The organism is Rhodospirillaceae bacterium, from assembly GCA_018660465.1.
GTDB lineage: Bacteria > Pseudomonadota > Alphaproteobacteria > Rhodospirillales > JABJKH01 > JABJKH01.
Genome location: JABJKH010000056.1, coordinates 57672 through 101781, shown reverse-complemented (window position 1 = coordinate 101781; position 44110 = coordinate 57672). Strand labels below are relative to the sequence as shown.

The 44110-nt window shown below is 52.1% G+C and carries 41 protein-coding genes (1 of these 41 running past the window's edge); 18 read left to right on the top strand and 23 right to left on the bottom strand.

Going from position 1 to position 44110, the window contains the following annotated elements; genetic code table 11:
• The first annotated feature begins 66 nt into the window (after nt 1–66).
• Complete coding sequence (locus HOM51_08790) at nt 67–465, top strand: GFA family protein (GenBank protein MBT5034606.1); 399 nt, start codon at nt 67–69, stop codon at nt 463–465.
• Nucleotides 466–468: 3 nt separating this feature from the next.
• Here HOM51_08790 and HOM51_08785 read toward each other — a convergent pair whose 3' ends face one another.
• The 4 genes from HOM51_08785 to HOM51_08770 form a co-directional block, all read right to left on the bottom strand.
• Nucleotides 469–1647 (bottom strand): acyl-CoA dehydrogenase, encoded by a 1179-nt coding sequence (locus tag HOM51_08785; GenBank protein ID MBT5034605.1) that lies wholly within the window; start codon nt 1645–1647, stop codon nt 469–471.
• 157 nt (nt 1648–1804) lie between these two features.
• Nucleotides 1805–3955, bottom strand: a complete 2151-nt coding sequence (locus HOM51_08780; protein ID MBT5034604.1) for a HAMP domain-containing protein — start codon at nt 3953–3955, stop codon at nt 1805–1807.
• Between the two features lie 179 nt (nt 3956–4134).
• Nucleotides 4135–6231: a HAMP domain-containing protein gene (locus HOM51_08775; GenBank protein ID MBT5034603.1), complete on the bottom strand. Its 2097-nt coding sequence runs from the start codon at nt 6229–6231 to the stop codon at nt 4135–4137.
• 585 nt (nt 6232–6816) lie between these two features.
• Nucleotides 6817–7311 carry a BLUF domain-containing protein gene (locus HOM51_08770; GenBank protein MBT5034602.1) on the bottom strand — a complete coding sequence of 165 codons (495 nt, stop codon included), beginning with the start codon at nt 7309–7311 and terminating at the stop codon, nt 6817–6819.
• A gap of 333 nt (nt 7312–7644) precedes the next feature.
• Here HOM51_08770 and HOM51_08765 point away from each other — a divergent pair, with 333 nt between their 5' ends.
• The 3 genes from HOM51_08765 to HOM51_08755 all read left to right on the top strand — a co-directional run bounded on the left by HOM51_08765 (nt 7645) and on the right by HOM51_08755 (nt 10755).
• Nucleotides 7645–8295, top strand: coding sequence for a protein-L-isoaspartate O-methyltransferase (locus tag HOM51_08765; GenBank protein MBT5034601.1), 651 nt, complete (start codon nt 7645–7647; stop codon nt 8293–8295).
• 117 nt (nt 8296–8412) lie between these two features.
• The gene (locus HOM51_08760; GenBank protein MBT5034600.1) at nt 8413–9870 is read left to right on the top strand and encodes a TolC family outer membrane protein; all 1458 of its coding nucleotides are present in this window, start codon (nt 8413–8415) and stop codon (nt 9868–9870) included.
• Between the two features lie 276 nt (nt 9871–10146).
• Nucleotides 10147–10755, top strand: coding sequence for a DUF2497 domain-containing protein (locus tag HOM51_08755; GenBank protein MBT5034599.1), 609 nt, complete (start codon nt 10147–10149; stop codon nt 10753–10755).
• A gap of 73 nt (nt 10756–10828) precedes the next feature.
• On the opposite strand, the gene HOM51_08750 is transcribed toward HOM51_08755, so the two are convergent.
• The 6 genes from HOM51_08750 to HOM51_08725 all read right to left on the bottom strand — a co-directional run bounded on the left by HOM51_08750 (nt 10829) and on the right by HOM51_08725 (nt 16031).
• Nucleotides 10829–12487 carry a hypothetical protein gene (locus HOM51_08750; protein ID MBT5034598.1) on the bottom strand — a complete coding sequence of 553 codons (1659 nt, stop codon included), beginning with the start codon at nt 12485–12487 and terminating at the stop codon, nt 10829–10831.
• On the bottom strand, nt 12487–13245 hold the full coding sequence (locus HOM51_08745; protein MBT5034597.1) for an SDR family oxidoreductase: 759 nt from the start codon (nt 13243–13245) through the stop codon (nt 12487–12489). Before HOM51_08745 ends, HOM51_08750 begins: the two co-directional genes overlap by 1 nt.
• A gap of 97 nt (nt 13246–13342) precedes the next feature.
• Nucleotides 13343–13924, bottom strand: coding sequence for a response regulator (locus HOM51_08740; protein ID MBT5034596.1), 582 nt, complete (start codon nt 13922–13924; stop codon nt 13343–13345).
• Between the two features lie 396 nt (nt 13925–14320).
• Nucleotides 14321–14581 (bottom strand): hypothetical protein, encoded by a 261-nt coding sequence (locus tag HOM51_08735; protein MBT5034595.1) that lies wholly within the window; start codon nt 14579–14581, stop codon nt 14321–14323.
• 207 nt (nt 14582–14788) lie between these two features.
• The gene (locus HOM51_08730; protein ID MBT5034594.1) at nt 14789–15121 is read right to left on the bottom strand and encodes a response regulator; all 333 of its coding nucleotides are present in this window, start codon (nt 15119–15121) and stop codon (nt 14789–14791) included.
• A gap of 235 nt (nt 15122–15356) precedes the next feature.
• Nucleotides 15357–16031 carry a response regulator transcription factor gene (locus tag HOM51_08725; protein MBT5034593.1) on the bottom strand — a complete coding sequence of 225 codons (675 nt, stop codon included), beginning with the start codon at nt 16029–16031 and terminating at the stop codon, nt 15357–15359.
• Nucleotides 16032–16307: 276 nt separating this feature from the next.
• On the opposite strand from HOM51_08725, the gene HOM51_08720 reads away from it, so the two are divergent.
• From HOM51_08720 to HOM51_08710, 3 genes are all read left to right on the top strand, one after another.
• Nucleotides 16308–17408, top strand: coding sequence for a hypothetical protein (locus tag HOM51_08720; GenBank protein MBT5034592.1), 1101 nt, complete (start codon nt 16308–16310; stop codon nt 17406–17408).
• A gap of 203 nt (nt 17409–17611) precedes the next feature.
• On the top strand, nt 17612–19828 hold the full coding sequence (locus HOM51_08715) for a GAF domain-containing protein (GenBank protein ID MBT5034591.1): 2217 nt from the start codon (nt 17612–17614) through the stop codon (nt 19826–19828).
• Between the two features lie 218 nt (nt 19829–20046).
• The gene (locus HOM51_08710) at nt 20047–21552 is read left to right on the top strand and encodes a hypothetical protein (protein MBT5034590.1); all 1506 of its coding nucleotides are present in this window, start codon (nt 20047–20049) and stop codon (nt 21550–21552) included.
• On the opposite strand, the gene HOM51_08705 is transcribed toward HOM51_08710, so the two are convergent.
• On the bottom strand, nt 21553–22215 hold the full coding sequence (locus HOM51_08705; protein MBT5034589.1) for a sel1 repeat family protein: 663 nt from the start codon (nt 22213–22215) through the stop codon (nt 21553–21555).
• Nucleotides 22216–22290: 75 nt separating this feature from the next.
• Nucleotides 22291–22779 (bottom strand): OsmC family protein, encoded by a 489-nt coding sequence (locus tag HOM51_08700; GenBank protein ID MBT5034588.1) that lies wholly within the window; start codon nt 22777–22779, stop codon nt 22291–22293.
• A 264-nt stretch (nt 22780–23043) separates the two neighbouring features.
• On the opposite strand from HOM51_08700, the gene HOM51_08695 reads away from it, so the two are divergent.
• A complete protein-coding gene (locus HOM51_08695) occupies nt 23044–23952 on the top strand; it encodes an ABC transporter permease (protein ID MBT5034587.1) in 909 nt (302 codons plus the stop codon).
• A gap of 576 nt (nt 23953–24528) precedes the next feature.
• Nucleotides 24529–25317 carry an SDR family oxidoreductase gene (locus HOM51_08690; GenBank protein MBT5034586.1) on the top strand — a complete coding sequence of 263 codons (789 nt, stop codon included), beginning with the start codon at nt 24529–24531 and terminating at the stop codon, nt 25315–25317.
• Between the two features lie 110 nt (nt 25318–25427).
• Here HOM51_08690 and HOM51_08685 read toward each other — a convergent pair whose 3' ends face one another.
• Both HOM51_08685 and HOM51_08680 read right to left on the bottom strand, forming a co-directional pair.
• Nucleotides 25428–25610 (bottom strand): hypothetical protein, encoded by a 183-nt coding sequence (locus HOM51_08685; protein ID MBT5034585.1) that lies wholly within the window; start codon nt 25608–25610, stop codon nt 25428–25430.
• A gap of 4 nt (nt 25611–25614) precedes the next feature.
• The gene (locus HOM51_08680) at nt 25615–25824 is read right to left on the bottom strand and encodes a cold-shock protein (protein ID MBT5034584.1); all 210 of its coding nucleotides are present in this window, start codon (nt 25822–25824) and stop codon (nt 25615–25617) included.
• A gap of 479 nt (nt 25825–26303) precedes the next feature.
• On the opposite strand from HOM51_08680, the gene HOM51_08675 reads away from it, so the two are divergent.
• The 3 genes from HOM51_08675 to HOM51_08665 all read left to right on the top strand — a co-directional run bounded on the left by HOM51_08675 (nt 26304) and on the right by HOM51_08665 (nt 28620).
• Nucleotides 26304–26633: a hypothetical protein gene (locus HOM51_08675; protein MBT5034583.1), complete on the top strand. Its 330-nt coding sequence runs from the start codon at nt 26304–26306 to the stop codon at nt 26631–26633.
• Between the two features lie 261 nt (nt 26634–26894).
• Nucleotides 26895–27806, top strand: coding sequence for an outer membrane beta-barrel protein (locus HOM51_08670; GenBank protein MBT5034582.1), 912 nt, complete (start codon nt 26895–26897; stop codon nt 27804–27806).
• 115 nt (nt 27807–27921) lie between these two features.
• Entirely contained in the window at nt 27922–28620 is a 699-nt protein-coding gene (locus HOM51_08665; GenBank protein ID MBT5034581.1) for a glutathione S-transferase family protein, read from the top strand.
• A gap of 290 nt (nt 28621–28910) precedes the next feature.
• Here the strand turns inward: HOM51_08665 and HOM51_08660 are convergent, their stop codons facing one another.
• The gene (locus HOM51_08660; GenBank protein ID MBT5034580.1) at nt 28911–29057 is read right to left on the bottom strand and encodes a hypothetical protein; all 147 of its coding nucleotides are present in this window, start codon (nt 29055–29057) and stop codon (nt 28911–28913) included.
• A gap of 453 nt (nt 29058–29510) precedes the next feature.
• Here HOM51_08660 and HOM51_08655 point away from each other — a divergent pair, with 453 nt between their 5' ends.
• Both HOM51_08655 and HOM51_08650 read left to right on the top strand, forming a co-directional pair.
• Complete coding sequence (locus HOM51_08655; protein MBT5034579.1) at nt 29511–31223, top strand: CHAT domain-containing protein; 1713 nt, start codon at nt 29511–29513, stop codon at nt 31221–31223.
• Between the two features lie 179 nt (nt 31224–31402).
• Nucleotides 31403–34048 (top strand): valine--tRNA ligase, encoded by a 2646-nt coding sequence (locus tag HOM51_08650; protein ID MBT5034578.1) that lies wholly within the window; start codon nt 31403–31405, stop codon nt 34046–34048.
• Between the two features lie 100 nt (nt 34049–34148).
• Here the strand turns inward: HOM51_08650 and HOM51_08645 are convergent, their stop codons facing one another.
• From HOM51_08645 to egtB, 5 genes are read right to left on the bottom strand one after another with little or no spacing between them, the layout of a single operon-like run.
• A complete protein-coding gene (locus tag HOM51_08645; protein MBT5034577.1) occupies nt 34149–34910 on the bottom strand; it encodes a TSUP family transporter in 762 nt (253 codons plus the stop codon).
• The gene (locus HOM51_08640) at nt 34907–35668 is read right to left on the bottom strand and encodes a sulfite exporter TauE/SafE family protein (protein MBT5034576.1); all 762 of its coding nucleotides are present in this window, start codon (nt 35666–35668) and stop codon (nt 34907–34909) included. Before HOM51_08640 ends, HOM51_08645 begins: the two co-directional genes overlap by 4 nt.
• Before the next feature lie 10 nt (nt 35669–35678).
• Entirely contained in the window at nt 35679–36440 is a 762-nt protein-coding gene (locus HOM51_08635) for a sulfite exporter TauE/SafE family protein (GenBank protein ID MBT5034575.1), read from the bottom strand.
• Between the two features lie 19 nt (nt 36441–36459).
• Complete coding sequence (gene egtD, locus HOM51_08630; protein MBT5034574.1) at nt 36460–37425, bottom strand: L-histidine N(alpha)-methyltransferase; 966 nt, start codon at nt 37423–37425, stop codon at nt 36460–36462.
• A gap of 11 nt (nt 37426–37436) precedes the next feature.
• Complete coding sequence (gene egtB, locus HOM51_08625) at nt 37437–38726, bottom strand: ergothioneine biosynthesis protein EgtB (protein ID MBT5034573.1); 1290 nt, start codon at nt 38724–38726, stop codon at nt 37437–37439.
• 80 nt (nt 38727–38806) lie between these two features.
• On the opposite strand from egtB, the gene HOM51_08620 reads away from it, so the two are divergent.
• A complete protein-coding gene (locus tag HOM51_08620) occupies nt 38807–39763 on the top strand; it encodes a TIGR04348 family glycosyltransferase (GenBank protein ID MBT5034572.1) in 957 nt (318 codons plus the stop codon).
• Between the two features lie 141 nt (nt 39764–39904).
• On the opposite strand, the gene HOM51_08615 is transcribed toward HOM51_08620, so the two are convergent.
• Nucleotides 39905–40546 (bottom strand): hypothetical protein, encoded by a 642-nt coding sequence (locus HOM51_08615; GenBank protein ID MBT5034571.1) that lies wholly within the window; start codon nt 40544–40546, stop codon nt 39905–39907.
• Nucleotides 40547–40703: 157 nt separating this feature from the next.
• Here HOM51_08615 and HOM51_08610 point away from each other — a divergent pair, with 157 nt between their 5' ends.
• Nucleotides 40704–41570 carry a TauD/TfdA family dioxygenase gene (locus HOM51_08610; protein ID MBT5034570.1) on the top strand — a complete coding sequence of 289 codons (867 nt, stop codon included), beginning with the start codon at nt 40704–40706 and terminating at the stop codon, nt 41568–41570.
• Here the strand turns inward: HOM51_08610 and HOM51_08605 are convergent.
• Together HOM51_08605 and HOM51_08600 are read right to left on the bottom strand one after the other, a co-directional pair.
• Nucleotides 41567–42205 (bottom strand): cation transporter, encoded by a 639-nt coding sequence (locus HOM51_08605; protein MBT5034569.1) that lies wholly within the window; start codon nt 42203–42205, stop codon nt 41567–41569. The genes HOM51_08610 and HOM51_08605 overlap by 4 nt on opposite strands.
• A 32-nt stretch (nt 42206–42237) precedes the next feature.
• On the bottom strand, nt 42238–42570 hold the full coding sequence (locus HOM51_08600) for a sulfurtransferase (protein ID MBT5034568.1): 333 nt from the start codon (nt 42568–42570) through the stop codon (nt 42238–42240).
• A gap of 101 nt (nt 42571–42671) precedes the next feature.
• Here HOM51_08600 and HOM51_08595 point away from each other — a divergent pair, with 101 nt between their 5' ends.
• Together HOM51_08595 and HOM51_08590 are read left to right on the top strand one after the other, a co-directional pair.
• Nucleotides 42672–43754, top strand: coding sequence for a nitronate monooxygenase (locus tag HOM51_08595; protein ID MBT5034567.1), 1083 nt, complete (start codon nt 42672–42674; stop codon nt 43752–43754).
• An 18-nt stretch (nt 43755–43772) separates the two neighbouring features.
• On the top strand, nt 43773–44110 hold the start of the coding sequence (locus HOM51_08590; protein ID MBT5034566.1) for an aldo/keto reductase. Its footprint extends 655 nt past the window's final position; the window shows 338 of its 993 coding nt (coding positions 1–338); its start codon is at nt 43773–43775; its stop codon lies beyond the right edge, outside the window.

Sequence of the window (44110 nt, the reverse complement as noted above, 5' to 3'; positions counted from 1 at the left end):
AGTGGCCACATCAGGCCGCTTGATCTGAGTGAAACCTTTGCCGACATTGATACCGGCGATACGGCGATGATAGAGAAGCTGGCGGCACTACACAGTTACGATGTCTATACAGGACATTGCCATTGCATTGATTGTCGTAAGACCAGCGGCACAGGACACGCATCACATATGGGAATTCCCGCGGACGCGCTTACGGTTACAGGCGATGTAAAATTCTTCGACGCACCAACTGACAGCGGCAATACGGTCAGCAGAGGGTTTTGCCCGACTTGCGGAAGCGCACTCTATTCGACAAATTCAATAATGCCGGAACATGTCTTCGTGCGGGCATCCAGCCTTGATGATCCAGAACTTTTTGTCCCGCAATTCGTGGTCTACACCAGCCGCGCCGCGTCCTGGGATAAAATGGACCCGTCGCTACCCGCCTTCGAAGAAATGCCCCCGCCAGAGGCGATGCACGATTGAGCCCTACCCCGTAAACGCCTGAATTCCCGTCTGCGCGCGGCCCAAAATCAACGCGTGGATATCATGGGTGCCTTCGTAAGTGTTGACGCTTTCCAGGTTTAACATGTGACGAATAACGCCGAATTCATCGCTGATTCCATTACCGCCGTGCATGTCCCGGGCGGTGCGGGCGATTTCCAAGGACTTGCCAGCAGAATTGCGTTTGAGCATGGAGATCAGTTCAGGCGCTGCCTTCCCCTCATCCAACAAACGCGACATCTGCAAGCACCCATTCAGACCGATGGCGATTTCAGTTTGCATGTCGGCGAGCTTCTTTTGCACCAGTTGATTGGCCGCTAGGGGTCGTCCAAACTGCGATCGATCCAGGGTGTACTGCCGTGCCGCCATCCAACAGAATTCCGCAGCACCAAAAGCGCCCCACGCAATTCCATGTCGCGCTTTGTTCAAACAACCGAACGGACCGCCCAAGCCCTTCACATCAGGGAACATGTACCCGTCCGGCACAAAGACGTTGTCCATCGCGACTTCGCCGGTGATGGAGGCGCGCAGCGAGAACTTGCCTTCAATTTTGTTGACGGAGAGGCCTTCCGCCCCTTTTTCGGCAACAAAGCCGCGAATTTCACCGTCTAGCTTCGCCCAAATAACAAAGACATCAGCGAAGGGCGCGTTGCTGATCCACATCTTTGCGCCATTCAGGACATAACCGCCGTCGACTTTTTCCGCCTTGGTCTTCATGCCGTTGACATCGGATCCGTGGTCCGGCTCGGTCAGACCAAAACATCCCGCCAATTCTCCTGTCGCCAAACCGGGAAGATACTTTTTCCGCACCTCCTCCGTGCCATAGGTCAGGATTGGGTAAATTACCAATGACGCCTGTACCGATAAAGTTGAGCGATAGGCCGAATCAACTCGCTCCATCTCTCGTGCAACCAGGCCGTAGCTCACATGGTTCATGTCGGCACCGCCGTATTCTTCAGGTAGCATGATGCCCAGCAGCCCCAGCTCCCCCATTTCGTTGAGGATATTCCGGTCCATGGTTTCGTTGCGGAAAGAGTCCAGAATACGAGGCGCCAATTTCTCCTGCGCATAGTCATGGGCGGTATCACGCACCAGACGTTCGTCTTCGGTCAGTTGATCCTCAAGATGCAGGGGGTCTTCCCACTTGAATGGAGTTTTAGGCATGGCAGGAGTCCTTTGTAAATTTCTCCCCGCAGAAAAGCCTATCTGTAACGGGGGTGCAAGACCTCGCTTAGCGGGAACATTAGCGCACAAAAAAAGGGCCATCCGTGGGTTCCGGGGATTTCCCGAATCACGGACGGCCCATTAACCAAGTATGGGTTTACGCTGCCTTGATATCAATTAGGAATTTCTCGACTTGACCCCGCAGGTTGTCAGAATGATCCGAGAGTGTCCCCACAGAATTCAGCACGCTGTTAGCGGCGGAGCCGGTGTCCGACGCTGCTGTATTAACGGTTAAGATGTTACTCGTTACTTCCGTTGTGCCGGAAGCTGCCTGTTCGACACTTCGGGCAATTTCCTGCGTTGCGGCGCCTTGTTCTTCAACCGCTGCCGCAATTGTTCCTGCGGCCTCACTGATATTTGTAATGGTTGATCCAATCCCATCAATCGCCTTAACGGCTTCGCCGGTCGATTGCTGAATTCCAGTGATATGGACGCTAATGTCCTCAGTTGCCTTGGCCGTTTGATTGGCTAGGTTTTTAACTTCGGATGCCACCACAGCGAAACCTTTGCCGGCATCACCAGCGCGGGCGGCTTCGATGGTTGCGTTCAAGGCCAGAAGATTGGTCTGATCAGCGATATCCGTGATCAACGCGACCACGGCACCAATTTTTTGCGACGCCTCAGACAAATCTTGGATCTTATCAGTCGTAATACGTACTTCATTTACCGCGTCATTGGCGATTTGGGAAGAATGCGTAACCTGACGGCTAATTTCCCCAATTGAGGCGGATAATTCTTCCGCTGCCGTCGCTGCAGTTTGAACGTTGGCCGATGTTTGCTCTGCAGCGCTCGCAACAGCATTCGATTGCACCATTGTATCATCCGCAGTTTGGACCATGCCTTCGGCTTCGGCTTGCATGGAATTCGACGCTGTCGCAACTTCGGACAGAACGCCGCTAACGCCTTGTTCGAACGCCACCATTAATTTCTCACGGGCACGTAGCCGGGCTTCTTTGGCACCCGCTTCCTTACGTTGTTCCGTTCCCAGTCTCTCGGCCTCTATCATGTTCGCCTTAAAGACTTCTACTGCCTTGGCCATTGCGCCAATTTCATCTTGCAATTCAAGCGCTGGAATTTCGGTTTTCAAATTGCCGCCCGCGAGGTCACCCATAGCCTGCGTCATTGAGTCAATGGGCCGTGAAATTCGACGCGCAAAGAAGATCCCAAGCACTGAAACGATAATTGCCAAGATAACACCGGCGATCAGGAGTGACTGGGCCATGCTTCTTACTGGGCCCAAGACTTCAGATTCATCAATTTCAGCCAATATTGCGAAGGTTGTTTTCTCAAACACAATGGGGGTATACGCCGAAAACACAGGAATACCGCGATAATCTGGCGTGACCTCAATACCGGATTTATTCGCCAGGGCTTTCTTCACCGTCGCCGTTTCGACTTTTGTTTTCAAGATTGTTGGCTCTTTGGAAAACCGGGAATTACTCCGCATCAAGAAATCTTTACCCACGATATAGGTCTCTCCTGACTCTCCCATGCCTGCTGCAACCTGCATGATCGTGTTAATCCGATCGACAGGCATCTGAAAGACAAGCGAACCAATATTCTTTCCAGCGGCGTCTATAATCGGGGTCGCGATAAAGCTGGCCGGCGCGTTAGCACTTGGGGCGTAGGGTTTAAAATCAAAGAACATAACGCTATCTTTTGCAGCAGTCTTGGTCTTGCGAAAGGCGTTCCCAAGGTCACTGTATTTCCATTGCCCGTTATCAAGGTTCGTTGCGAAGTCGAGTTCTTTGAAAACCGAGTAAACAACATTGCCTTTTGGATCGACCAAGAAGACATCGTAGTACCCGCGCGCTTCGAGGAACTTCTTGAACCAAGGGTGCAGTTGGCCGTGGGTCTTGCTGTAAGCGGAGCCATCGCTTGCCATTATCAACTTATGCTTTTCACCCAGCTTATTCGGGTTGTTCTGAATATAAATCTTCTGCAACTGAACATCCGGGTCGCCCGACTTAGAAATGGCCGCGAAATCACGTTGGAAGGCGTTCATTGCCGAGATAACAGCCCCATTGGAAGCTGTAACCAGCAAGTCCTCACGGATACTGGAAAGATATTGGCTCAGCGCCGCCTTTCGGGACACCATTAGCGCCGTCAGTTTCTCATTAGCCGCCTTGGTCAATAGTCCAGACGTGGTCCGGTAGGAATTAATGCCCGTAATCAAGGAAGCGACCAGGGCTGCTGATATGATAATAAGTGGTAATTTGGTAGCAATTTTAAACGCCGGAAACGTCATCGAATTAATCTCCAAATTGTTTACTGGCTTCTGGGATATTCGATTATGATGTGGGGGGGTGATTTTATTTTTCAATAAAAGTTTCTTCCGTTAAATAAAAAAAAGAGCCATCCGTGGGACCCGGGAATTCCCCGGGTCACGGATGGCCCAAATTTGCCGATTTGGATTAAGTGTTTTTTTTACCCGGCGCGGACTTGTGCCAAGAATTGATCCACCTCTGTTTTTAACACTTCAGACTGTTGCGACAGTTCGCTGGATGCATTCAGGATTTCGCCTGCTGCGTGGCCGGTTTCGCCGACAGCTGTTGTCACACCTGAGATATTGCTATTGACCTCCGATGTGCCATTGGCTGCTTGCTCCACATTGCGAGCGATCTCCTGCGTTGCGGCACCTTGTTCTTCAACTGCGGATGCAATGGTTGCGGCGATTTCGTTGATGTCGCTGATGGTGCTCCCGATACGTTGAATGGCGCCAACTGCATTTTGACTGGCATCTTGGATACCATTGATCTGAGCACTGATCTCCTCGGTCGCCTTGGCGGTTTGGTTGGCCAAGTTTTTGACCTCGGACGCCACAACCGCGAAGCCTTTACCGGCGTCACCGGCTCTCGCTGCTTCGATGGTCGCATTCAGCGCCAACAGGTTGGTCTGCTCGGCGATGTCGGTAATCAGGCTCACAACCTCGCCAATCTTATTCGCCGCACTGGCCAATGATTGAATCATCTCATCAGCGTTATTGGCCTCATCCACGGCGCCGCCAGCAATGCGGCTGGATTCCTGAACCTGTCGACTGATTTCATTGATCGAACTGGACAGTTCCTCGGCCGCTGTCGCAACCGTTTGAACATTGGCAGAGGCTTGTTCGGATGCCGCTGCCACGGTTGAGGACTGTTCGCTGGCCTGTTCTGCCGTTGTCGCCATGGACTGGGCTGAACTCTGCATTTCGGTGGATGCAGAAGAGACCGAGGCGACCACGCCACCGACGCTTTTTTCGAAGTCATCAGCCATTTGGCTCAACGCAGCCTTCTTCTCAGCTTCTGCAACACGCGCTTGTTCGGCTTGTTCGGCCTCCATTTGTTTGACGCGAATGGCATTGTCTTTAAAGACTTGGACCGCCTGCGCCATTTCGCCGATTTCGTCGGTCTTATCGAGCGCCGGGACTTCGGTTTCCAGTTTACCTTCGGCCAGTTCACCCATGGCGGAAGTCATTTCCGTAACCGGCCCGACGATGGAACGAACGCTTAACAGTACAATAACGACTGCTGAACCAATGCCGACCGCCAGCAAAATCCATTCGAATGTTTGCAGACTATGAACTTGAGACGTATTCAAGTCAGCATCCCTCTGCAACAGAGCCGATTGATTACGCGCCATGCCACCTTGGCGGACGCCTTTTGCATCCTTGATGCCCGTCAGCATGTTCATCAGCTTACCCGCACGAGGCGCAGCTTCAGTAACCAAAGTGTAGTTCGCCATGTTCCACTTTTTGGAACCACGAATGGCAAACATCTTAGGCGGCAGCGGCAGGAAATTCGTTCTGGCCGCATCAAACTTTTTGAAAGCAACCAACTGCGCAGGGCTCAATAGAGATTGCTTTTGCTTCAATTGACCAAAGCGGACGCCGTTTTTCTTCCACATGACATCGAATGATTTCTTAAACTTTTGATTGCCGGTAAGAAGGAAAGCACGAATGCTGGCGAGGCCCCGGGCGGTTGTGCCACGGGTATCCGCCATCATGCCCAACAAATTCTTACGCATGGGCGTTGCCGGTAAATCCCGTTCCAGGGTAATGATTTTGGTGATCTCAGAAACCAAGGTCGTGGCAAGTGGCGCCGCGTCTTGGACCAGGATTTTAGTGGCAGGTTGTTCATCAATTGTCTTGGCGATGCCTTCGACCTTCGCCTGTGCTACACGGAATTCATTCAGTACGCCTTTGAACACCTGTAAATTCTCAACGTTCTTAGGATTGGTCCAGCTTTTCGACAGCTCATCCATTTTTGCAGTGGTTTTGTCGATCTCGCCCCAGACCTCGGCGCGGCCGTTCTTAAACTTAGGCGCGCCGGTCAGCATGTAACCACGCAATGCGGCAAGGGAGGCATTAATATTATTGACCATCGCAGCACTTGAATTCGCCGTCGGCATACGAAGTTCAATAATCCTGTTAGATACGCTGTTGATTTTGGAAACTTGAACGATCGTGATGCCGGTCGCACCAATTAGAATCGCAGACATGATGCCAAAGCCGAGAATTAATCGGCCACTAATTTTAAGATTCATACTTCTAAACTCTCCATGAACAGTGTGATTGAACAATCAATATTATTGTACTCTTGGGCGTGTTTCACAAGTATTTCATAAATATTTCAATTTATTACAGAAATATACTATCATTAGTTACTTTGTATTACACAAAAGTTATACATATTATTTTTAAAACATATAACTTATTGGCAGTGTAACTGCGAGTGATACTTAAAATCTATCGATCATTGGGGCTATCCAGTTAATAGGCAAGCGCACCAGAACAAATTTGTGGAAAGATAGCCCATCCGTGATTCTGAGGAATATCTGCCTTTAAACGGCCTCAAGGCAGTACTTTGGTCTTGGTGCAGCAGTTACATATACCGTGCCCCGATCTCGGATTGGCACATTATATGATGTAAAAATTTACATCGGACGCGACTCTAACGCGAGATTTCCTGAAATAACGTGATGTTGTCGACTCGTTTTGTTTCTTATTCGACAAAGTTGAGACATCAATTTCAGCTTGCGCGACATCGCGTACGGTGACGTTTCGTTCCATCGCGGTCCGATGCATATTTGAAAATTTGACGAATTATCGATTGTCCAATCACTTATACATTAACGGCCAATAAACAGGCACACTTCATGGTCCAACTCCCCGCCAGACCACGCCACGGAGCGATCATAAAATCTTTTGAAATATTCAAGCGTCGATCCCATGTCAGGTACGACCGCATCCTCGACACAAACTTGGGCAAAGTCATCCGAGGACCGGATCACCGAGAACCCCTCAACGTCTTGAACTTGGTCCAAAGACGGCGCGGCAAAGCCCATGGACCACCCTTTGAACTCACGTTTTTCGATCGGCCCAACATTAATCGGATCGATATCTTTGTTGCGGTTGTCTTTTTGAATTAACTCATACAGTTGAAGAATGTCGTCTTTCGGGCCCTCAAGAACCTGCAAGAACACACCGGAAAGGTATAGTAATGCCCCTGTTACACCGTGTTTCTTATTATTTTCCCGGGACTTTTCAAGCATTTCCAACAACTCACCAACATCCAGCGCTTGCGTTGCCGCGCTGGTGAAAACAAGCTGATACAGCCTCGTCAATTAACCATCCCCCGTTGGTTCGTCACGCACATAAGAAGCAGCAACCAATTAGTGTTTGGACGATTCACTTTATCAAAAAAGTCGCATATCAACTGCTAATTAACAAGCGTTTATAGTTAACTTATTTTTAGAGTCAATAAATAGCTGAATCTTAATAAATAAAATTGCCGATATGATCATCATCAGCATAAAAACAACGCAAGACATTAGCTCTCGTTGTGGCCATCACCGGCTTCTCAACGAACCGAATTGTATTTAAGGTCTCAGGAGATTATAAATAACCCTGTTCGGGACTCCCGAGCATTTCGGAAATTTTGCAGAAGACATTGCACCATGAGCACCACAACAGCCCGCCATAACATGGTTGAAAACCAGATCAGGACCAATCGGATCACCGATGAACTGATCATCGAAGCCATGGACGATATTCCGCGCGAAGCCTATGTGCCGGAGATGTATAAGGGCATTGCCTACATCGACACGTCGATTTCCCTTGAAAACGACCGCCATATTATGGAACCGCTGGCTCTCGCCCGCCTGACCCAGGCTGCAGAAATCATGCCGGGAGACATCGCCCTGGTGGTTGGTTCCGGGGCTGGGTATGCCGCAGCCTTAATCGCACGGCTGGCCGATGCGGTCGTGGCGTTGGAAAGCGACAAGGCGTTGGCGGCATCGTCGGTAGAGACCCTCACCGACCAAGGCATCGATACGGTCGCCGTGGTGACAGGAGCTCTTAACAAAGGCTACGCCAAGCAGGCGCCCTACGATGTGATCCTATTTAATGGTGCAGTGGCTGAGGTTCCGGAAGCCATTCTGAAACAATTGGCAGAAGGCGGACGGTTGGTTGCGATTGTCGCCGAACCCACGGTTGGGCGCGGCATGATCTACACCCGGACCAGCAGCGGGGTATTCGGCCGACACGCGTTCGATGCCAATGCCCCGATTCTGCCGGGTTTTGAGCAAAAACCCGAATTTGTATTTTAATCTATCATTAGATTATCCATTTAGATTCAACCACTTACGACTTGCCGGATTGACTGACGTGCATTGCCAAACGCACGCGTTATGATAAGTGCCGTGTGGTGGGGGATCGGGTTTCTTATGAGGCGGCTAGTGATTTTCAAGAATAAAACAGGATATTTTCTGACCACTGTGGCGGTTGCCGTCGTATTGGTTGGGGCTTTAGAAGTTAAGGCACAAAGCCTGACCGACGCGCTGGTATCAGCCTATAGCAATAACCCGACACTGCTGGCAGAACGGGCCTCGCTTCGTGCCGTTGACGAAGAAGTTCCCCAAGCGCTGTCGAATTGGCGCCCGACTTTGGAAGCGTCTGGCGATTTTACCCGGGAAAACACCTATAACAGCAGCCGGTCTGGCGGTAATACCAGCGCGGTTCGATCCCCGCGCGGCGTCGAATTGACCGTTTCGCAACCTGTATTTCGCGGTTTTCGCAATCGCGCGGCCTTAAGTGCTGCGGAAAATGCGATCAAGGCCGCGCGCAACCGCCTGTTAAATGTCGAACAAAGTGTGCTTTTGGACGCCGCCACCGCCTATATGGGCGTCGTGCGGGATCAGGCTATCCTGGAATTAAACGTTGGCAACGAACAAGTCCTGCGTCGCCAGTTGGAAGCCGCCGAAGACCGCTTCCAGGTTGGCGAAATCACCCGCACAGACGTCAGCCAAGCCAAGGCGCGCCTGTCCGGGGCGACAGCGGACCGAATTCAGGCCGAAGGTTCTTTGGAAACATCCCGGGCAACCTACTTAAAAATAATTGGCGCGGCCCCAGGGAATCTCGTTCGACCTAAGGGTGTCTCCAACGACCTACCTGCACACAAGTTGGCGGCTCTGTCCCTGGCGGAAAAAGCACACCCCACTGTCAAAGCAGCCATTCATGATGAACGTGCGGCGCGTGACAATGTGAAAGAGACCGAAGGCGAGTTACTGCCGACGTTATCTCTAAACGGCACCCTGAATTACAAGCTTGAGAGTTCCAGCGACACCAGTGAAGCCTCAGAAGGTTCCATTGGCGCGACCTTGTCGGTGCCGCTTTATCAATCAGGCTCTGTCTATTCGCGCATCCGCCAAGCCAAACAGACCGCCGGTCAACAGCGCTTGTTGATTGACCAAGCCACACGCGACGTCGTTGAAGAAGCCGCACAGGCGTGGCAAGCCTTGGTGACCGCACGCGCGCGGATAGAATCCTTCCAAGCCCAGGTCGACGCCAACGAAATTGCCCTCGAAGGTGTACAGCGCGAAGCCGCCGTTGGATCACGTACGGTGCTGGACATTCTAGATGCAGAACAAGAGCTGTTGGACGCCAAGGTCAATTTGGTTGGTGCTCAACGTGACGAGACCGTTGCAATTTTCTGGGTTAAGGCAACAACCGGGCAACTGACAGCGCGGCAACTTGAATTAGACGTCAAACTTTATGATCCATTCAAACACTATAATGAAACTCGCGAAAAATGGCATGGCACCACCAGTTCCGGCGAAATTAAGGAGAAACCCCGTTCTGACGGATATGATGACGCCGAAAAAGTGATGCCCAAAAAATATTAGCTGGAAATAAAATCTGGAATTTTCGATAAAAAAGCGGAATAATCTGCCTTCGAAATGAGTGAAACGCCTGGAAATTGGCGTTTTTTTCGCCGAAAATTTCGCAGGGACTCTTAATTTTTCCAAATTAGTGGTACAATTTATTTCGTGTAACCCCGTGCGCGTTAACTATTTATTTGTATTGTTCCCTAAGAATCGCCTTAATCACGGGAGTACCTGGGAAGTAAATCTATGAGCGATGAAAATGGGCAAGCAGGCGAGGACGGTGCTGAACCGTCAATGGAGGACATTCTAGCCTCTATTCGCCGAATACTATCAAAGGACGAGCAGGAGGAGGAAGCGGCAGCAGAAGCCGCCCCTGAACCTGAGCCGGAACCAGAGCCTGAGCCGGAACCAGAGCCAGAACCTGAGCCTGAGCCAGAGCCTGAGCCAGAACCTGAAATGGATATGGCGGCAGCGATGGAGGAGCCAGAGCCGGAACCAGAGCCTGAGCCTGAGCCTGAGCCGGCACCTGCGCCAGAACCAGAGCCGGCACCTGTTATGGCCGCGCCGGAACCAGCGCCACCACCACCACCGCCACCACCACCGCCGGTTGAAGACGTCATTGAATTGACGCCTGAAATGATAGCGACCGCGGAAAATGTGGTTTCTGGTATGACCTCACAAGTTTCAACGGATGTCTTGGCAGAACTCGCCCGCGCCATCATCGACCGACGCGATATGGACATTTCGTCTGGGTCGTCAGTAACGCTGGAGGGCATGGTGCGTGAAATGCTGCGCCCGATCCTGCGCGAATGGTTAGACCGCAATCTGCCATACCTAATCGAACGATTGGTTAAAAACGAAATTGATCGCATGATCAACCGAGCCCAAGGGCTACCGCACTAGTCCCTGGCTTGAAATTTAAATAAAAAAAGCCCCCGCCTCGGAAATCGAGCGGGGGCTTTTTTATTGTTGAGTTCTATTCAGGCGGCGCGATCCCCTTCTCCGCGCATGCCTCAACAAAAAAACGCTCCCATTCACTAATTGCTTCTTTGTTGTCGAAGGCGCGGGGGGCGGTTTCGGCGATGCGCGCCTTGGCTTGTTCCTTAAAATCAGGGTCGGTCGCCAAACGCACAGCGATTTCGGCGTACTGTTCGGGAGTTTCGGCCACCAAATCCATATATCCCATGTGCTTATAAATCGACATGCAATACCGGCCACGGGCAAATTCCGTCGGCATTGTCACCACCGGCAAACCCATCGACAGGGCTTCCAATGTGGTATTACCGCCATTGAATTGGGGGATGTCGAGGCTCACGTCAACGCACCCCATAAGCGCTAAAAAGTCCTCGTGCTTCTGGCTTGGAACGAAGCGAATGCGGTCAACAACTTGCGGGATTGAGTTCTTGAAGCGGGCCAGCAGCAGCTCGCTCCAGCGCCGCCGGGCACCGTGCACCAACAAGATATGTCCCTTGGGATCACGCCTGAGAACATCACCTAAAATCTGATCGAAATTCGGGTGCAGCTTAAACAAATACTGCGCGACCATGTAGTAATTGATATTTTCCTCCATGCCAAACTCGACCCTCGTTTTTGGCGATTCTGGCATCTTAGGTCGCGTATAATAGGTCCCTAATGTATTGAGTTTAAACAATTTTTCGCTGTAATGACCTTCCGCGCCCGGCCCTTCTAAATCTTCGGCGCTGACAAAGTAATCCATGTTGGGAATGCCGGATGTTACCGGATGCCCCCACGACATCGCCTGCACCGGGGCGACCCGCGCCATGGCCAGGCAGAGTGCAAAAACGTCCATACCGAGTTCCGGATAGACCACCACGTCCAGTTCCTGGGCCATTAGCTTTTCCCGTGCTGGGGCCAGTTCCAAAGGCAGTTGAATGGTGCGGTCCACTCGGCGCTGTATCTCTTCGGTGACGTGATCGGTACGGTGCGGCGCGAAGGCGACTGTGACATGGAATCGTTTACGGTCCAGGCCCATGATCATTCCTTTGAACAACCGCCCAATCGAATGATCAAAAAAGAACGATGAAACGAAACCAATCTTTATCCGCGGTTCTTTGCTTCTATCTCTACCTTCCGCGCAATGTGGTGCAACCGCACCATACTCAGGCCGCGACTTCAAATAGATGTTCACCAAAGCCTCGTAGTAGGCACGGTCATTATAGCCGTGATAGGCGAGGTAAAATAACGTCGCACTGTCCCGAGCAGGTGCTTCCAAGTTCAGCTCAGCTTCCGCCATTAGCTTTAACGACTGCGCCAGACGCGCCTGCATGATCGCTATATAGTTTGAATTCTCAACGATTGGCGGCAGGGCCATGGCCATTTTGAGACGAATATAGTCCTGCGGCTTAAATGTCTGCGCCACCCCCCAGCTCCCTAAGGCTCGGAAGTATTCGCAATCGCGGATGCAAATGTTGCCCAATTGGATATAACTGCCGACCAATCCAGGATCGATCGCCGTCGCTATGGATAAGTGCGTCTTGGCGTTGTCCAGATCACCGGCTTGATACAGCAGGTCGCCCAACTGGGCCTGGGCACGAGAATCACCGGGGGTGCTTTTGACGTGTTCCCGTAATTCTTCGATCTTCTCGCCGATTGTCGTAGGTGTCGTATCGCTCATCAGTGGGCAAACCGTTTCATTCCACCGTCCACGTGGAACAGTTCCCCGGTGATATAGCGTGCCAAGGGCGACGCTAGGAATACCGCCAGGACGGCTAAATCCTCGGCTTCGCCAAAATATCCGACCGGAATATTACGCTCGGCGAATTCTTCGCGTTCAGCCGGGTCTGGGTGGCGGCGTTCCATAATTTGTTCAGTTTTTAGCCGTCCCGGCGCGATGGAATTAACCGTCACACCATCCTTGGCGATGTCGCGTGATAGTCCCTTGGCCCAGGCATGTACAGCCGATTTGGCTGCGTTGGCGATGTTCATGCCTGAAGGTTCAACGGTACCGGTTATATTGATCACCCGACCCCAGTTGTTTTCCTGCATACCGGGAATGGCAGCGGTGCTGAGCCTGCGCAGTGCGGTGAAGTTAAGGCCCATGCCTTCTTCCCATTCGCTTTCCGCCGCATCCCAGGATGTCGGCCTGGAGCCGCCTGCTGAATTGATCAGAATGTCGATACCGCCCAGACCTTCATTGGCAGCGTTGATGATGTCATCCACCGCACCATCATCCGTCACATCAGCGACGATAATTACCGGCGCGGCACCACCTGCATCGACAATTTCTGAAGAGAGTTCCTCAAGCAATTCAGCGCGTCTGGCGACCACCGCGACCGCGCAGCCTTCCGCCGCCAGCATCACCGCCGTTGACCGCCCGAGTCCACGGCTTGCGCCTGTGACCAAGCATCGCTTTCTGGCTAGTTGTAAATCCATGAATTAGCTTCCCGCAGAATTATTATCCGGACAAGTTAAACCAGCTTCCCCGTCCAAACCATGCGAAAAAATTTAGAATACTTAAATTTGGGAGATATCAAGAATCGAACATCGAATCCAAATCATCTTGCGACATTTTGCCGCCGTCGCCTTCTTGGGGACCATCACTGACAGCCCCTTTCTCATCTTTCCGGCGTTCAGGCCCCTTATACCCCGGCATTGGGCGACGCCGACGATCTGGGCCGAAATAGGCCGTCATGCCCTTAACCTCGATAAACGACCTTGGCTTTTCGATCACAGATTTAATGCGTTCATAAAGTCGTTTAGCGGAAACCGGTTTGGCAAGAAATTCATTGATGCCTGAGTCCCGGGCTTCGATCACGCGTTTCATTTCTGTGTGACCGGTCAACATAATGATCGGCACGAACGGATTGGCACTGTCGTTAGGTTGGCGGATCATGCGGGTTAGATCCAGCCCATCCAACGGGTCCATATTCCAATCCAGAATAATGATATCGGCGGCGAAATGACGAAGTTCCTTCAACGCATCCGCACCGTCCGCTGCTTCCATAATCGTTCGTACACCAAGCGCGCCTAAAATGGACTTAACCAAATTACGCATGTGCTTGTTATCGTCGACGACAAGGAAGTTCAAACGTTCCAGATTATAGTCGGTCATCTGCGCCTTACACCTGTTTGGTCCAATGCCGTTCCAACCAGCATTTGATTTATCATTGTGATAATATCTACTTAAAGCAGAAACCTGTCCAGTCCATAGACGATTGATCGTCAATTATTGGCTGCGCCCTTACACATTAAGTAGAAGCCAAGACCTTGGATTTTAATGAATTTTAAAAGAGAAGGAACAAGGGGGCGAAAGATTTTACTCTTTACGCCCCCCTGCCACGGAGGAAAATCGCAATGGGTTGCGACAGAAAAATTTTACTCCCCGGGACGCTGAAATACCAACGCACGACCCGTCACATCGTATCACGATAGGGTGATCCGGTTTCAGTTCCATTATTCAGGGGTATTAGAAAGATTCTTATCTAGCAAACAGAAGTCGGGAAAATGACTAACTGGTCAGTCCCTTAACCGTCTTGTAGACGATCTTCCAGTTCCACGCGACAGCAATGAAGGTTATGCAAAGGACCAAGAACCAAATACCTGCAGAACGCAATCGAGCCGAAGCGCGCGCCTTCTTGTCCGCGGCTTCCTTCGCCAAACGGGCATTGCGACGGATGACTGCACGCCGCTTGCGCGCTTCGTCCTCTTCCTCGAGCTGCGCACGCCCATCAATGTCGTCTTTACTCTCAAAATCCGCAGGGCTTACCATCGGGTTTACTTTTCACCGTTCTGACCAAATCGCGAATGCCTTAATTGCGCGAATTAAAATACCTTTGCAAGTAAAATTCCACAAGTGTGTATTAAAATCGATATAAATTTTCCTTTGAATATCAATGAAATCTAAGCAGTCGACAGGAACACGACAGAAACCTAGACGTCAGAAATTTTTAAACTTTGGCCTTCCCAGCAGCCTATTTCAGGAAGCTCTTAGGCCTAGGCACCCTTCGACCGCGGAAAACAATTGAGAGAGATCAACAGGTTTGGTAATGACGTCATAACAATCCGATTGATGCAGGAGTTTCATTTCCGCACTTGACGCAAAATCAGACACGACAATCACCGGCATTGTGTTCTTTAGCTTAGGATCGCTTTTAATCGACCTGATCAGCTCTAAGCCCCCCTCATCGGGAAACTCAAGGCTCACCAACATCAAGTCGCTCCTTTGTTGACGCACCAAAGCAAGGGCGTTACCAGGGTCATCAACCTTTTGCGTTTCAAACCCTCGCGCCACCAAAATGTCATTTAACATTTTCATGTGTAGCCGATCAGGTTCCACAATCATCACACGATGTATCATTCCAATAGTTCTCTGCCCCCAAACTCCAAAATCTTAAGCCACGGATTCAGTAGATGTGGATGCCCTTAACACACTCCAAAGTGGGCATGATTTAAGATAAGGAAATTTTATGGGAGCAGATTACACACCAGGACTGTCGAAATTCTGTCTAAATACAATAATATTTTCAAACGGTTACAGCTTCAGGTCAGGAATCGTCGCCCAAACAATAGCCGACTCCGCGCTGATTTATGATATGAACATCCGCGCCTGCGTCCTTCAGCCGTTTTCTGAGCCGCGAAACCTGGAGTTCTACCGCGTTGGAGGTGACTTCTTCGCCAAATCCATAAACTTTGTCTTGCAAGGCGTCTTTGGAAATATACCGCCCCTTACTCCGCAATAAGTTTTCTAAAATACCGGTCTCGCGGCGAGGACAACGGATCGTCACACCCTCGACTGAGACTTGTCGGGACGATGGGTCCAGGGCGATATTACCCACGGTCAGCGACAGCCCAAGGTCGTTTTTAGGACGCCGAAGCAACGCCCGAATACGGGCAACTAATTCCTTCATGGCGAAGGGCTTCAGCAAATAATCGTCACTGCCGCTGGCCAAACCCTCGACCCGGTCATCTACGCTATCGCGGGCTGTTAGGATCAAAATCGGCGTGGCATCCCCATTTTCCCGCAGTTCACGCACCAGATTTAGGCCGTCCCCATCCGGCAGCCCCCGATCCAAAATCATGGCGTCGTAATCGACCGTCTTTACTGCAACTTCGCCATCACTAATGGTGCCGACGCAATCGACAGTAAACCCTTCCTTAGCCAACTCTTTTTTTATGTACATCGCGAAGGAAAGGTGGTCTTCAACCAAAAGAAGCCGCATTAAAGTATCTTTCCAAATTTCTGAGTCGCAAGCATCGAAGTCTATATCTAATTGAAGTTCGCATAATACCACATTTATGCATATAAGCCATTTTCATGTTAATCTAAATAGCAACAGAATTATTCGGATTAATTTTGGCTGTGATGTTTAAGACAAACTGGGGTAAATTTAAGTATTTCAGTACCTTGACGCCGTCTACCCTGCTGGCGAAACTAGAGGTTCTGAAAATGAAGGGATTGGGGAACGCGCTCCGCAAGAAGGAGCAGCGGAAGGGTAATGGAAACCACTTCTAATACTGAAGAAGAGCATGCGGCCCAGATCGACAATCGTCATCTGAAGAAAACGATCGAAGCGCTTCGTGCCGAGCTAGAAGTCACGCGCATTGAACAGGAAGAGGCGGTGCAGGCCGCTCTTGCCTCAAACGCCGGGGAAATCGTGCAACTCAAAGGCACCATTTCGGCGCTGCGTGAATCCCTTGAGGCCATGCGCATCGACAAGGAAGAAAGCGTGCAAACCGCTGTTGCGTCCAACGCCGGCGAAGTAACCCAATTGCAACAAATGGTCGGTGGCCTGCGGGACGAAATGGAACGCATGCGCATCGATCAAGAAGAGGCCGTCCAGCAAGCCACTGCAGCGGGTGCCGGAGAAATTACCCAGCTTAAAAATATGGTCACTGGACTGCGCGACAGTTTGGAAAAATTCCGCATCGACAAGGAAGAGGCTGTCCAGCAAGCCACAGCCGCCGCCGCCGGTGAGATTACTCAGCTTAAAGCCATGATCACAGGCCTACGCGATGAACTGGAAAAGCTCCGCATCGACAAGGAAGAAGCTGTCCAACAGGCCACAGCCTCCGCCGCCGGTGAGATCACGCAGCTTAAGGCCATGATCACAGGGTTACGCGATGAGCTGGAAAAACTCCGCATCGATAAAGAGGAAGCGGTTCAGCAAGCCACGGCCACGGCCTCAGGCGAAATCACGCAGCTTAAGGCGATGATCACCGGGTTGCGCGATGAGCTGGAAAAACTCCGCATTGATAAGGAAGAAAGCGTTCAACAAGCCACAGCCACGGCCTCGGGTGAAATCGTCCAGCTTAAGGCCATGGTGACAGAATTGCGCGATGAGTTGGAAAAGCTCCGCATCGACAAAGAAGAAAGCGTGCAAAGAACCGTCGCCGATTCCAGCGGCGAAATCGTTCAATTGAAGGAAGCCGTCTCAACCCTTCGTGAATCGCTGGAAAAAAATCAATTTGAATATGAAACGACTCTGCACGAGAATGAACGGCTCGCCAACGATGAACAGAAACAGCTGCGCGACTCCATCGCGGCGTTGCGCGAAAAGCTGGAAGAAAAGTCAGAAATAGCGGAAGATCAAACTTAGCAGGGCGACAACGAGGATGGTAGGAAATGGCTAAAGCCGCAAATGTAGTGGTCAAAAGCAAAACGACCAAAAAACGCAAGTCCGAAAACGGTGGCAGCGGGGCGAAGACGGCCAAGGCCGAAGCTGCCAATGCCGATTCTGCCGATGCCAATTCTGGGAGCGCTAATTCCAAGCCTGGTGATAGAAGGCTGCATCGTGCGGAAATGCTGCTGAATGTTTCCAAGCAGGTTGCTGGCATCGAATCGACCGACGAGATTTTAGGCACCTTGGTAGAAGTCACAACCAGAGAGACCGAATGCGAACGCTCGACCATCTTCCTCAACGATGATGCAACCGGCGAGCTTTATTCCCGCGTTGCCCAAGGCGAATCGTGGCGCGAAATTCGCATCATGAACAATTCAGGTGTTGCTGGTTTCGTGTTTACCACCGGCGAAGGCACGATCATTGATGACGCCTACGCCGACAAACGTTTCAATCGCACCGTTGACCAACAGACCGGCTTTAAAACCCGCAATATCCTCTGCGCCCCGATCAAGACCGTGAAGGGTGAACTGATCGGCGTCGCCCAGGCCCTGAACAAGCACGAAGGCCATTTTACCGAAGACGACATGGATTTGCTGGAAGCGATGACGATGCAAGCCGCCGTCGCCATGCAAAGCACCCAGTACATCGAGAAAATGAAGAAGACCCGGGCAGAGGAAATGGAATTCCTCGACATCGTTGCAGATGTTACCTCAGAGATCGAACTGAGCTCCCTGCTCCGCAAGGTCATGACCGAAGCCACACGAATGCTGAAGGCTGACAGATCAACCCTGTTCCTGAATGATGAGAAAACCAACGAGCTGTGGTCGGAAGTCGGCGAAGGCCTGGACTCCGTACAGATCCGCCTGCCCAACCATATGGGCATTGCGGGGGCCGTCTTCACTTCTGGTAAAACCGTCAACATTCCCTATGCGTATGCGGACCTGCGCTTCAACCCGGCCTTCGACAAAAAAACCGGCTACTTCACCCGCTCCATCCTCTGCGTGCCGGTGGTGAATAAGTCCGGCCACGTCATTGGTGTGACCCAAGTGCTGAACAAGCGCGGCGGCCCCTTCACCGACGAAGACGAACAGCGCCTGAAAGCATTCACCGCCCAGGCCTCCATCGGCCTCGAAAACGCCAAGCTGTTCAACGACGTTCAGAACATGAAGAACTATAACGAGAGCATGCTGCAAAGTATGACAAACGCGGTGATCACCACCGACGAAGACGGTAAGATTGTTACCTGCAACACAGCAGGCCTGCGCATTCTACAAACCCATCAATCTGACATCATCGGCAAAATGGCGGTCGAATTCTTCACCGGCGGCAACGAATGGAACATGGATAAGATCAATCAAGTCGATGAAACCCAGGAACAAGCAGTCTTCATGGATGCCGAATTAGTCGTGGGGGAGGAAGACGAGGAAGTCAACGCCAACGTCACCGTCATGCCGCTGATCAGTTCAGAAGACAAAAAACTCGGCGCCATGGTGATGATCGAAGACATCAGTGACGCAAAGCGCATGAAGTCCACCATGTCGCGCTATATGGACCCGGGCATTGCCGAACAGATGATGAGCGACGGCGGCGATGACCCCCTGGGCGGTAAAAGTGCCACCGCGACTGTTTTATTCTCCGATGTACGCGGTTTCACGACCTTGACCGAAGAATTGGGCGCACAAGGCACGGTTGCGCTGTTGAACGAATACTTCACGATTATGGTCGATTGCATCAGCCGCGAAGAAGGCATGCTGGATAAATTCATCGGCGATGCCATCATGGCGGCGTTCGGCCTGCCCATCGGCCACGATGATGACGAAGACCGTGCGGTTCGGGCGTCCATCGCCATGCTTGTGGAACTCGAAGAATGGAACGCGGTCCGCCACGGCAACGGCTTAAAACCTGTGAAGATGGGCATCGGTCTCAACACCGACAACGTGGTCAGCGGCAACATCGGCTCGCCCAAACGGATGGATTACACCTTGATCGGCGACGGCGTGAACCTCGCCGCCCGCTTGGAAAGTGCGTGTAAGCAATATTCAGCACAGTTGCTGATCAGCAAATACACTTTCGATCTACTCAAAGGCACCTACCGCACCCGCTACATTGACGATGTGGTGGTTAAAGGAAAGACCGAACCGGTCGGCGTATATGAAGTCCTCGACTTCCATACGGACGAAACCTTCCCCAACTTGATGGACGCGGTTAATCAATTTAACGAAGCCCGCAAGCAGTACCGCGCCGGCGACTGGGACAAGGCCATTCATTCATTTGAAGAATGCATGAAAATTAACCCTGAAGATAAATTACCCCTAATGTACATTGACCGCATCGACCACATAAAAGAAAACCCGCCCGAAGACTGGAACGGCGTGTTTGTGATGACGAGTAAGTAACTCTCTCTCTATTCCGTCAGGTAATTCTTTCGTACAAACGCTTGGTAGTGCTCGCGCAGCCCTGCGCATGCGCCAAATTATCGTTGAAAATGATGCACTTACCGAACTTTCATTAGTCGTTGACATTTGTACGATTTTTTCGTACATTTCTCCCGGTGGTTCTAAAACACTACCGTAAAGGGGGGACTCAACGCTTAAACGTACCAAGGAAAATTCGAATGGCGAACATCAGCAAAAAAGACGAACTCCCCCTCAGCACTCAACCAGGGGCCAGCCTCCTTAAAGTCCCAGTATCACAAGCGGCCCCGCAATCATCTGAGGCCTCGCCCAACGAGTCAGCGATGTCGCTGTTCGTCCATAACCCAAAAGCACACAGACGGGCCTTGGCACCGAAACAGGTCCCGGCCCCCGAACAAACCCTGACCCCCGAACCCGTAGTAGAACCTGCCCCGATCACAGTTCCCAAATCCAGCGACCAACCCTCGCTAGCCAAGCCGAAAGTCACTCCTGCTCCCGTGACAAAACCTAGTCAAAAGCCCAGCACTGAACAGCGCCAAAGCCAAATCCAAGATAACTTTAACGGCTACAGCCCCATCAAGCCTCCAAAGAAAACCCCACTGGAAACCGGCGAACAAATTCGTCAACGGGTTATGAACCTCCCAACAAACGACAAAGCCAAAACGATTGAGGGCTTCACCGCGAAACAAAAAATGCTGCTCCACGAAGCAACGCGCGCGGCTGCCCGCCGGGCACCTGACGCGCCTAACCCCGCAAACCAACGCTTGCGGGATCGATCTGGAATACTCAAGAACACCGCCATCGAGAGCGGCAAGGCTGCGGCGCGTGGGTCCCTTGGCACCGTGGCTCTGGTCATCAATGCGCCGTCGGATGCGCTGAAACGCTCTGCTGCCACGCTCAACACCTTAAGCAGCAATATCCTGGGTGCGGGGAAGCTGCCTAAATCCGGCCAGATCCGCATACAGCGCCAAATCTCCTCGCTGTTCCGCGATATCGACAGCGGGAACAAGTTGGGCCATACGATTGACGGCTATAAAAAATACCTGAAGTCCGGTGACATCAAAGACTTCCCCGCCGACGTCGCCAAGCTCGCCGCTACCCTGAATGCACGCAGTGCCGGGTTCGAAGAATCTGAAATTGTCCAAATCGTCCGCAATGTCGAGAAACAACTCAAAGCCAAAGACGAAACCCTGCTCACCAACATCATCGAAGGCACCTTCAGCGGCGGACGCAGCTTTTTCACGAAGTTCGCAGCAAAACAGGCCAAGCTCAGCGCAGCGAAAATTGCCACTAAAGCGGCAACAGGCAAAAATCTAAGCGCCCGAGAACAAGCTACCCTCGGTGTAAACACGGCGCTGAGGGCTAAAGAAAAAGCCGCCAAAGCGGCAGCTGCCATCGCCAACCCTCTTAAACCCATCGGCAACGTGGCCAAGAAAAAAGCTGCCGAAGGCCTCACCGATATCGCCGCGAAGCTGACGCCAAAGGTGCTGAGGGATAAGTTGCCGGAGGGGCTTAAAAAACGAGCTAAGAAATCATTTGGTCAAGAGTCTGAGAAAATCCTCGAGAATTTAGCAAAACAGTTTATCGCTCGCCAGAAGGGCGGGGAAAGTCCTGATACCACTGAGGGTGTGGGCAAGGCAACGTATGAGAGCCTTGTTAAGCGTGCGCTTCAAAACGCGACGAAACTAACCAACAACCGAAGGTAGTTAACAAACAAGCTTAGGTCGAACATCCTTTTTAAAATATGCTTGCGCGTCTTCCCGTGCCGTTGCAATTTCCTCTGCATTTAATCGCTTACAGTGGCGAACCAATACGGGAAGTGCGCGCACGTCGTTATCCATTCGCGCGATAAAAAGCATCCTGAGTGCGTAAATTCGATCATGTCTTTGCATGGAATTGGGAAGGTGGGAATTATCATAAAGCGCTAGCATCGCCGCTTCAAATGCAGCCTTTTTGTGACCCAGGGCCACGGCGCGGGCTAAACCAATTGATGCCGTAGAAATCTCCTTATTTGTCCCAATACCATCGCGATCCATGACAGCAACTTGGTACCAAGCATCAGCGGGACCATGAGTCTTGGTTTCTTCATCAAGCGGCTGGGCAGCTTCTAAAAGCCGATACGCCTCCCGCTCATCCTTCTTTACTCCTACGCCCTTCAAATACATCATCCCCAGCCGATAAAACGCATGGCGATACTTCTGCTTAACTTCCTTCGTCGCGGCCACCTTGCGGAAGATGCGGAGGGCAGACGGATAGTCCTTTGACTCAAGCGCCGTCATACCCTGTTCGTAGGTAGCCACGGGTATTGGCTCTGCCAAAACAGGCAGCGCTGCCCCTAAGCCAAATACAATCAATAAAACCCTTAACATAGGCCCCATCCTATCATCCTTCATTTACGTTATGAAAGGATGTGGGATGGTTTTTTGGGTGGCGGGTTGGTGGGGTTATGCAGGCATCGGTATGGCTGTCCAAATGCACTCAGGCTCAAACCCGGCATCCGCAAACAATCGGCCAACCGGGCAACGGTCTTCCGACAACGCGGCAAGTCGTTTCAGTTTCTCTGGCGATTCATCGGTTTCAATTTCGATTTCCAACTTCGCACCGACAAAGTGCATAACGCCTTTTGAATTTCCTTCGATGCCGTCGATCGTATCGGTAACAGTCTCTGTCCGAATATTGATCGCACCGTGTTTAAAGCGCATGGCTGCCGCCACCTTTATGATCTGCACCGTCTGGCAGGACCCGAGCGACGTCGTTAAATACATCAGGGGCGATGTCGCCGTATCGGTTCCCCCTCGCGGAATGGGTTCATCGGTGATAACCGTGTGTCCGCCGCCGACATCGACTTCACAGCGCACACCGCCCGGCACACAACTTGAACTCGCAACACGTAACGTGCGCCCGACAACTTCTTTCATTTTCGCAACAGCCATGGATCGTTCCTTTGTAGATACTTCTATAAAAACTGGATTTAGTGAATTTAGATAAAACCCTTTAACATAGGCACCATCCTATCATTCACCTTTTACTTTTTGAAAGGATCAGAACGGGGCGTTTCGGATGATGCGTAATCAGGGTTTCTAATTCATATTTTTTAATCCATAAAGAACTTTGTTATTGGGGATCAGAACTTACCGCTCGTTTTCCAACTCCGGCACTTATCGGTATATGACGCTGCAGGAGCACCCTGATAATTGATGCCCCCTAATATTAGCAATCCAGCTGTCGTCGAGTCCGACGTCGAGGTGCCGCCAGAGAAAAAATTACGCCGCAGGGTGTTAATCGACTTCGTCCGCAAACAACCGCTCGGCGCGACAGGCGCTGCCACCATCATCATCATGATGCTGATGGCTGTTTTTGCTGATTTCATCACCGTTTATGATCCCGAGGCAGCCAAATTTGAAGACATGTTAACCGCACCAGGGGATCAGTACCTCCTTGGCTCTGATCAATTCGGGCGCGATATATTGACCCGTATCATCTACGGTGCAAGGACGGCACTGTTCATTGGTCTGACGGCAGGCTTCCTAGGGGCTTCAATAGGCCTCGTGCTGGGGGTTACCAGCGCCTACTTCGGGGGTAGGTTCGATCTGATCTTCCAACGCGTCATGGACGTGATGCTGGCTTTCCCGCTGATCATTCTTGCCTTGGCCATTGTATCGATACTGGGTACCGGCATTCAGAACGTGATCCTTGCTATTGTCATCGTCAAGATAGCTCTCTGCGCACGGGTCGTGCGTTCCAACGCGCTTGCCATTCGCGAATTGCCATATGTGGATGCGGCCCGCGTACTCGGTTTCGACCACGCGCGGATTATTCTCCGCCATATGGTGCCTAATGTGATGGCACCGTTTCTTATCATATTGACGTACTATATCGGCGACGCAATCCTCTTAGAGGCGACCTTAAGCTTTCTCGGTTTAGGGTTGCAGGAGCCGACACCATCTTGGGGGCTGATGCTGCAGGGCGGTGCTGAGGAATATGCCGAAAGCGCACCTTGGATGCCAATTTGGCCAGGTGTGGCCATCAGCCTTGCGGTTTTCGGTTTCAATCTATTTGGCGACGCCTTGCGCGACATCCTGGATCCGAAGATGCGCATCCGCTAGGCCCGACGAAGCAGCAGTTCACATCTTTAACCGTGAATTCCCTCCCCAAGCCCTCACTTTAGAAATATTCCCCCCTCCACCTTAGAAATATATTGTCACACCTCATTCACACCCCGGAAATACGCCTTACACAATAGTGCGTTAGATTAAATACTAGTCACGTATCTGGAATTGAGCATTAGAGGGATTACGATGAGCACCTCCACAGTATTACCTCCGACTTTAAAGATGTCACAGGCATCGTCTGGTTTGACCCAGCGAGAGCTAGCTGAGGCCGCGGGAGTCACGTTAACCACACCTGCGCCCCAGAGAAAGGACTGCCGGCCGACCGACCGCCAGGCAAACGACAGCGCGGTCCTGTCAAACTTGGTATTCTGGCAAGGGAAGTAGCCTCCGCCTAATCAACGTGTATTCCTCTTAATTCAGGCTTGTTCTCTCAGGCCAATTTGTCCCATTCCAATTTACAAGCCGACTTCTTAATCACAAACCCGGCATCACCGCGGTTGAATCGTTGACTCGAAACCTATGATTGATGACCCTGCCGAAAATGAAATTATTGGCAGATAGGAACCTCTCATGGATCTCGGATTAAAGGACAAAGTCGCCATTGTTTCTGGTGGAAACAAAGGACTTGGTGCGGCAGCTGCCGTGCGGTTGGCGGCAGAGGGAGCGAAAGTATTCCTGACCGCACGCAACGAAGATGATCTAAACTCGGTCAAGGCGGAAATTGAAGCAGACGATGGCACGGCGGCGATTTTCGCCATCGACATCACCGAAGACGCTGCCGGCGATAAGATCGTTGCCGCGGCCCTAGACCAGTTCGGACAGGTCGATATCGTCGTTAACGCCGCTGGGGCTGCACGAGGCGGTGAGTTTCTCAGCGTTGAAGACGAAGTTTGGCGCACCGCCTTCGAACTTAAATTCTTAGGTGCGGTTAAATTGTCCCGCGCCGTAATCCCGCATATGCAGGAACGCAAATACGGTCGCATCGTAAACGTGATCGGCATGTTTGGTCGTGAGCCCGCGAAACAAGCCCTGCCCGCTTCTGCTGTCAACGCGGCTTTCATGGCAATCAACAAAGGTTTGTCGCAGCAATACGGCGGCGATGGCATCTTTGTGAATGCGGTCGACCCCGGCCCAACCCGAAGTGCGCGCATCATGACTTTGTTCGCCGACATGGCCAAAGCCAACAACACCACGCCAGAAGAACTGGAAAACGGCTTTCGCCAGCAAATCCCGCTTGGTCGTTTGGGCGAAGTCGATGAAGTCGCCCGGGTCATCACCTTCCTGGCGTCCGATGCGTCAGGTAATGTGAACGGGACTGTACTGGCCGTCGATGGCGGGATGAGTAAGGGGTTGTTTTAGAGAGCCGAATTGTGCCGCTGAGCCCCCGTTAATACCTCTGCCACATAGACGCAAAAAAGGGTCCGTTAACACCCCCCGGTATTAGCGTCCCTTAAATGGTCTAACAAAAGCTAGTCGCCAGTCGGCTCGGCCATATTGGCTGGGTCGTTAGGCAAACCCGCGGAAGGCGCGTCCGAGGAATCCTCGTCAACGCCCTTCGCCTCCCGTTTTGCTTCGAGCTTAGCTGCTTTTTTAGCAGCCTTTTTACGCTCACGTTCCTGACGATCAAAACCGTAGTTCGGTTTGCGCGCCATTCACTTAATCGTTGGCAACGATATTTTCGGCCGAAGACTTACCGTTTTGACCGGCAACGACTTCGAACTCGATCTTCTGGCCTTCACGGAGTGAAGACAGGCCAGCGCGTTCAACAGCAGAAATGTGGACAAAAACGTCTTTGCCACCATCCTCGGGCTCAATGAAACCATACCCCTTTGTGGGGTTGAACCATTTAACAGTACCTGTACTCATCGAATCTTCCCTATTTTTTTAGACTCAGAGCGCCGCATGTGACGCATCCGGACATCAATAAAAAGCATTTTGTATCAAAAATCAATAGGTTATGGGAAATTACATTATAACGCGCCTCAGCTTACTTTATTCCAGAGCCCTAATTTGAGGCCCGAGACATCAAAAATAAGCCCCTCCAGGTTCGGTTTGGAGTCCTCTTAAGACCAATATTTTACCGTACCTTTGTCGTGCCCAAAATTTATGGCCCGGTATCGTCATGCCGATGGTCTATCTTTTGGGCATCGTCGGCCTCCTTTGGGCGATCGTACAGTACTGGCCCGCGGTCCAAAAATTGATGCGTGGCTGATAAGGCTAGCGGCCTCCCCCACTTGGTTAACACATCAGTAACGAACCCCACGTATACTCATCACAAAGGCGCAGAAAAGCGCTGGCGACTGGTGTATAAAATTTTGGGGGGATGAGTAACAGGAGGTGCCAGAATGGCATCCAGTGTGCATCCCATGTTTGATAACTCTCACTTACAAAAAAAGACCCGCAGCGTGTCCATCGCGGCGTTCTCAGCTGTAAATCAGAACGACAAATTCAATAGCTTCTACAGCGCCAACGGCAATTTCCTCTACGACGTCTTCATGTGGTTGATCGACAACGTCTCCGGCGAATGGAGCACCGGCCCCTTCGAAGACGACCCCGGCGACCAATTCGTCACCTGCCGGGTCAAATTCAAAGAACAAAAAGACCTCGACGCCTTCGTAACCTGGATGACGCAATCCAACCCGGCAGCGGCGTTGAACCTTCAATCGACGCGGTAGGCGAGCTTAGAGAAGGGTCAAGCCTGCGCGTCCTCAACTTGAGGACGCTTACTTAAGCGCGTCTCAAATGATATGGGCAGCACATCAACCTCAGAAACAAACTCCCCATCGCTAAATTATTAGTTGAACACCATTGTATGTAACATAAATTTATGGTTGCATTGTAATAATTAGTCATGATTAGCTGTTTTGTAACAAAGTAATTAAATCAAATAAAAATCGTTAAACAGCTGAGGAAAGCTGGCCCTGGGGAGGGATCAAATGACAATCCGAATTTTTTTATCGGTTAGCGCTGCCGCGTTTTTATCATACGCACAGCCGACAACCGCGACACCGCTCTATGACATGACGCCGATGCTTAATCAGTGGCAGTCATCTATGGGAAATGATTTTCAAGCGGCACCTCCAACGCAGCCCCCGGCCCCCCCTCGTTTCGCGCCGCCTCCGCCTCAGCCACTGCAACCGGCCGCACCCGTCGTAAGCACCCCCCCGCCCCCAGTTCCAACGATTCAGGCTCCTACGATTCAGGCTCCTACGGTCCAGGCTCCAGCGCCTGTGATCCCAAAAAAAATGGAAGAGCCTGCTTTCCAAGCGCCGGTTCAAGCAGCTGAGGCTCCAAGTCGGCGAAAGAACAAACAAGGGGCCTATGTTGCCTTCGGTGCGGGTCTTTCTATTTTGCAGGACGCGAGTTTAACCACGTCGCTCGTGTCGGGTCTTACGGGTGAATTGACCTTCGATCCCGGCTTCGCGGTCCGGGGGGCCGTTGGCGGTCCCGTTGGAAATAATATTCGCTCGGAATTTGAAGTCTCCTTTCGCCGTCATACGTTCGACCAAGCAACCCTTAGTTTTGCCGGCGCGTCGATCTCAGGCAGCGTCGACGGATCAATCGACACCACGTCATTCTTGGCAAACACCTACTACGACGTCCCAACTTCCGGAAAACTTAGCCCCTACCTTGGCCTTGGGGTGGGCGGCGCGTATCTCAGCTCAGAAGGGTCTGACGATTTCGAATTCGCCTATCAGGCCACAGCCGGAATGCGCTACGCCATAACGCCCAAGCTATCGCTTACAGGTGACTACAGGTTCTTCGCCACCCTGGACCCAACCTTCAGCACCGTCGACGCCGAATTCCACAGCCATAACTTTACGCTCGGGGTGATGCAGGGGTTTTAGAGATCGGCGCACACGGCGAGATTTGACTCCATGATACGCGCTGGACGGGCTGGCCTATTTCGTGATCTATTTTCCTCAGAATCACGTCAACAATCCCGACATAAATGGAGTCACTATGATCGATCTCTATTCGTGGCCGACGCCAAACGGCCTCAAACTTCACATTACCGTGGAAGAACTCGCCATTCCCTACAATCTACACGTCGTAAATATCACGCGGGGGGAACAGTTCGACCCTGAGTTCTTAAAAATCAGCCCGAACAATAAAATCCCCGCCCTAGTTGACCAAGACGGCCCCGGCGGCAAACCCTATGCGGTCTTTGAAACCGGCGCGATGATGCTGTACCTCGCGGAAAAAACCGGCCAGTTGATCCCCAGCGACCCAGTCGGTCGCCATGACACCCTGCAATGGCTGATGTTCCAGATGGGCGGCGTCGGACCGATGTTCGGTCAATACGCGCACTTCACCCACTACGCCCCGGAAAAGATCGACTACGCCGTTGAACGCTATACCAACGAATGCATGCGGCTTTATGGTGTCCTTGAAACCCGTTTGGCGACATCGGAATATCTCGCCGGGGATGACTATACAATTGCCGACATCGCCAATTATTCCTGGATGCATTCCTACGAACGCCGAGGCCTCGATATCGCGGGACATGATAACGTGCTCAGATGGCTCAACGTCATCGGCGAACGCCCCGCCGTGCAAAAAGGCAAAGAAATCCTGTCCGACAAACAAAGAGTCGGCGCGCCGGACAAAGAAACCTTAGAAAACTACTTCGGGTCTACGCAGTATGAGCGGAAGGGTTAGGGGGAATTTAGAACCTCCCCCTCACCCTCACCCTCATCCAGAGCAGCGCTAAAAGCGCTGGCGAAGAACCCCCGCCCTCATCCTAAGGCGGCGCCCCCCCCTATTTCCCTCATCCTGAGGCGGCGCCCCCCTATTTCCCTCATCCTGAGGAGCGCTTACTTAAGCGCGTCTCGAAGGATGCTCAGCGGCACAGCCTCCAAGTAATACCAACCAAAATGTCCAAGGGGTCATGTGCGTGGCCCTTGACCCCGTGATCAAACTCAAGCATTTGGCTCCGAGACCGAGCGCTATCAGCAGCGGTAGTTTCTGCCCTCAGCGTCGGTGCACCATCCCGTCGGTCCGGACGGGCCAACCGGCGGCACCTGCGCCGACACAACGGCGCTGCCTAAGGTAACGCCGACGATCATCGCGATAGCAAAGAATATTTTGAATTGCATCAGAAATTTCTCCTCTAGCGTCGTGACATTGGTGAAACGGGAACATCTTATCATATTATGGTATGGCGTCCTAGTATCGCGCCTCGCGCAGGATTGGCGAAAGCCCCCCGCCCTCATCCTGAGGCGACACCATACCTCCCTCTTACCTTCATCCTGCGGCGACGCACGCCCCCCTTTACCTTCATCCTGAGGAGCGCTTACTTAAGCGCGTCTCGAAGGACGCCCCGCGGCACAACCCACAGCAATACCAACCCCAATTTCTCAAGGGGTCATGCCTTGCCTTTTGCAAGTTGAAACAAATCCCCCCGAGCAAAACACCAAAGCGCAAAAGGCAAGACTTGACCCCGTGGCTTTAACCCCGTGGCTTTACCCCTTGGCTTTTATGGCATTCAGTGGAACATTAAGTGAATCTATAATAATAAAATTATGCGTAAAACATATTAGGTGCAGGCTATGGATGATACTTCCAAAATGCTTCGGTTAGATGATCTGTATAAAATGGTCTCATATATTTATTCGGATCAAAATCTTATTAGGTCCGAGATTGTTACATTCTCTCACTTCGTGGAGGTTTGTGGAATGCTTACAATTCATGATCGAAATAAAAAGAGGGAAAACATTACTGTTACAGATGCACTATGTAAGGCCCGAGGCTGGTATTTTCCACTTTTGGCAAAAATGAAAATTAAAAGCGTCGAAGAACTTGTATATCGAAAATTTCCTTTTGTATGTCCATATTGTCGCAAAGTTCCGCATGATGATGCAATTTGTAAACAAGTTAGAGGAACAGAACAAACGGTTAACCATAACGATTTACGCAAACTACATAATTCTAACCAACAAAAAAAACCAATCGGCTTAGATGACTGGCAGAACATGTTCCAAGAAATTTATCCGCGCACAACTGATGACCGAGGACGAAGTACAATTGGCCTTCTTGAAGAGTTGGGCGAAATTTCAGAAGCAATTCGAGTTTTTGAAAAACACCCTAAATACTTTGTTGGGGAAGCAGCAGATACTTTTTCATACTTAATGGGTATCGCAAACGAACATAAAATTAGAGAAGCACAATTGGACAGAGAGTTTTCATTCGAACAAGAGTTTCTTAGACGTTACCCTGGATTATGTCCTCAATGCGGTTCTAGAGTATGTGTTTGCCCTGCTGTCCCTGAGGCCACTATAGGCAGATTAACTAAAGAACTCGATATCGGCTCTCTTGAGGAACTTTTTTTAACGCAAACAGAAGATTTTTCCATTGAAGGCCGCGAAATTTGCCAAAAGGTTCTTGAACGAGCTGGTGGGTTTTCCACCCTAGTATCTGAACTTCCATTTGATAGGGGTGACGCAAATCATGCTTTGGTATTATTGTGTATTAAGTTGGCAGAAATAGTTCAAAATGATCGGCCTGATTTTGCAGATAGGCTTCGAGCAGAAGCTTATAAAATTGGTTCTCATCAATCGAAAGCAGGAACAAAAGAAGAGCCCTTTGATGCACAGGATTTACTTTCTGAAATAGCAAAAACATGGCGAGGATTAGACGACGAAATAAAGTCGGAAATTAGATCAACTTCTAGTGAAATTGTTGAAGACCTCACTCAAGGAATGGAAACAATTAATATTCTGTTCGTGTCCTGTAGTCCATCAGACCAAGACAACATCAGGGTTGCAAATGAACTTCGCGCTGCAAATGAGTCAACGAAAATTGGCTCAAAAGGCAACCTTATTAATATTGAAAATTTACCCGCCGCAACAATCGACGATTTAAGAAGGGAAATGTTACGCCGCCCATATGAAATCGTACAGTTCTCAGGGCATGCAGATGCGTCAAACCTTATCTTTGAAACTCCTGAGGGAGAGACATTAGAAGTGTCGCTAATTGCAATTAAAGAGTTTTTGGATAGATATGATTCGGTTAAATGTGTGATTTTAAATGCTTGCGAATCTGTTACATCTCTAAAATCTCCAATTTCTCAGTATACGATTGGAATGGATGATACAATTGATGATGAAGCTGCGATCGAGTTCACTCGCGGTTTTTATGATGCCTTAGCAGCTGGGAAAGGAATTGAATTTTCATTTGGAGAAGGAAAAACTGCTGTTTCCCTTAAAGGAATGGATAATTCATCAATAAAATTAGTTAAATCCAGTGATAAGCCATCTTCATAAGGTACCCCTTAGCCAAAATCTATATTTACAAAAATTGAAGGATACTCATTGTCAGGTCACTAAACATTAATTTGCCTGAATAAACGAGTCCCCCACCCCCCAAAAACCCTTTCCTTCCCCACGCAATCCTTTAAAACCCTCCTCTTGACCTAACACACGACTTGGGGACGTTCTGCGCTATGTTGGATAAGACTTATCGGCCTGATGAAGTTGAGGCTGGGATTTATGAGAAGTGGGAGGAGAGCGGCGCTTTTAAGGCGGATCCTAGCTCTGATGCGACGCCCTATACCATCATGATCCCGCCGCCGAACGTGACCGGCAGCCTGCACATGGGGCATGGGCTGACGTTTACCATTCAGGACATCTTGATCCGCTATCACCGCATGAAGGGGTTTGATGCGCTGTGGCAATCGGGCATGGACCATGCCGGCATCGCCACCCAAATGGTGGTCGAACGGCAATTGGCTGACGAAGGGTTGACGCGGCACGACCTCGGCCGGGAAAAGTTTATCGAGCGGGTATGGCAGTGGAAGGCGGAATCCGGCGGCGCGATCCAGAACCAATTCAGGCGCTTGGGCGCGTCCTTGGATTGGAGCCGCGAACGCTTCACCATGGACGACGGCATGTCCGAAGCCGTGCTGCGCGTGTTTGTCGAATTGCACAAGGCCGGGTTGATCTACCGCGACAAACGCCTGGTCAACTGGGACCCGAAACTGCACACCGCGATCTCTGATCTTGAAGTCGAGCAACGCGAACAGAACGGCAAGATGTGGTATTTCAAATATCCTCTAGAGGACGATGATCAGAATTTCGTTGTTGTTGGCACAACCCGGCCTGAGACCATGCTGGGTGACACCGCCGTCGCCGTCCACCCGGATGATGAACGCTACACAGATTTAATCGGCAAGAACGTCGTGCTGCCCCTCGTCGGGCGCTTGATCCCGATTGTCGCGGATGAATACGCCGATCCTGAAAAAGGGTCAGGTGCGGTGAAGATTACCCCTGCGCACGATTTCAACGACTTCGAAGTCGGCCGCCGCCATGACCTGGAAAACATCAATGTCCTCGACGGGGATGCGAAGGTTAACGAGAACGCGCCTGAGTCCTACCAAGGGCTCGACAGGTTCGCGGCCCGGGACAAAGTCGTGGCCGAAATCGAAGCGCTGGGTCTTCTCGATAAGATTGAAGAGAACCCGATGACGGTGCCCTATGGGGATCGCTCTGGCGTGGTGATTGAGCCGTGGTTGATGGACCAATGGTTTGTCGATGCAGAGAAACTCGCAGTCGGGGCCATCGAAGCGGTGGAAACAGGTGCGACCAATTTCGTGCCGAAGAACTGGGAAAAGACCTATTACGAATGGATGCGGAACATCCAGCCGTGGTGCGTAAGTCGGCAAATTTGGTGGGGCCATCAAATCCCCGCATGGTACGGACCTGATGGTGAAATCTTTGTCGAACATGACGAAGCACAAGCCCTGGCCGCGGCAGAAAAACATTATGGTAAGGCGACGGAACTCACCCGCGACGAAGACGTTCTGGACACCTGGTTCTCATCTGGCTTGTGGCCGTTCTCGACCTTGGGCTGGCCAGAGGAAACGCCGGAGCTTAAGCGCTACTACCCGACCGACGTTCTGGTCACCGGCTTCGATATTATCTTCTTCTGGGTCGCGCGGATGATGATGTCGGGCATTCAGTTCATGGACGACGTGCCGTTCAAGACGATCTACATCCACGCGCTAGTGCGTGACGAACACGGTCAGAAAATGTCGAAATCCAAGGGCAATATTGTTGACCCCTTGGACGTGATGGAAAAGTACGGCACCGATGCGCTGCGCTTCACCTTGGCCGCCTACGCCGCTCCGGGGCGCGATGTGAAACTCGCCGACAGCCGGATCGAAGGCTATCGGAATTTTGTCACCAAACTCTGGAACGCGGCACGCTTTGCCGAGATCAATGAATGCAAGCCGGTGGCGGATTTCGATCCCAACGCCTGCGAACTCACCCTCAACAAATGGATCGTGGGGAAAGCCGCCGAGGCCGCCAAGGCGACATCGAAGGCGATTGACGATTACCGCTTTAACGACGCGGCCCACGCGCTTTATCACTTCACCTGGGGCACGTTCTGCGATTGGTACGTTGAATTCACCAAGCCCGCACTCCACGGCAACGATGAAGCTGCCAAGACGGAAACTCGGGCGGCAACCGCTTGGGTACTGGATCAGATCATCACCATGTTACACCCGATCATGCCGTTTGTGACTGAGGAGCTTTGGAACGGCATTGCGGATCGACCAGAGATGCTGATCAAGTCGCCCTGGTTCGACGGCGAAGACATCACGGTTGACGAAACAGCCGCGACCGAAATGGATTGGGTGGTGAAGCTGATTACCGACATTCGGTCCGTGCGTTCTGAAATGAATGTGCCACCTGGAGCTAAGTTGGCGCTCGGTCATAAAGACGCGGGACCTGCGACCTTGGATCGGTTGGAACGCCACGGTGCACTGATCAAAACTCTCGCGCGGATTACTGAATTTACCGCCAAGGATGAAATCGGCAAGGGTGAGATTCAGACTGTATTGGATGAAGCGACGTTTATCCTCCCCGTCGCCGACGTGATCGACATTGATCAGGAAAAGGCGCGTCTGACCAAAGAGATTGAAAAGCTGGATAAAGAAATTGGTGGCTACGATAAAAAGCTGTCAAACCAAGGGTTCCTGGCAAAGGCACCTGCGGATGTTGTCGAGACGCAAAAAGAACGCCGCGAAGAAGCCGCCCAAGCTGTGGCAAAATTGAAGGAAGCGGCAGCTCGATTGGCGGCTTTGTAGCGTGACGTCCTTCGAGACGCGCTTTCAGCGCTCCTCAGGATGAAGGAATTTTATATCTCTTCATCCTGAGGAGCGAGCACTGGCGAGCGTCTCGAAGGGCCTAAAAATACGCCACCCGTATCCCGTCCCAGATCAAAAGCTTCAACGCCATCACGCCGAGCACAGTGCGGAATATTTTACTGAACAGTTTGTCACTGACGCTTTGTTGGATGCCTCGGCCAACATAGGTGCCGATGAAGGTCGCGCCGATTAAAATTCCGATGGTTGCCCAAACGGTTAAATCCAAGGGCTCTGCCACGAGGAAAAATAACGGTAGCTTCGCCCCATTGGAAAAGATGGAAATAACGCCGAAGGCCGCAATCATGCGTTCCTTCTTCAAATCCAGGGCGTCAATAAACGGTGCCACGACAGACCCCACCGCACCGACCGTCAACGCGGCAAACCCGCTGAGCACACCGAGCAACAATAACAGCCGGGTTCTGTTTCCCGACCTCACTCGAAATTGCGGGAACCACAGGAACAACAGCATATACGTCGCAATGACCATTTTTATGTAAGGCTGCGCCCCTTCGGTCGTCACGAAATAGGCCCAGAGCGATCCGCTCAACATCGCAGCCGGTACAAACCCGATGCCGAATTTCAGGATCATGTCGCCATCAAGGTGTTTTCGAAAAAACCATATCCGCGAAATTGCGGATGAAGATTGGATCGCACCGAACATTGGCATCACCAACGCGAAATCAACCGTCAGGGTGGTCACCAGCAACATCATCATGCCGCCGCCCAGACCGATGACAGAGCTAAATCCCGATGTAAAAATCGCCGCAGCAACAAGGGCCGCCCCCGCCGTAAGTCCGATCATGCCATCACCACCCGCAGTCCATCCCAGACCAACAGCTTGATCGCCATGCCCCCCAGCGCAAACCGGAACAGGCGACGAAACAGGTCCTCGCTAACATTGTCTTGGATGCGTTTGCCAAAATAAATTCCAAAGACCGTCGCCAGGATTAAAAAGCCAATCACGCCAACGACGGATAAATCCAATTGATCAAAGATAATGAAGAACAATGGCAGCTTGGCAATGTTCGCAAACGACGACACCACGCCAATGGCGGCAATGGCGTCTTCTTTCTTAAGTTGTAGCGCTTCGATGAACGGCGCGGTAATCGCCCCGACGGCCCCTATGGTCAGCGCCGCAAAGCCGATGCTTAATCCCATCACCAATAAAATTCTTGTCCGGTTGCCGGGTGGCACGCGGAACTTTGGGAATATTAGGAACAACAGAATATAGACTGCGATCAGTATCTTGATGTAAGGCTGAATTTCTTTGGCATCAATAATGTAGGCCCAAGCGAAGCCGCCTAGAATGACCGCGGGAATAAATCCAATCCCGAAGATCAAAATCATCGACCAGTTCAGATACTTGCGAAAGAACCAGACACGCGATAGCCCGGATGATGTCTGAACCGCACCAAACACTGGCATGACCAAGGCGAAATCCAGAAATACCGCGACGGCAGCAAACATCATCATTCCGCCACCGACCCCGGCGACGGCACTAAATACTGCCGTAAAAAATGCCGCGATAAATAAACCGCTACCCGCTACTATAGAAATCATGGAAGCGACATTACAATAGAACGACCCGAAGGCCATCCCAAACCAACAGCTTAATCCCCAAAACCATGAGCACGATCCGAAACAGGTGCCTGAATTGCGCTTCGCTCACGTATTTCTGAGCACTTCGCCCAGCGTAGACGCCACAAAATGTCGCAAGGCACATCCCGCCGATTATAATGGCCAGCGTCCAGTCCACGCGATCCGCGATGACCAATAGCAACGGCAACTTAATGATATTTGAGAATATCGACATCACGCCGATGGCAGCGACGGCGCGTTCCTTCTTCAGTTCCAAGGCATCAACAAAGGGCGCAATGACGGCCCCCACGGCCCCCACGGTCAATGCTGCAAAGCCACATAACCCCCCGGATATCAATAACAACCGGGTTTGATTCCCTGTTGCCACGCGATAGTTGGAAAATTTAAGATACAGCAATAAGTAAATAGCGATAAGCATCTTGATATAGGGCTGCGCCTCTTCGGTATTCACAAAATAAACCCAAATAAGCCCGCCAAGAATTGCGCCAGGAATAAACGCAATGCCGAATGTCACAAACATCGACCAGTCGACATGCTTCCGAAAGAACCAAACCCGCGAGCCCCCTGATACCATTTGAATGGCACCATACACCGGAAGAACCAGGGCAAAATCTACCATTAGAATGATAAACCCAATGAGCATTGTGCCGCCGCCAATGCCTGCGACAGTGCTAAACATTGCCGCGATAAAGCTGGCAATTATGAGGGTAGAGGCGCCGACGAGCCCGATCATTGCGGCCCCCCCAAACAGGTCATGCCGTCAGATAATGAATGCTGAACAAGTTATCTGCATCGGTCCATACTTTGATCGGCGTAAACCCAGCACGACCTGCCAGAGCCTGGAATTCCTCGACCCCATACTTGTAGGAATTTTCCGTGTGAATATTTTCACCCTCTGAAAATTTAAATGTCTTTCCGTCCAAGGTGACCGTTTGTTCTTTCAAGCTAGTCAGATGCATTTCGATGCGACCGATTTCTTCGTTGTACAGCGCCTTGTGACGAAAACCATCCAGATCAAAGTCGGCACCGAATTCAGTGTTCAGGCGCACCAGCAAGTTCATGTTGAACGCCGCTGTCACTCCTTGGGAATCGTCGTAGGCCGCTTCCAAAATTGCCACGTCTTTCTTTAAATCGATGCCAATCAACAGCCCACCACCGGGCCCAACGGTTTCAGCAATCCCCGCCATGAAACCGACCGCCCCCTCATGGGTGAAGTTGCCGAGCGATGATCCGGGGAAGAACGCCACATGGTTGCCACCTCCGGTCCGCGCGGGCAAATCAAACGGCTGAGTGAAGTCCGCGCAGACCGCGTGCACGGTAAGGTCCGGCCGGTCCGCTGCCAGAGATTCCGTCACCTGCAACAGATGCTCTCTCGAAATATCAACGGCGATAAAGGCGGCGGGCTCTTTCAGCGCATCCAAAACGATCCGCATCTTTTCCGATGAACCGGTGCCGTATTCGATCATCTCACATCCAGGGCCGATCACGTCGGCGATTTCGCCCGAGATATCGCGCAGCAATTTGATTTCCGTCCGGGTGACATAATATTCCGGTAAGTCACATATTTTCTGGAACAGGTCAGAACCCCGTTCGTCATAGAAGTATTTACAAGACAGGGTCTTCTGTTCGGCTCCAAGACCAGCAAGGGACTCAGATAAAAATTCATTTCGCTGTTCGTGAACATCGTCAAAAGAAGCCAGCGTCGCCGTATCACTCATAGAAATTCTCTCTAAATCCGACACGTCCGAAAGCCGCTGAAAACATTCCAGCGTTCCGGCCCAAAATAATTTCTGTACGTGCCATGGATCATGCGGCCTCGTGTCGTCCAGGCACCGCCCCTCAGCACTTTGGTATCACCAAACAGCATGGTGGAATATTCCTTGTAGGCATCGTGGGAAAAGCCAGGGTAGCCCCCGAATGTGGTGCTTGTCCATTCCCAGACATTGCCGCACATCTGACGGCAGCCAAAGGCGCTGTCGCCTGCAGGAAGGGCCGCAACGTCAATGGCCCCAAGCCCTCGCCCATCCAGGTTCGCGCGGGTTGGATCCGGCAGCGTGTCACCCCAAGGATAGCGCCGTTTGGTTTGGGCCAATGTGCCCCCGCCACCTGGTTCCCCCAACGCCGCCACTTCCCATTCTAATTCGCTCGGCAACCGCATCCCGGCCCATTTACAATAGGCATCAGCCTCATACCACGTGACGTGGATTACCGGCTCGTTGGCAGGCAAAGGAATGGTTTGATCAAACCGGCGCATCAGCCATTTGCCGGGGCCGTCGGGCACCCAATACACCGGATGGCCGGGGCTGCCCAAGCCGTCATCTGAGCGCCGCCACTTCCATCCCTCAGGGCTCCACCACTCTTCCCGGTCATACCCGCCGTCCACAATGAACGCCGCGAATTCCGCGTTGGTTACGGGAGCCTTGGCGATCTCAAACGGGCGGACGTCAACCTCATGTGCCCATTTTTCATTATCGAATAAAAACGGCGCGGATTTCTCCGCCCCCATTCTGAAGGTTCCGCCGGGCACCTCGACATAACCCGGATAGGCCCCTGCTGCCCGTTCCGCCGACACATCCGCCGCAATTGCCAAGGTCGGCGCGGAATAGGCCAAGGTTTGGCGCGCCCAGAGATAGGCCTCGGTGTGCATGTCTTCATGGAAGACGGCGAACTGATACATGAAGCTGTCTTGTTCGCTGGCCAAGCCATCGGGTAGGCGCTCCGCCAGTTTATCCTGCACGTCCTGCATGTACTGCAGCGTCTCCTCCATGGTCAGAAGCGGCAGGTCCCAGCGGGTGTCATGGGTGACCGCGATGGAATCATACAATTCGGCTGCGCGCTTGTTGCCCAAGATTGAGTCGCGGCCATACATCTCCATCAGGGTGAACCACTCATAAAAATACGCCACATGGCCGACTTCCCAACGCAGCGGATTGACGATCGGGGAATAGGGCCCCATTAATTGTTCTGCGTCCAACCCGGACAACATTTCATGAGTGCGCGCACGGGCGTCTTGCATCATGTCCACCAATTGTGCGCTACTTACGGCTTCGGATAGGGTGGGAGTCACGGGGGAAATCCACAGTTGTTGGTTACAAGTTGATGAAGATTAGCCTGATCACACCGGCGAAGAAACACTCGAAAAACGGCAACCGTGCGAGCGCGCTCCGTTGGGCCAGATTCCTGCGCGATGCAGGACACAAAGTGCGGATTGATGTGGACTATGGCGACGAGCCTGCCGACCTGATGATCGCGCTGCATGCGTGGCGCAGTGCGGCGGCGATTGATCGGTACAAGGCGCTGTATCCGAAAGGCCCGCTGATCGTCGCCTTGGGCGGCACCGACGTGAATTCATTCTTAAAAACCGACCCAGAGGTAACGCTGAAATCGATGGAGATAGCAGACGCCTTGGTCTGCCTTCATGACCTGATCGGTAACGCTCTCCCCAAGCACCTCCGCAAAAAACTCCACGTCATAAAACAATCGGCGTCCCCCCTACCCGGCCCTCGCAAACCAACAACCCGGCACTTCGACGTCTGCGTTGTCGGCCATCTGCGGGAAGAAAAAGACCCTATGCGGGCAGCCTTGGCCGCACGTCTTGTGCCAGAACGTTCCCGCCTCCGAGTCATTCACCTCGGCAAGGCCCACAACCAAGCCTTCGCCAAAGCAGCCCAGAAAGAAATGGCGACCAACCCCCGCTACATCTGGAAAGGCGAAGTCCCGGCCTGGCGCGTGCGACGCGAATACGCCCGCACCCAAGCGATGGTGATCACATCCAACCAAGAAGGCGGTGCCAACGTGGTGTCAGAAGCCATCGCCGCAGGTGTGCCCGTAATCGCATCTGACATTGATGGGAATATAGGTTTGTTAGGTAAAGACTACGCAGGATTCTACCCTGTCCAGGATGAAGCCGCCTTGGCGGACGTGCTGTGGAGGGCGGAAAACGAAGCGAAGTTCCTGAAAGAACTCACTCGACAGACAAAGAAACTACGACCGTTGTTCTTGGCAAAGCATGAGGCCAAGGGATGGGTGGATGTGGTGGAGACCGTGTGCCGCTGAGCGTCCTTCGAGACGGGCCTTCGGCCCTCCTCAGGATGAGGGTGTTAAGTAGAAATTTGAAAATAACCAATGCCCTCATCCTGAGGAGCGCTTGCTTAAGCGCGTCTCGAAGGACGTTTTTCAGCGCATCATTACCGAAAATCACCCCGACGCGCCAAACTTCTCCCTGAAATCTTTCATCTGAGTGAGAATACTATTTTCTGCATCTGAGCGCGCGGCTTTTTTCTTAGCGCCGACCATGGCAGCCACAGTTTTTTCCATTTCTTTGACGTCTTTTTCGAGTTGTTTTTCCATTTGCTTGATGCGGCGGTTTAGGTTTTCGACCCGGCGCAAGGACTTCGCGCGCTTTTTGGCTTCGCGCATGCGGAAAAATTTGCGGAACCGCCATTCCCCCGCCACCGCGAACAGCCACAACCCGGCAATCACACAGATGATGGCGACAACGAGGTATTGCGCTTTATCGAATGCCAATAGGGTGCCCCAAAAGCCGATGGTAATCATTGAGGCTGCCGCACTGATCACCAGTCGATTGGAAACCACGTCATCGTCCTGATAGGAGGTTTCCGCATCTACAATGGTAATGGCGATTTCGGTCCTGGCCATGTCGGCCCACTGCTTGAACGACATGCCTTCGTCCACCGTGCGGTGATCGCGGATGAATTGTTCTAGGCGCTTAACGACAAAATCCGCCCGTTGCTCAGGCGTGGGATGCCCGTCAGGCCCACCCAGCTCCGCCGGGTCCTGCTGCAACAGATCATCGGATTCCAAATCTTTGTTAAACATTGTTCCTCACACTGCACATCTTAGCATCAATTTGCCACAAATTTGCGAGGAATTGGTTAATGGGGGCAAAAGCTCCCCTGGCGATCTTTGCGTAAATGATCCGTTTCGAATAGGGTTTGCATATTGTGGTTTTGTTACTGAATTTTGAGACCGACCCATGAACTTACAAGTCACATCCCATAATGGTGCCGTCGGCGCGACTGTTTCAGACATTGATCTGTCGCAGTCGTTGGATGCTGAAACGGTCGCCGAACTCCACCAGGCATGGTTAAATCATATCGTCTTGGTGTTCCCCGACCAGCAGCTTAGCGATCCCGCATTGATGGCCTTTGCCAAGCACTTTGGCGACTTGGAATTTCCGCCGAGTAAATTGCTGAATTACACCAAAGGTTCCGGGCAAAAAGACGATATACCGGCGGAAATTAACGTCATCTCCAACGTCATTGAAGACGGCAAGCCAATTGGCCAGTTGGGCTATGGCGAAGCGCTTTGGCATACGGACAGCGCCTTTGTAGAGCGACCCCCATCGGCAAGTATACTGCATGCGCTTGAACTGCCCCCCCGCGGCGGCAATACCTCATTTATGAACATGTACGCCGTGCTTGAGGCGTTGCCGACGCACATCACCTCACGGCTTGAAGGTCGCCGTTGCAAGCATGATGCCTCCCATACCAGCGATGGCGCGCTGCGCCATGATTTTGCAGAAACGGCGGACGCCTCTCTGACACCCGGCCCATCGCACCCGATGATCCGCACCCATCCAGAGACCGGTCGCAAGGCGTTGTATCTAGGCCGCCGTCTTAACGCCTATATCGAGGGCATGTCGCTGGAAGAAAGCGAAGAACTGCTGGATGAGATTTGGCAGATTGTTGAGGCAACCGACGGCGTCTACGAACACGTCTGGTCCTTAGGCGATGTGGTGATGTGGGACAACCGTTGCGCCATGCACCGCCGCGCCGAATTCAACGCCAACGAACGCCGCATTATGCACCGCAGCCAAGTGCAAGGCAGTGTACCGGTTTAGATCGAGAGTCCGGCCAAGTCACGAGACTCTATAATTTCACCCCGCGCCTGGCGGATGATAGAGGCCGCTGACCACAGGAACAGGCTCGCCATAATCCCCGCGACGATTAAATCAGGCCACGCGGTGCCTGTGCTCCAAACCCCACCTGCGGCCAAAATGACCGCGACGTTGCCAATGGCATCATTGCGGCTGCACAGCCAGACCGAGCGCACGTTTGAATCTCCATCGCGGTATTTGAGCAAAATCCCGACACTGATCAGATTGGCAACCAACGCCAACGCGCCGATGCTGCTCATGATCTCAGCCTGAGGGGCCGAATTGTGAAGCGTGTAATAGATCGTCGAGCCCATCACCCAAAGCCCCATGACAGCGAGGCTGGCCCCCTTGAACAAGGCCGCCCGCGCCCGTACAACCACCGACATGCCAATCACATAAAGGCTTAACCCATAGGTCACGGTATCGCCTAGAAAATCGAGTGCGTCGGCTTTTAGGGCTTGTGAGGACGAGGCAAATCCCGCCGACATTTCGATCACGAACATGACTGCATTAATGGCGATGACGATCCACAGCGCGCGCTTGAACGACGCCGACATGCCGTCAAACTTTAGATCTGCGCCACAGCATTGGTTCGACATTGGGAATACCTTTCTGGAACTCTACTCACATCCTAATAAGTCCCAACCGCCGGATCAATCTCTGCTGCCCATTGGTGAATACCGCCTGCCAGGTTCGTCGCGTTATCATAACCTTGATCCCGCAACCACGCCGTCACACTGCCGCTGCGCGGGCCGTGGTGACACATGATGACCAGGGTACCGTCCTTGGGCAGTTGGTCTAGGTTTTCGGGAATTGTGTTCATCGGAATGTGCAGCGCTCCCTCAAGCGACACCATTTCAACTTCTTGGACTTCACGGATATCCAAAACTGTGTGAACCGCCCCTGATGTGCGCAATTCGTGTAGGTCCTGCACGGATATTTCGAGTGGTACATTAGTCGTCATTGTCGTCTCCGAAGTAATTCATTTGTTCCCAGATAAGGACGCTTGAAAGCAAGTTCCAGGGCTGGCACCCTACGGCGGTCAAAAAATATGGGAAATCACCCGTGAAAACCAGACTCACAGACTTGTTCGACATTTCAGTACCCATCATCCAGGCACCAATGGCTGGGGTTTCTACACCTGAGCTGGCGGCTGCGGTCTGCAATGCGGGGGCACTGGGGTCGCTGGCGCTCGGCGGATCAAACGCAGCCGCCGCAGAACCCTTGATAAAGGCCGTTCGCGCCGGCACCAATCGGCCGTTCAATGTGAACTTTTTCTGCCACGAAACGCCGGAGCGTGACACCGACAAGGAAGCAGCTTGGATCGCCAACCTTGCGCCGCAAATGACAGCATTTGGCGGCACGCCGCCAGCCACACTTGATGAAATTTATACGTCGTTTAATGACAACGACGACATGCTTGATCTCATCCTCGCCGAAAAGCCAGCGATACTGAGCTTCCACTTTGGTCTGCCTGAGCCTAAGCGCCTACAAGCGCTTAAAGCCACCGGTGCTCTTATTCTGGCAACAGTCACAACGCCTGCCGAAGCACTAGCGGCAGCAGCAGCAGGCATAGATGCCGTCATCGCTCAGGGCCATGAAGCTGGCGGCCACAGGGGCGTCTTCGACCCTTCCATCGATCAGAACATCGGCACGTTCGCGCTGCTGCCGCTCATCAGAAACACGGTTGATATCCCGGTGATCGCAGCAGGTGGAGTTATGAACGGTGCCGGAATTGCCGCAGCCCTTATGTTAGGGGCGGACGGCGCACAATTGGGTACCGCCTTCATCGCCTGTCCCGAAACTGTGGCCACCAACGCCCATCGCGCGTTGCTGGAATCAGGTGACACGCCAACCGAAGTCACCACTGTCGTATCAGGCCGCCCGGCGCGCGGATTTACGAATGAATACATGAAACAATTTAGGAGCGATGACGAACGCATCCCTGCCTTCCCCATCGCCTACGACGCCAATAAATCCTTTGCGGCAGCAGCGAAGAATGCTGGGGAAAGTGGCTACGGTACAATGTGGGCGGGTCAGGCAGCCGCGCTGAGCCAAGCAATGCCAGCCGCCGAACTGGTGGAACAACTAACTCAAGAAACAATCGATGAAGTGAGGCGCCTCACGGATCTGGTTGGGGCACCGTAAAGGGATGAAATATAGAACATGGAATACGTAAACCTCGGTAAATCCGGCCTGAAAGTTTCGCGTCTGGCGCTGGGCTGCATGGCGCTGGGGACGACGGATTGGCGGCCTTGGGTTGCCGATGAGCCAGAATCGCGCGCTGTCATCAAGACCGCCCTGGAAGCCGGCATCAATTACTTCGATACCGCCAACCAGTATTCCCAAGGTGTCAGCGAAGAAGTTACCGGGCGTACGCTTCGCGATATGGCCAAGCGGGATGAGATCGTGGTCTCAACCAAGGTGGCACTGCCGCAAGGCGACATGCCAACTCAACAAGGCCTGTCCCGGAAACACATTTTTGAGGCCATCGATGCGTCGCT

Excerpts from the sequence above, each read along its gene's own strand:
- HOM51_08655 (MBT5034579.1), top strand. The coding sequence starts at position 29,511 with ATGGATGATACTTCCAAAATGCTTCGGTTAGATGATCTGTATAAAATG.
- HOM51_08650 (MBT5034578.1), top strand. The coding sequence starts at position 31,403 with ATGTTGGATAAGACTTATCGGCCTGATGAAGTTGAGGCTGGGATTTAT.
- HOM51_08620 (MBT5034572.1), top strand. The coding sequence starts at position 38,807 with ATGAAGATTAGCCTGATCACACCGGCGAAGAAACACTCGAAAAACGGC.
- HOM51_08705 (MBT5034589.1), bottom strand. The coding sequence starts at position 22,215 with ATGTTAAGGGTTTTATTGATTGTATTTGGCTTAGGGGCAGCGCTGCCT.
- HOM51_08640 (MBT5034576.1), bottom strand. The coding sequence starts at position 35,668 with ATGATTTCTATAGTAGCGGGTAGCGGTTTATTTATCGCGGCATTTTTT.
- egtD (MBT5034574.1), bottom strand. The coding sequence starts at position 37,425 with ATGAGTGATACGGCGACGCTGGCTTCTTTTGACGATGTTCACGAACAG.
- HOM51_08780 (MBT5034604.1), bottom strand. The coding sequence starts at position 3,955 with ATGACGTTTCCGGCGTTTAAAATTGCTACCAAATTACCACTTATTATC.
- HOM51_08685 (MBT5034585.1), bottom strand. The coding sequence starts at position 25,610 with ATGGCGCGCAAACCGAACTACGGTTTTGATCGTCAGGAACGTGAGCGT.
- HOM51_08740 (MBT5034596.1), bottom strand. The coding sequence starts at position 13,924 with ATGACCGACTATAATCTGGAACGTTTGAACTTCCTTGTCGTCGACGAT.
- HOM51_08660 (MBT5034580.1), bottom strand. The coding sequence starts at position 29,057 with ATGCAATTCAAAATATTCTTTGCTATCGCGATGATCGTCGGCGTTACC.
- HOM51_08665 (MBT5034581.1), top strand. The coding sequence starts at position 27,922 with ATGATCGATCTCTATTCGTGGCCGACGCCAAACGGCCTCAAACTTCAC.
- HOM51_08670 (MBT5034582.1), top strand. The coding sequence starts at position 26,895 with ATGACAATCCGAATTTTTTTATCGGTTAGCGCTGCCGCGTTTTTATCA.
- HOM51_08715 (MBT5034591.1), top strand. The coding sequence starts at position 17,612 with ATGCTGCTGAATGTTTCCAAGCAGGTTGCTGGCATCGAATCGACCGAC.
- HOM51_08755 (MBT5034599.1), top strand. The coding sequence starts at position 10,147 with ATGGAGGACATTCTAGCCTCTATTCGCCGAATACTATCAAAGGACGAG.
- HOM51_08690 (MBT5034586.1), top strand. The coding sequence starts at position 24,529 with ATGGATCTCGGATTAAAGGACAAAGTCGCCATTGTTTCTGGTGGAAAC.
- HOM51_08790 (MBT5034606.1), top strand. The coding sequence starts at position 67 with ATGATAGAGAAGCTGGCGGCACTACACAGTTACGATGTCTATACAGGA.
- HOM51_08610 (MBT5034570.1), top strand. The coding sequence starts at position 40,704 with ATGAACTTACAAGTCACATCCCATAATGGTGCCGTCGGCGCGACTGTT.
- HOM51_08745 (MBT5034597.1), bottom strand. The coding sequence starts at position 13,245 with ATGGATTTACAACTAGCCAGAAAGCGATGCTTGGTCACAGGCGCAAGC.
- egtB (MBT5034573.1), bottom strand. The coding sequence starts at position 38,726 with ATGATGCAAGACGCCCGTGCGCGCACTCATGAAATGTTGTCCGGGTTG.
- HOM51_08710 (MBT5034590.1), top strand. The coding sequence starts at position 20,047 with ATGGCGAACATCAGCAAAAAAGACGAACTCCCCCTCAGCACTCAACCA.
- HOM51_08695 (MBT5034587.1), top strand. The coding sequence starts at position 23,044 with ATGCCCCCTAATATTAGCAATCCAGCTGTCGTCGAGTCCGACGTCGAG.
- HOM51_08785 (MBT5034605.1), bottom strand. The coding sequence starts at position 1,647 with ATGCCTAAAACTCCATTCAAGTGGGAAGACCCCCTGCATCTTGAGGAT.
- HOM51_08700 (MBT5034588.1), bottom strand. The coding sequence starts at position 22,779 with ATGGCTGTTGCGAAAATGAAAGAAGTTGTCGGGCGCACGTTACGTGTT.
- HOM51_08675 (MBT5034583.1), top strand. The coding sequence starts at position 26,304 with ATGGCATCCAGTGTGCATCCCATGTTTGATAACTCTCACTTACAAAAA.
- HOM51_08615 (MBT5034571.1), bottom strand. The coding sequence starts at position 40,546 with ATGTTTAACAAAGATTTGGAATCCGATGATCTGTTGCAGCAGGACCCG.
- HOM51_08720 (MBT5034592.1), top strand. The coding sequence starts at position 16,308 with ATGGAAACCACTTCTAATACTGAAGAAGAGCATGCGGCCCAGATCGAC.
- HOM51_08725 (MBT5034593.1), bottom strand. The coding sequence starts at position 16,031 with ATGCGGCTTCTTTTGGTTGAAGACCACCTTTCCTTCGCGATGTACATA.
- HOM51_08760 (MBT5034600.1), top strand. The coding sequence starts at position 8,413 with ATGAGGCGGCTAGTGATTTTCAAGAATAAAACAGGATATTTTCTGACC.
- HOM51_08775 (MBT5034603.1), bottom strand. The coding sequence starts at position 6,231 with ATGAATCTTAAAATTAGTGGCCGATTAATTCTCGGCTTTGGCATCATG.
- HOM51_08730 (MBT5034594.1), bottom strand. The coding sequence starts at position 15,121 with ATGTTAAATGACATTTTGGTGGCGCGAGGGTTTGAAACGCAAAAGGTT.
- HOM51_08645 (MBT5034577.1), bottom strand. The coding sequence starts at position 34,910 with ATGATCGGACTTACGGCGGGGGCGGCCCTTGTTGCTGCGGCGATTTTT.
- HOM51_08635 (MBT5034575.1), bottom strand. The coding sequence starts at position 36,440 with ATGATCGGGCTCGTCGGCGCCTCTACCCTCATAATTGCCAGCTTTATC.
- HOM51_08605 (MBT5034569.1), bottom strand. The coding sequence starts at position 42,205 with ATGTCGAACCAATGCTGTGGCGCAGATCTAAAGTTTGACGGCATGTCG.
- HOM51_08680 (MBT5034584.1), bottom strand. The coding sequence starts at position 25,824 with ATGAGTACAGGTACTGTTAAATGGTTCAACCCCACAAAGGGGTATGGT.
- HOM51_08600 (MBT5034568.1), bottom strand. The coding sequence starts at position 42,570 with ATGACGACTAATGTACCACTCGAAATATCCGTGCAGGACCTACACGAA.
- HOM51_08750 (MBT5034598.1), bottom strand. The coding sequence starts at position 12,487 with ATGAGCGATACGACACCTACGACAATCGGCGAGAAGATCGAAGAATTA.
- HOM51_08765 (MBT5034601.1), top strand. The coding sequence starts at position 7,645 with ATGAGCACCACAACAGCCCGCCATAACATGGTTGAAAACCAGATCAGG.
- HOM51_08735 (MBT5034595.1), bottom strand. The coding sequence starts at position 14,581 with ATGGTAAGCCCTGCGGATTTTGAGAGTAAAGACGACATTGATGGGCGT.